Source organism: Glaciimonas soli (assembly GCF_009497155.1).
Classification (GTDB): domain Bacteria; phylum Pseudomonadota; class Gammaproteobacteria; order Burkholderiales; family Burkholderiaceae_D; genus Glaciimonas; species Glaciimonas soli.
In genome coordinates this window covers 467,853-525,523 of sequence record NZ_WINI01000007.1, presented here as the reverse complement: position 1 = coordinate 525,523, position 57,671 = coordinate 467,853, and the positions used below count along the sequence as shown (strand labels likewise).

Genomic DNA, 57,671 nt, shown 5'->3' with positions numbered 1-57,671 from the left:
GGATTGCACCTGCGATGCTCATCGTACTTCAGTACGGCCGCGTCTCTCGGCACAATCGTGGTTCGCTCGCCGCGATTCTAAAAGAGGTCGTATTAATAATGCGAACGAGAGCATCGACAGATGCCAGCACATTACGTTACAGTAGGACATAAAGAGCAGGGTCTGAAGATAAAACAGGGAGCGAAATCATGGCAAACGAAATAGCAGTGTTAGGCGGGGGTTGTTTCTGGTGCCTGGAAGCGGTGTATCAGGAAGTCAAAGGTGTGCAGCAGGTCGAGTCTGGCTATACCGGCGGTCACGTTGTCAGCCCGACTTATGAACAAGTCTGCGACGGTACTACTGGCCACGCTGAAGTGGTAAAAATCACTTTTGATAATACGCAAATCAGTTTCCGTGAGTTGTTGGAGATTTTTTTCACAATTCATGATCCTACTACTCTAAATCGGCAAGGGAACGATAAAGGTACGCAATATCGTTCGGCAATTTATTTTCAATCGCCGGAGCAGCAGAAAACGGCTAAATGTGTGATGGCAGAAATGGCCAATGTGTGGGATGGACTGATAGTCACGGAATTGACTGGAGCCGAAACCTATTATAAAGCGGAGGAATACCATCAAAACTATTTCCGCCAGCATCCGCTGCAAGGCTATTGCGCGTTTGTCGTCGAGCCGAAGGTGACGAAGTTGCGGACCATTTTTATGGACAAGGTACGTGCAGAGGTATAAGTAATCAACAAAATAAACAAGAATGGCGCGTAATCACGCGCCATTCTTTTTATAAACAGAAGCCCGAACTAATCAATGCTGATCATAAATATAACGACGCGACCATGGCAGCGTCGTGGCGCTGTGTCCGGATTTGTGACACACCACTTGGTATAGCGCCATCCAGTCGCGTTCAAAACCATAAGCGCTACCCGCCAGATAGACGCGCCAGATGCGGTAGCGGCGATCATCGGATGCCTGTTTGACTTGCTCTGCATGTGCTTCAAGGTTATCAGCCCAGATTCCGCACGTTTTGGCGTAATGACGGCGCAGATTTTCCACATCGTATACTTCCAGACCGCCTTCTTGCATAGTTTTGAGTACCACGGAAATGTGCGGTAATTCGCCATGTGGGAAAACATACTTTTCGATAAATTCACCACCACCGTAAGGCGATTCGCCATTGTTGATATCTGTGGTGGTGATGCCATGATTCATCGCGATACCATCGTCTGCCAGCAAGTCGCGGATGTGGGAAAAATAGAGCGGGAGATTTTGTATGCCGACATGCTCAAACATGCCTACGCTGGTGATGCGATCAAAGGTTCCTGTGACATCGCGATAATCTTGCAAGCGGATTTCAATCTGATCGGAGAGGCCAGCTTGTGCTACGCGTTCTTTGGCAAGCGCATATTGATTTTCTGAGAGTGTCACACCGACGCATTTCGCACCGAATTTTTGTGCTGCGCGCAATACCAGAGCACCCCAGCCGCAACCGATATCGAGTAAGGTTTGACCGGGTTGCAGATTAATTTTGGTCAAAATGTGATCGATTTTTTTTAATTGCGCGGTATCGAGATCTTCGTCGCCATGTTCAAAATAAGCGCACGAGTAGACCATGTTTTGGTCTAGCCATAATTTGTAAAAATCGTTGGAGACGTCATAGTGATAGCGTATCGCCTCTGCATCTTTTTCTTTGTTATGACGGAAATTGCGCGCAATGCGGCCGAATTTCCCCTCGGGTTTGAGGTAATTGGCGGCTAGCGCATTACCTACGGCGATGATTTCTTTGAGCTTGCCTTCGACTTCTATTTTGCCTTCTACATAGGCTTCGCCGAGGTTGGCTAACGAAGGTGTTAGCAAATAGGTGAGCGCAGAAGCATGTGGTACGCGGATGGTGACTTCAGGTGAGACATTGCTATCTGTGCCATTGGCACTACTAAAGTCATACTGCTGACCATTCCATAACACCAGTCGCAGTGGTAAGGCGGCACGATGGCGAATTTCGTCTACCCAGCTTTGCAGTTTTTTTTCCCAGAACATAGTTTCTCCGCTTAGTTAAACACGTAAAAAAACACGCACTTCGATAAGAAAGATTCCGGTAGTCAGTTCAGCAGAACTGACTACTAGTATTGCCTATGCTTTTATTTTTGGGAGCTATGGTTGCAAACGTTGTCGTTGCCATGCTCCTTCAGCATCAAGACTATACAAGATACGGTCATGCAATCTGGACGGTCGTCCTTGCCAAAATTCTACCGCATCTGGGATAAGTCGGTAGCCGCCCCAGTGACTTGGACGTGGTGGATGTTCACCGTATTGTTGTTCCGCTTGCGCATAATGTTGTTCTAGCAGGGTGCGACTCTCAATCGGCTGGCTTTGATCCGATGCAATCGCACCTATGCGGCTACCTAGTGGACGGCTGGCAAAGTAGGCATCGCTGTCGGCCTTAGATACACGTTCAACCCGACCTTCGATGCGCACCTGACGCTCTAGCTCTACCCAATGAAATAGTAGGGCGGCATAAGGCGTTTGTGCTAAATCGAGCCCTTTGCGGCTGTCATAATTGGTAAACCAAGTCACACCACGCTGATCGAAATGTTTGATCAACACGATGCGTGACGATGGTCGTCCGTTGCTACCGACCGTGGATAGGCTCATGGCGTTGGCTTCGGGAATGTGGGCTTGCATGGCTTGTTGAAACCAGTGACCAAATTGCGTCATTGGGTCGGACGCAGTGTCTGCTTCGGTCAGCTGTAATTGCTTGTAATCTATACGTAAGTCTGCGATGTGGTTGATGTTTTTTTCTTTGCTCATACTGCGATTCCTCGTCGTTGTTGCATTGCTGCGCCCAATTGGGCCATTTGGCTGGCACTGAAAAGTCGTTTGGCCATCGGAGCAATCCAGGTTTCTTCTTTTTCCATATGGTCGCTATATAAACCAGAAAATAAATTGATGTCCTCGTCAGACAAATGATTCGCCTGACCATCGGCAACTGCCGTTAATTGTACTGCCAGCTTTTTCCAAAGCAGATCCATGCTTTGGTGTTCACTGAGAATTTCCGGCCCTAATTTGCGTAATACTTCGGCATCTTCATCCTTGGCGGTGGCAATTAACATCGGAAACAAATCCTGCTCTTCATCTTCGTGATGATGCGGTGCCGATTTTTGGAAATAACGTAGAACGCTGGCTGCAGCATGTCTTGCTTCATCGTCTGCGCCATGCTGTTGTACATGGGCGGGTAATTTTTGCAATGTTGCTAATTGTTTGCGAATGCGATCATGGCAATGCTTGAGGACGGCGATCGGTTGCCCAAAATCTGGTGCTGTATCGAAAAGGGCTGGCTTCATGACGGTGTGGCCTCTTGTAAATTCACATCTGTAATTAAGCATAATAAAACACTAGCAGCTAGCCTGTGTAAAATGCGTCAATCCTGTTGTTTATACTTCTGAGTCATTATGCCTTTACCTTCCTCCACAGTAACTTCTCCTGAAATATCCGCATCCTCTCTTATTGAGGATGAAATCGATTTTGACCGTCGTTTTGGCGGCATTGCACGTTTGTATGGCGCGCCAGCTTTGGCGCGTTTTCGCCAGGCGCATGTGTGTGTGATTGGGGTGGGAGGAGTTGGTTCATGGGCGGTGGAGGCATTGGCACGTAGCGCGATTGGCCATTTGACGCTGATCGATCTGGACAATCTGGCAGAGTCCAACGTCAATCGTCAGATTCATGCGCTGACGGATACGCTGGGCATGGCCAAGGTGACGGCTTTGGCGCAACGTATCCATCAAATCAATCCTTATTGTGACGTGAAAGAAATTGAAGATTTTATAACGCCAGATAATGTCGCCGAGATGCTTAAAGACAAGCAATACGATTACGTCATTGATGCAATCGATAACGTTCGAGCTAAAACGGCGCTTATCGCCTATTGCCGCGCTCATCAAATTCGTTTGATTACCATTGGTAGTGCCGGTGGGCAGATTGATCCGACGCAGATCGCTGTGCGTGATTTAGCCAAAACAGAACAAGAGCCATTGCTGGCAAAGGTACGTAAATTACTGCGTTCAGAGCATAAGTTTCCGCGTGGCGATAAAAGTAAATTTGGAATAGATGCAGTGTTTTCTACCGAGCCATTGCGCATGCCGGTTAGCGCAGAAGTTTGTGCCGTCGAAGGCGCACCAGTTGTCGGTGTGGCGGGTTTGAATTGTGCCGGTTATGGCTCTGCGGTGGTTGTTACTGCTAGTTTTGGCCTGGTCGCATCTGCGTACGTTTTACAACAGTTGGCTGTTGATGCTATGCGTAATTAGTAGAATTTACTTGCTTATTGCCTGTTTTTATTGACAAAAAAACCCTTAATATTTATACTGCACGCATCATATTTTTCGGGGAACCGATTTTGGACAGTTGTTCTAGTATCAGTGGATGGGCGCGCAGCTCGTCACAATTCATCTAAGTCCTGGCAGGTTCTCTCCCGCTACAGCTTACGAATTGTGCGCTGTAGTATCTCGGTGATTCAGATTTTTTATCGCCATCGTAATACCCCCATCCTTCTTATTTTTATCTTAATCTCGATCATTGCGTGAATTTTGCCTTGTCTGGCATGTCTCGTTTGTTCGGGCTGTTATGCTGTTGCGTCATAGTAATGCATTGTGTGGCCATTTAATTTGTGCACCTAATGTGTTGTATGGCGTTATATCAACATGACATTCGTAGTACTTGTGCAAAATTGCTCCGGTGTCGTTATGTCGCCTTGCTGTACCTCTGTACTGTCTGGGATGACATGTCTTTGGAGCGGTTTGCGTAATTACTAATTAAAAGCAAAGGTGTTAAGCATGGCGTGGCAAGATTTTACGTTGCGAGTATTACTCGCTCTCACATTAGGCGGTTTAATTGGCGCTGAGCGCCAGATGCGTCAGCGTATGGCGGGTTTGCGTACCAATGCTTTGGTCGCGATAGGGGCATCGTTGTTTGTGATGCTATCGCAATTTCAAACGGATGATCCTGCCGGCGCGATGCGGATTGCCTCTTACGTGGTTTCGGGTATCGGCTTTTTGGGTGCTGGCGTCATCATGCGTGAAGGTGGAAGTGTGCGCGGCTTGAATACGGCGGCTACTTTATGGTGCTCGGCTGCTGTAGGTGTGTTCTGTGGGTTGGGACATCCGCTTGAGGCGGCAATTGGTGCCGGGGCGATTCTTGGTACTAACGTTTTATTGCGTAGCGTTTCGCATTTTCTTGATAGTCGCGGCCTGCATACAGCGACAGAAGTCGAGCAAGTGTATCGCCTATCCATCATTTGTCGACCGGATGATGAGGTAAGTGTGCGTACCTTGATTCTGAATATGCTCAATAGCATGCCGCATTTAATCGTGCAATCACTGCACAGCGAAGACATGCCATCGGGTAATCAGTTGGAGGTGCGTGCGGATCTGATTATGTCACCGAGCAATCATTCGCAGCTTGAGCAGATTGTCAGTCGTGTCAGTTTGGAGCCGGGAGTTAGTTCTGCGCGCTGGGCAGTGCTCAGCGATATAGAAATATAAAAATTTGGTTAAAAAGTTAGTTAAGTAAGGAGTATCAATATGATCTTGGATAAATGGGAAAAATTCTTCAAAATGCATCTGCCGTTCGTCAATGCAACGAATTCAGCAGCCCCAACACGTTATAAAACAGAGCAGGCAGACGCGCGTCTTCCATACAAGATACTGGTCTTATGTCACACCGATGATGCTGCCCACGTCGAGCAATTGATGACGCAAGAATTACTTCATGCGTATGTGGTGCAGTATCAGCACAGCAAATTGGTCGGAAAAGGTAATCTCACCAATATCGCGGTGGAAATCTTATGCACGATTGCTGAACGCGCGAAGGTTGTGCAATTGGTGACACGTTTAGGTTTGGAAAAAAGTGTGCGCAGCGTGCGCTGGGAAAGTATTCCAGCTAAAGCTGCCGCTTGATGATGGGTTGATTTGGCAGCGAATTAAAGAGAAGAATTCGCTGCAATATAGCCGAGAATAAAACTGCTTCACAAAAGAAAAAGGCTTCCAATCTGGAAGCCTATAATCTAGTTGGTGCCCGGGGCCGGAATCGAACCGGCACGCCTTGCGGCGCGGGATTTTGAGTCCCGTGCGTCTACCAATTCCACCACCCGGGCAACGCAAGGTCGCTATTATGGACCAATTGCTTTTACAGAGCAATAGGTTTTATCACTCAAATCAATTTTTTTAATCAAAATGTGGATCGTTGCTTCTTGCATGGCATTCCGCACTGCGTGTTCTTATCATTGCTGCACTGCTTTTCCTACCGGGAAGTAGCCATTTGCGGTGATCTTGCGTTGCACTCTGTGTAAATAAAATAGCAAACTGATGGCAACCAGCGCAATGCTGGCGCTATTGCCCATCCAAAAGCCCTTGGCGCCATGTAATGCTGCAGGGCTGATGCCAAATGGATCAAGGCCAAGAATATAGCCGAGCACCAAACCGACTCCCCACAGGGATACGGCATAAATAACGGTGGGAATGACCGCAACTTTATACGCGCGTAACACAGCAGCCGTGCTGCATTGTGTCGCGTCGAATATTTGATAGAAACCAATGAACACGAATAGCGGCATGGCGGCGGCAATGATCGCTTCATTGGGAGTGTAAGCACGGATGATCGTTTCACGCGCCAAATAAATGATGACGCCTAGTGCGGCAGATGACAGCGCTGCTAACAAAATTCCTGAATAGCCAACGCGTCGGGCCTGATGCATATCGCGTGCGCCAATTAATTGTGCGACCAAGATGCTGGTTGCTACGCCAATGGATACCGGTAGCATATACAAGACAGCAGCGAAATTGGCGGTGATTTGATGGCCGGAGACGGCAATTTCACCGAGGCGCGCAATAAAAATCGCCATGCAAGTGAACGCAGTGACTTCAATGAAATAACTCATCCCGATGGGGATTCCTAATTTCAATAATGCGCGTTGCGCTTGCCAATGCGGTCTGACAAAACCGCTGTGGAATAAGGCGAACTGCTTGTAAAAACCGTTGTGACGGAGTATTAGGCATGCAGCCAACAGCATTAACCAGGAGATGATGGTGGTGGCGATTGCACAACCCGGACCACCAAAAGCGGGAATGCCTAAAGTCGAACTACCGAAAATGAACAACGCATTGAGGGGAAATTTCAGTAGCACGCCGCTGACTTTGAGTGCCGTCACCATTTTTGGTCGTGAAACGGCCGTATTTAAAGCGACGTAGACATTAAACGCCAGGGTTGCCGGCAATGCGGGGACAAGGATATGCAAATACAGGGTAGCTTTTTCCATCAAGACGGGTGAGGCATGGGCGACCGTCAGGAAAATATGGGGAAACAATAAAGGAATGCAGCCTAGCAGCGACAAACCGAGTGCGAGCCAGGTACCTTGCTTGACTTGATAACCAATTTCCTTCAATTTTTGCCCGCCATAAAGTTGGCCGATCGTGGGCGACAAAGCTTGTGTCACACCACTCAAGCCGACGAACACGCTGATATAAATTGCTCCGCCTAATGCCAGTGCGGCGAGGTCTGTTGCGGAAAATCGCGAGGTCATCGCGGTGTCGATCACGCCGTTGAGTACCAGTGCGATTTGACTAATCAAAATCGGCCAGGCAAGCGCGACGATACGCAGCGTGTAAGAACGTAGGGTATGGGGGTTAGAAGCGTACGAAGATGAGGAGGTAATATTGAGCTCGACTTTGTTGATGAGGTAATGCAAAGAATAGATGCATTATCTCATCACTTCCGGTTTTGCTTCAGAGCGAGTTTTGTCAATTACCCATGCGTTGATACAGGCGGAAGCGTTCATCGCGATCAGAGGGCCGGCGTCCGGTCCATAGCAACTTCCAACGGCCATTGAATTGACGCCAGATATTGTCATCGCTCTTGTTGATGTTGCTATCCTGGTAAAGCAAAAAGTCGCAACGCTCTTGCGTAAATTCGGCGAACGGGACATTGCCAAAATAAGCGAATGAAGCGCGTTGTGCCGGCCCTACATTGGTGCTGACGCATTGTTTGACGTCGGGCAGATTCTGCTCAATTTGGTGTGCTACGCCGGCGTAGCTTTTGCCATAATTAATCCATGGCAGCCATAACGTCATTAATAACAACCAACATAACACGACGCCACCTGACGACAGCACGACCGCCCGCCACAATACAGCAGGGCGGCGGGATAAGCGCCAATGAACTAAAACGATCCAGCAAATTGTCCCAAGGATAGCAACGATCAAAGCAGTCGTACTAAAGCCGGGTTTAAAGCCCGGCGCGAGCTTGTAAGCATTCTTTGCAATTTGTGCTGGCCAACCAGTTTCTTTGGCGATCCAGCCGACCCAGATGAAAGCGGCGCAAGTGGTCAATGTCATCACGGAGAACCAGTCAACCGCATTGATTGCACCGCGCTTCATGGTTGGCAACCCAAATGCTGCCAGAATGATTAAAGGCGGTAATAACGGCAGCAAAATTCCTTCGTCAGGGTGTGGCGATAATAAGATCAGGATGCTGAGACTAATGAAAAAGGCCAGTGGTAATGCAATATGCAAAGCCTTGCGCTGTTGGCGCCAGGCATAGACTGCCCAACCTGCAAATGGCCATGCCGGCCATGCAAACCAGATACCGTATTTGAAATAGTAGGCCAGGGTTGTCCAGGACGGCCAGCTGAATTGGTGCAAGTTCTGATTTTGCCAATTGGTGAAATTATTATTCGTTGGCAGATATAAGTAGCTCGCGATAAACCATAGGCTACTAACCAGGACGGCAAGCGGCAAACTAACGCCTAACAAACGTATTGCAATGGCTTTTTCACGCAGCAAGGCTAAGGTGAATAAACCAACGAAGATTGTCAACGGAACGGGCCAGCCTCGCGTCAATATCAACAAACCTAAAGCAACGCCCAGTAATGCGCTGCTGCGAAGTCGGCGGCTCTGCGGTGTGGATGTTGCGTCAGGTGTCGCGGTGACGTCGAATAGTCGTACTGCCAGATAAATTGCATAGGCGACCAGCGACATTTGTAAACTCTTCGCCGTCGTCTCGTGACTGTGCAAAAGTAAGCCCAGGCAGCCCAGATAGATCAGAAATGCGCCGTCAGCCAATGTCCGGCCAAAATCTTTGGATTCTGGTTGCCCGCCAAATGCTAAACGTAATGGTTGTGCTTCGTTGCGACGGCCCAACAAATAAGTGGCATACCAAACCGACAGCGAACCGATTAAAAAGAAAATGATGATGGAAAGTCGTGCGGCCAGCGGATCGCCCAATAACCAGCCGAATAGTTTAATGCAGATCGCACCTATCCAATACGTCAATGGACTTTCTTCTGGCATGGGCATGCCGACAATGTGCGGCGCCAACCAAGCGCTGATATTGCCGTGCGCCATGGTCCACATGATGCCGAAACTAGAGGCATCATCATTTTTCCAGGGATCGCGCCCAAACAGTCCGGGCAGAATGTAGAGCAAACCAAGCGCCCATAAACCCCAGCGTGGCAGTGCGCTAGTGGCGGAAGCGGGGAGACGGACAGGCTTCATCAAGATGTGATTTTATTTTTAGTGTTGAATTGCAGTATTGTGCCGCAAAAAATGGTGCACATCGTGAAATTGCAGGTGAAATTAGTTGGCACGCATAGAGTAATGAATGTGTGCGCAAAACGCTGTATCTTTTTGTAATAGATTGTGTTTGTAAAGATTGAGCAGAGTGGGCGCAATATCTTGCGTCAGGTATTTTCTGCATTCAAATCGGCGCGTTATCCCGAAAAGCAAAAAAGGCAGCCGAGGCCGCCTTTTGATCGTCAAATAGGTATTTGCGATTAGGTGTTAGCGATAGCTGTTTTCGAGCCAACTGCACCAAATTTCTTACGGAATTTATCAACACGACCAGCTGTATCAACGATTTTATGGTTGCCAGTGTAGAACGGGTGTGATTCCGACGAAACCTCAATCTTTACGAGTGGGTATTCTTTACCTTCGAATGTTCCTGTATCGCGTGTTTGGATAGTCGAACGTGTAACGAATTCGAATTCGCAAGTCATGTCTTTGAACAAAACTTCACGATAATTTGGGTGAATGCCGTCTTTCATTATTGCCTCTAAGTTTAGGTAGCCAATCTGCACTTCGTCGGTCGTCTTGCTTCTTGACCCGATTGCATATCACTTGCCAAGGTGGAAAACGCAAAATTATACAGCAAAATGTGTAGAAAATCCCCAGACGTCAGTGACTTGTCGGTTGATAGGTCGCGGTGTCTTGCGGCATTGCACTTTTTCGATAGAGGATTAGTGTTGCAATTAAGCCACAAATCGCTGCCGCAGTCATCCATATCCCTGGCGCAGCCTTATCTCCTGTGTATTGAATCAGGCCAGTAGCAATGGCTGGTGTAAATCCGCCAAAGATGGCTGTTGCCAGACTGTAAGCTAAAGAAAAGCCAACAGTACGCACATGCACCGGCATAACTTCGGTCAATGCAACCACCATCGCACCGTTATAACTGGCATATAAAAACGACAACCATAACTCAACCATCAACATACGATCAAAGCTTGGTGCTGCAACTAGCCAGGATAGTGCCGGATAGGCAGTCAAAATGGTCAATACGGTAAACACGATCAACAATGGCCGGCGTCCGATGCGATCGGATAAGGCTCCCATTATTGGCAACCAGATGAAATTTGAGATGCCGACGCAGAAGGTGACAACTAAAGCGTCAACGGTGCTAAGTTTGAGCACCGATTTGCCGAAAGTAGGCGTGTAGACGGTAATCAGATAGAACGAAACAGTCGTCATGGCGACCAGCATCATCCCAGCAACAACAATGCCCCAATTAGTTGCCACTGAGTGCAAGATTTCTTGTAAATCAGGCTTGTGTTTGCGCGCTAAAAATTCATCCGTTTCTTGCAGTGAGCGGCGAATCACAAACAGCACAGGAACGATCATGCAGCCGATAAAGAAAGGAACGCGCCATCCCCAATCAGCAATTTGCGCTGGTTCCAGATTGACTTGTAAAGCGTAGCCTAATGCTGCTGCGACGATAATTGCTACCTGTTGACTGGCAGATTGCCAGCTCACATAAAAACCTTTGTGACCTGGTGTCGCCATTTCGGACAAATAAACCGATACACCGCCCAGCTCGACACCAGCTGAGAAGCCTTGCAACAGCCGTCCCGTCAACACTAAAATTGGTGCCAGATAGCCAATGGTTGCATACCCCGGAACGAAGGCGATTAGCATGGTCCCTAAAGCCATTAGCGCCAGCGTGACGATCAAGCCTTTGCGGCGGCCAATGCGGTCGACATAAGTACCGAGAATAATGGCACCCAATGGTCGCATCAAAAAGCCTGCACCAAACGTCATGAAAGTCATCATCAGCGACGCAAATTCATCGGTCGCCGGAAAGAAAGTTTTTGCAATGTGGGTTGCGTAGAACCCGAACAGGAAGAAATCGAACATCTCCATGAAATTGCCGCTGGTAACTCGCAGCACAGTGCCGATTTTTGATTGTTTAGTATTAGTGTTTGCCATGATGTCTCTGATTTTTTAATGGTCAAAGGAGGGCGGATAAAGATGATATTTAGCCATTTTTTATGGTCAGTGCCAGCTTCGATTGAGCTTTACGCAAAATACCATACCTGCCTTACTTCTGTTTGTTTGCGCCAGACTTTTTGCTGAGCTAGTCAGCTCTGAAAAAAATCTGTGATTGATCTTCGTAACAAAAAACGGGAACAAGCCACAAGTGCTTACTCCCGCTGATCACCAATGTGCCTGGTGCTTAACCACCGCGACGCATCATGTCGAAAAATTCCAGATTGGTCTTTGTCGCTTTGATTTTGTCGAGGATGAATTCCATCGCTTCGATTTCATCCATGCTATATAGTAATTTGCGCAGTACCCAGATTTTTTGCAACTGATCAGGCTTGATCAACAATTCTTCGCGGCGTGTACCGGATTTGTTGAGGTTGATCGCTGGATAAACGCGCTTCTCAGCGAGGCGGCGCTCCAGATGGACCTCCATGTTGCCGGTACCTTTGAATTCTTCGTAAATCACATCATCCATACGGCTGCCAGTTTCGATCAGCGCCGTGGCAATGATCGTCAACGATCCACCTTCTTCGACATTACGTGCTGCTCCGAAGAAGCGCTTTGGACGTTGCAGCGCGTTGGCGTCAACACCACCTGTCAATACTTTGCCGGATGCCGGGATGACGGTGTTGTAAGCGCGTGCGAGACGGGTGATCGAATCGAGCAGAATCACCACATCTTTTTTCATTTCAACCAGGCGCTTGGCTTTTTCAAGCACCATTTCGGCGACTTGAACGTGACGTGTGGCCGGTTCATCAAAAGTCGATGCCACCACTTCGCCGCGGACGGAGCGCTGCATTTCAGTCACTTCTTCCGGACGTTCGTCGATCAACAGTACGATCATGACAACGTCAGGGTGATTGGTTGTAATTGCATGCGCAATGTGTTGCAACATGACCGATTTACCGGATTTCGGTGACGCTACCAACAGGCCGCGCTGACCTTTACCGATAGGCGCAATCATGTCGATGATACGACCGGTGGTATTTTCTTCACCACGCATATCGCGCTCTAATTGCAGCGGCTTGTTCGGATGCAGCGGGGTTAAGTTCTCAAACAGAATTCTGTGTTTTGAAGCTTCTGGTGATTCGCCGTTGACCTTGTCAACTTTCACCAGGGCGAAATAACGTTCGCCATCTTTCGGGGTGCGAACTTCACCTTCAATTGAATCGCCGGTGTGTAAATTGAAGCGGCGAATTTGTGATGGTGAAATGTAAATGTCGTCAGTGGACGCCATGTAGCTGGCGTCGGGCGAGCGCAGAAAGCCAAAGCCATCGGGCAAAACTTCCAGGGCGCCATCGCCAAAAATTTGTTCTCCTGATTTCGCTCGTTTTTTCAAAATCGCGAACATCAGTTCTTGTTTGCGCAAGCGCGCAGCGTTGTCAATGTCGAGGCCAATTGCCATTTCTAGCAGGGCAGAGACGTGTAACGCCTTTAATTCAGATAAATGCATAGTGTATTGGTGTCCCGGGATGGGAAAGTTTGGTGGGGGAGGAACTACGTGGTGTCGTCTGTATGTACTTATTTTTATTGCTTAATTTTATAACTAAAACCACAGGTGGTGATGCGAGCGCACTTGCCACCTATGGATTAGCGGAATTAGCTTTAATTTTAGATGTTGCTATCAATGAATGCTGTTAGTTGGCTTTTTGACAGGGCACCAACTTTTTGTGCCGCAGCAACGCCATTTTTAAACAAAATCAAGGTTGGAATGCCACGAATACCGTGTTTTCCAGGAACTGTCTGGTTTGCATCGACATCAATTTTAGCGATTTGAATTTTGTCGCCGTAATCTGTAGCAACTTCTTCCAGAATAGGCGCAATCATCTTACATGGACCACACCATTCGGCCCAAAAATCAACCAGAACCGGTTTGTCTGATTTAAGTACATCTGCGTCAAAAGATGCGTCGGTAACGTGTTTAATATTGTGGTGGCTCATAGTTTCCTCAAAGTGAGGGGAAAAAGAATGATTGAGTGCCGAGACGTTTTATCCATCGTATTTACTACTTTACGGACATCTGCGGCGGTTGTTCCCCTATTCTAGTGAATAAATGGGGACGTCGTAGTTTTCTTCAAGTATTTTGTGGATGGTATAAGAGGTATTGCGGCGGGAAATTCATTGAATCATAACCGATTTTAATAAAAAGTGGTGATCATGGTTTTATTTTTGTATTTATTTTTCTTGCATACTTCCGCATATTCCACAGCCGCTCACCGATTGCTCGCATAAAATGTGGCGTATCCGCCGCAAAATGCCCATCCTCCGTTGAGAGTTCCATGCCAAGTAATGTAATCCACATTAACCCGTCGACTACCTTCTGGCGAGACGTCGCACGCGCACTATTGGCTGCATGCCACGATGAACCTGTCGGTGCCAGTAATAGTCGAGATTGTTCCAATTGGCGTGTAATAGTACCTACCTTCGCCCATGCTCAACAGTTAAAAGCAGCATTAGCGGCAGAGCTGGGAGGGGTTTTTATTCCGCCCCGTATTTCAACTTTATCGACATGGTTAGAAATATTACCGCCTTTATCACGGACTGCCGCCGTCAGTTCCAGTAGCGAACGCTTGATGCGTCTGTACGCGGAGCTACGACAACACGCCTGGTTGAAAAAACTATTCTCTGCACGACGCAATACGGATCTGCTGCCATTGGCACAAACTTTGTTGGCGTTGTCCGACGAGTTGACGCAAGCCTTGTTGCCATCATTACGGGGCGCTAACGGTTTAGACAACACGGAAGAGCTTGAACAGCGTTGGCAACATGCGTTGGAACAATTATCTCCGGGTGCCAGAGAATTGCTTTCGGATGAAGCGCAGTTAGTCTGGTCGGTGTGGAAAAGCCAGTTAGATAGTGATGACGCCATTGCCGTACGTTTTGAAAAATTGCTGCAGTTAGCGCAGTACGCTGATGCCCCGTTGGCATGGATCAGTTCAGTGGCTCCTGAGCCGATGGAGCAAGCATTTTTGGATGCTTACGCTCAACATCAAACTGTGCGACAGATTACGTTGGATTGGCACTCTGACGCGTTTGCACCAGCGTATCTATCTTATGTAAAAGCGTGGCCAGAGATGATCGCTAAAGAAGATGATTATCCAATTGTGGCTGACGATTTATTTTCGATCGCGCCATCAAACTCACTCGATGCGCCTACTGGAATTGCTTTGTGTTCTGCGCAAAGCATCGAAGACGAAGCGCTGCAGGGTGCGCAAACTATACTCAACTGGCTTCAACAAGGTAAAACTCAGCTTGCCATTGTGGCGCAAGATCGTGTTGTTGCGCGCCGCATGCGCGCATTGCTGGAACGCGCACAAGTACATGTAGCCGATGAAACCGGTTGGAAATTATCGACAACGCGCGCTGCGTCAGCATTGGCAAGCTGGTTTGATGTGATCACACAACGCGGCGACACCAGCAGTTTGTTAGATTTGTTGAAGTCACCTTTTGTGCTGGCCGAATTGCCACACAAGGCAACACATGTAATGACGATAGAAACCACTTTGCGCCGCGCCAATGTGAGTAGTGGGTGGAGCGCCATCAGCGATGCATTAGCAGCACGACCAGCAGAACAAAAAATCGTCGCGATGCTGGCACAGCAGGCCGCTTTATTCAGCGGTCGCAAAACCTTGCGCGCCTGGATAACTGCAACCAAGAGTTTGGATGCATTAGGTTTGCCAGTTGCTTTACTAGCTGACTCCGCAGGCCAGCAGATTATGCAGATGCTGGAAAACATTACTCCGCATGTTGACAATACGGATGAGGATGCCACGGAATTTTCATTCGCCGAATGGCGTGCATTAGTCAATTTGCAATTGGATGACACCAGCTTCATCACTACCAACAACGATAAACGGGTAGTGATGCTGCCGCTCAATGGTGCGCGCATGCGTAACTTTGATGCCGTGTTATTGGTCGGTGCAGATGCAGATCATTTGCCGTCGCAACCGAAAGAAACGCTGTTCTTTGCCAACACCGTGCGCCGTGAACTAGGCTTGATCACGAGAGAAATCCGTCAGCGTCAACAAATGCGCGATCTGATGGAGTTGCTGGCGATGAATAAAGAGGTCGTATTGTCATGGCAGGCACATAAAGATGGTGAACCGAATCCTGTCAGCCCATGGTTAGAGCGATTGGAATTGACGCTCGCACAAAATGGATGGCCAGAATTGCCGAAACACGTGGCCGCCATTGCAGAGCGCAGTTTGCCAGCGCACATGATGCAAATGCCAACGCCCGTTGCCAGTATCTTGCAACCGGAGCGATTGTCATCCAGTGGTTACAGCAGTTTTATTGCCTGCCCTTATCAATTTTTTGCCACGCGTATGTTGGGTCTGGCATCGCTGGATGAGTTATCCGATTTGCCTGAAAAACGTGATTACGGCGGATGGTTGCATCAGATATTGCAGACCTATCACGAGCACCTGCGTGACCATCCTGTTCCGAATCTACAAGAGCCACGAGAAGCGTTGTTGCGTGATATATCAACACAGCATTTCGATAAAGTCATCGCCAAAAATCCTGCAGCACTTGGTTATTTCGTGCGCTGGCAAAAAGTAATTGCTGCTTATGTGACCTGGGCTAACGAGCGCGAAGCACAGGGATGGAAATTTATTCTGGGTGAAGCATCTTATGAAAAGCCACTCGCTTTAGAGCACGGTGAACTCATGTTGCATGGTCGCATTGATCGCATCGATGAAAATGCGGAGGGCGAACGTTCAGTGTTGGATTACAAAACCAACAGTGTGGTGGTTTTGAATAAAAAACGCAGTGATGATGAAGATCATCAATTGGCGTTTTATGGATTGTTATCGGATGTTCCGGTAGTGAGTGCACATTACGTCGCATTGGAAACAACCAAAGACAAATGCGCCGATGTCGAAGCACCCGACTATGCGCATGCCCAACTAGCCCTGGCGCAAAAAATTAAACAAAATATGCAAGACATCGCCAATGGCGCACCATTGCCGGCGAACGGCGCGACGTCAGTATGTCAATACTGCGATGTACGTGGTTTATGCCGTAAAGGAGCATGGTAATGCATGGCGAACTTAATGACGGTAATGAAAGTAACGTAGCAATGGCAGAGAACACGATCGCTTATCCGTACCAGATGAACGGTGCGCCAGTCGAAGCGCAAGATTTCACAAACGCCGCTTGCGATCCGCATCACTCAGTGGTGGTGGAGGCATGTGCAGGTAGTGGAAAAACCTGGCTATTGGTGGCACGTATGCTGCGCTTGTTATTGGCGGGAGCAGCGCCATCCGAATTGCTGGCGATTACTTTTACCCGTAAAGCCGCGCAAGAAATGCGCGAAAGATTATTGGAATTACTGCACGATTTGGCTTTGCAGCCAGAACAAAATGCGCGTCAATTATTGCTTGAACGCGGTATCGGGTCGCGCGATATTGCCGCAACCATGCCAGCTGCACGGTGTTTATATGAGCGTGTACTCGCCAGTCCACACAGTTTGTCGATAGATACATTTCATAGCTGGTTTGCGCGCTTGTTGCAGATTGCGCCACTGTCTTCCGGTGTGCCACATGGATATTCTTTGACTGAGAAAACGGGGGAGTTACTGGCTGATGCCTATCGTCGCTTTATGCAGCAGTTGCATCAAAAAGATAACGCTGAAATCAAACAGGCGATGGTGAGTTTGTATGAGCAAGTGGGCGATTTCAGTGCACGGAAATTATTGGATGCATTTATCAGCAAACGTGCCGAATGGTGGGCAGCCACGCAAAGTGATGCTGATCAGCCGCTGCAATGGTTGATCGAGTTGTGCGGTGATGACGTCACGGTTGATGCAAGACTGTCTGTGTGGGCGAATGATGGGTTAGCAGCACGCATAAAAAATATCGCCTGGTTGTTAGGTAAAGGCTCTGCGAGTAATCAGGAAAGTGGAACGTCAATTGAAAAAGCCTACTCTGATGGCGCTGCTATTGAGAATTTTGACGCCCTGTGGAACGCATTTTTTACTGGAGCAGGAGAGCCTAGAAAAATCCGTAAGACCAAGGATTTATTAAAAGCGTTAGAAACGAATATTGGTGCGGATGGTGAGCGCGTCTTTGACGAAGAATTTAAGGAAATTTGTGAAGCATTCAGCAGATTGCGTCGGCGTAGTTTTGAGCGCAATGTTTTAGCGTTGAATCAACATCTCTTCATCGCCGGTAATGCGTATCTGGAAACTTACCAAACCATCAAAGCTGAGCAACGCGTATTAGATTTCGCCGATCTGGAATGGCAAGCCTATCGCTTGCTGACTAATCCAGAAAGTGCTGCCTATGTGCAAAGCCGCTTGGATACACGTTACAAGCATATTCTTCTGGACGAATTCCAAGATACCAATCCGCTGCAATGGAGCATCGTTCGGGCCTGGTTAAATGCCTACGGCGAAGATGCTGATCAGCCTAGCGTGTTCGTCGTGGGTGATCCCAAGCAATCGATTTATCGCTTTCGTCGTGCTGAACCACGGGTGTTTATGGCGGCGCGAGATATATTGCAACAACAGGGCGCGACGGTTTTGCGAGCGAACCAGACCAGACGCAATGCGAGGGGGATTATTGACGTTTTGAATGCCAGTTTTACCGTCAACCCGTTATTCTCGGCACAAACTACCCTAGGAGAGGATGGCGGTGCAGTATGGCGTTTGCCCTTGATTACGCAATCTGAACCGGCGCCGAGTGCAGAACAAAGCGCAGAGCAAACCGGGCGCAATCCTCTGACCACAGCACGTGATGAGGAGGAGGACGCGCGACGTTTGGATGAAGGTCATGCCATCGCACGGGCTTTGATGGAAGTGCGGCGAACTTTGCGCGTCAAAGACGGGGGAGGCACGCGTGCGGCAGATTGGTCAGACATCATGTTGTTGGTCAAAAAACGTACCCATCTGAATGCATACGAAGCGGCCTTGCGTGATGCGCAGATTCCGTTTATGTCAGATAGACGTGGCGGCTTATTGGAGTCTCTGGAGATTTCTGATCTGATCGCTTTGCTGACTTTTTTGATCATGCCAGACGATGCCCGAGCGTTGGCGCATATTTTGAAATCGCCGATTTTTTCTGCCGGCGACGATGATTTGATACTGCTTGCGCAGCGCGATGAACACGGCTGGTGGCCGCGTTTGCAAGCGCTCGCACAAGAGGACTGTGCATCGGAGGCATTGCAGCGTGCTGTGATATTGTTGAGACAATGGTTGAAGTTGGCACCACGGATAGCGGTGCATGATTTGCTGGATGTGATGCTGCATCAGGGACAGTTGCTGGAGCGCTACGCGCAAGTGGCTACTGAATTAACACGTGATCAGGCGACGGGAAATATTCAAGCATTTGTCGAACTCGCTTTAAACATGGATGCCGGGCGTTATCCGAGTCTGCCAAAATTCATCGATGCGCTACGTACTTTGCAAAATAACGCAGAAAATGATGCCCCGGATGAGGCCAGTATTACGGCGGCAACTGATGCCGTGCGGATTCTGACTGTCCATAGTGCCAAAGGATTGGAAGCGCCAATCGTGGTATTGGTAGACGCCAATCATAGTGATCCGGCGCGAGATGACATCGGTATTCTGTGCGATTGGCCACAAGATGCTGAAGCGCCAGTACATTTTTCTGCCTTCGGCCGCAGCGCAGAACGCGGCGCGGCGCGGGATGCCATGTTCGCTGCGGAAGAGGGCTATAAAACCCAGGAAGACTGGAATTTATTGTACGTGGCAATGACCCGCGCCAAGCAGCTATTGATAATCAGCGGTGTTGCGGACAGACGAGGTGATGCCAGTGCTGGCATGAAAGAGGGGAGTTGGTATTCACGCCTATTGGCGGTCCCGGAATTAGTATTGAATGAAAATGCGGACAATGCGTCGCTGATGCCATCAAGTTCTGATGAACACTTCAATATTGCGGTTTTCGATCCACCGCAATTGCCGTTAGCGCCGTTGAGCGCAGTCGATGGTATGGCAGAAGCACCGCGTTCTTTCAGCAATGCCGCGATAGATGAGGGCATTGCTTTGCATGCGTTGTTGGAGCGACTCACTCAACAGAGCCGGCAGCAAAATCAGTGGCCTATCAAGGTGCCGGATGCCACAACCATTGCGCGTTGGTTGCCTTGTTCGCTGGAATTGGCAACGATAGTGCAGCAGCAAGCTACGGCGGTGCTGACTCAGCCGTCACTGGCGCATTTTTTCGATCCTTCTCTACATGTCGCTGCGCGAAATGAAATGGAGGTCATCGCGGATGCCACTTTATTACGGTTTGATCGCGTGGTGATTTTTGAAGAGGAAGTGTGGATATTGGATTACAAGCGCCAATTATTGGATGGCGAGCGGGCGGCATATCAAGCCCAATTAGCGGGTTATCGTAAGGCAGCGGAAAATGTTTTCATTGGCAAAGTATTAAAAACAGCGGTGATAACCGCTGATGGTGCTTTGCATGAACTAGGTTAGCTTGAGCATCGTAAATGTTGTTGATGTGGTATTTTTCATGTTGAAAATCAGGTTGGGTTGCTTATTCTCATAAAAATGCCTGAGCAAGAAATTGTTCAAACATATGGAATTTTTCCTGCACCGATCACGCGCTATACGACTGCCAGTTTGATCAAAGACTTTAGTAAAACTATCAAATGCAACTAAGTTGCACTATAATCTTGCTTCTGCAACTGGGTTGCAATCTGATTTCAAGACAATAAATAAAATGCCAACAACTTCCTCCTCTGAGAAAAAAAATCGCCCCAGCATATTGGCGCGTTCCGCATGGTTTAGGCTGATGCTGGTGTTGCCAGTGTGCGTGCTGTTTTGGCTGGGAGTATGGTGGGCGCTGGCAGGAACTACCGGGCCTATGCAATGAAGTCGGCGGTCACACTTCACAATGTAACGGTCGCGTATCGTCAACATCCGGCGTTGCATCACATTAGCGGCTGCTTTGAGCAGGGATCGTTGACGGCCATCATCGGCCCTAACGGCGCAGGAAAAAGTACGCTGCTAAAAAGTCTGTTGGGTTTGGTGCGAATTGACAGCGGCCATGTTGATATCAGCGTAACGCGGAAGCGCATTGCCTATTTACCGCAGCAGGCTGAGATTGACCGCGGCTTTCCGATTTCGGTGATGGACTGTGTGTTGCTCGGTTATTGGCAAAGCGCCGGTTTATTTGGCGGTATCAGCAAAGCCATGGCGGAAAAAGCCGAAGCCGCATTACACGCAGTTGGTCTGGATGGCTTTGCGGAACGTTCAATCGGGACGTTATCGGCAGGGCAATTTCAACGGGTTTTATTTGCCCGTATTTTATTGCAAGATGCGCAGCTGATTTTGCTAGATGAACCGTTTAATGCGGTCGATGCTAAAACCACTGACGATCTGCTCGCCGTAGTGCAATCGTGGCACGTGCAAAAGCGCACGGTGATTGCAGTCTTGCATGACAACGAACAAGTGCAACGCTATTTTCCGCAAGCCGTGTTGTTGGCACGTTCTTTGGTGGCGTGGAGTGATACTGCAACAGTACTGACCGCAGAAAACTTACGTTTGGCTAAAAACATGCCAGAGGCGCAGGACCCTAACGCGCCATTTTGTCATACCGATCATGTCGACACTGATCACACGCATTCAGAAGTGAAGGGTTGAGCATGAGTTTTTTCCACGGTTTGAATTTATATGATGTGGCTTTCGCGCCATTTCAGGAATTTGCTTTTATGCGTCGTGCCTTGATCGGCATTTTAGCTTTGGCACTCTCTAGCGCGCCGTTGGGTGTGTTGCTCACTTTGCGTCGTATGAGTTTATTCGGCGATGCGCTTAGTCATGCGGTGTTGCCAGGGGTGGCGGTCGGTTTTATGCTATTTGGTTTATCGTTGCCAGCACTCTCCATCGGCGGTTTTTTAGCCGGTGTGATTGTCGTAGCGATTGCGGCGTTAATTAGCCGCCATACCGATTTGAAAGAAGACGCCAGCCTGGCATCGGTCTATTTGGTGGCATTGGCTCTGGGTGTGATGCTGATATCTGTTAACGGTTCCAAACTGGATTTGCTGCATATCTTATTTGGCAATGTGCTGGGTGTGGACAGAGATGGATTAGTTCTGGTCGCTGGCGTCACCACAGTGAGTTTATTAGTTGGAGCATTACTGTATCGCGGTCTGGTGCTGGAAAGTTTTGACGCCTCATTTTTAGCCGCGTGCGGCTCCAAGGGCGGGCAGGGCGGTCGTGGGGCGATGTATCAACAGCTATTTTTAATGCTGGTGGTACTTAATCTTGTGGCGTCATTTCAGACACTTGGCACTTTGATGGCGGTAGGTTTGATGATGTTGCCAGCAGTGTCTGCACGACTTTGGCATGACACGTTACCGGCGCAATTATTAAATAGTGCGGCGCAGGCAGCTGCGGCCGGTTATATCGGTTTGCTGGTGTCGTATTACACTTCGACGCCTTCCGGTCCGACCATCATCGTTTGCGCAGGGGCGTTATATTTACTTTCTCTGTTAATTGCGCCGCGTGGCTGGTTACCGCAGTTATTACGTCGGCCGCATCGTTTGGGTTGAGTTTTATTCTAGGGGGAACCCAAAACAGCACGGGGTATTGCATTTTTCTCACGGTCTTATGACGCAGGTATCTGTGGCAGGAAAGGTTGGGGTGAGCATCTCATACACTAATTTCTTTCTTTTTTAGCCCCACCTTTTCTGAGAAAAAATGCAATACCCTGCGCTGTTTTGCGAAAGTCCACCATCTAAAGGTTTTTATGTCGATTTTTAAAAAGCTGTTACTGGCCCTTTTGTTGCTCATCAGTAGTGCAACAATGGCAGCAACAAAAATCCCCGTAGTCACCAGTTTCTCCATACTAGGCGATATCGTCAGCAATATCGGCGGCGACCGTGTTGAAGTCACAACGTTGGTTGGCCCCGATGAAGATGCGCACGTTTACGCAGCGACACCGAAAGATGTCAGAACGCTGACACAGGCCAAGCTGATGGTGGTGAATGGTTTAGGGTTTGAAGGCTGGATGCAACGTTTAACTGATGCTGCAAATTACAAAGGTATGTTGATCGTTGCCAGCAATGGTGTGCCGGCACGCAAGCGTGCTCTGGATGCAAATCATGAACATGAGCACGAGGGCGAGGCTGCATCCGATCTGGACCCACATGCCTGGCAAGATCCGACCAATGTGATGATTTACACGCGTAATATCGTTGCAGCGTTAAGTAAAATTGATCCTGCGGGCGCAGCGGTCTATCAAAAAAATGGTGACGCGTATTTGTGCGCACTGACAGAACTCGATACATGGGCAAAAGCGCAATTTTCCCAGATTCCTGAAGCACGCCGTAGTGTGATTACATCACACGATGCTTTTGAGTATTTTGGCTCCCACTTCAAAATTCGATTCTTAGCGGCGCAAGGTGTTTCCACGGACAGTGAACCTAGTGCCAGAGATGTCGCCATGCTGATACGTCAAATGCGTCAGCAAAAAATCAAAGCCTTGTTTTTCGAAAATATGAGCAATCCAAAGTTGCTGCAGCAAATTGCTAACGAAACGGGTGTCACACCGGGCGGTAAGCTATATGCCGATGCACTGTCTAAGGCGGATGGGAGCGAGCCAACCTATTTGCGTATGATGCGATTTAATGTTGAACAGATTTTGGCTGGATTGAAGAAAAACCAATAGTTCACCACCGCAATGCGAACATAGATTAATACTGCTGTTTAGTTCTTACCAAAGATCATCATGAAACCTAATCTACTTATTCTTAGCTACCAACTTGATCAGCATTTGGCGCAGATTGCCACCGATTTTCATGTGTTTTATGCGCCGACAGCAGAGCAACGCGCTCAAACAATCGCTGCAAATGGCGACAAGATTCAAGTGGTACTGACCATCGGCAGCGTTGGTCTCACTGCAGCCGAAATGGCACTGATGCCCAACTTAACCCTGATCTCTGCTTTGGGTGCCGGTTACGAAAATATTGATATCGCCGCTGCACGTGCGCGTGGCATTGTGGTGTCAAATGGTGCTGGCACTAACGATGCCTGTGTTGCCGACCATGCGATGGGATTGTTGCTGGCGGCAGTGCGTGGAATACCGCAATTGGGTGTCGCGGTGCATCAAGGTATCTGGCGTACGGCATTGCCGCTGCCGCCCAGCGTTTCTAACAAGCGGCTGGGCATAGTCGGATTAGGCACTATCGGTAGGCAAATCGCCAAGCGCGCGGCGGGTTTTGATTTAGAGATCGCTTATCACAGTCGTTCTGTGCGTGAAGACGTTAGTTTTGAATATTTCGACTCGTTGCTGAAGCTAGCGCAATGGGCAGATTTTTTGGTGGTGGCGACGCCGGGTGGTGCAGGCACCAAACATTTGATTAATCGAGAAATACTCGATGCTTTGGGACCGAATGGTGTGTTGGTTAATATTGCGCGCGGTAGCGTAGTCGATACTGAACAGTTGGCGCAGGCTTTACGTCAACACCGGATTGCAGCAGCGGGATTGGATGTGTATGAAAGTGAGCCAAAACCGCCCGAACAATTGCTGCATCTTCCGAATGCTGTTTTGACGCCGCACGTTGCCGGATGGTCGCCGGAATCGGTTGATGAAACCGTGCGCTTATTTTTGGACAACGCACAACGTCATTTTGCCGGGCAGCCAGTATTGACACCTCTGTAGGCTAATGACAGCCCCTGCCATGACTACCTAAATTGGCAGGGACATCGTCTTCCATTGCCGCCAAACCTTGCAAGATGCCGCAATCTTTTGCAGCTTGAACACTATGGCATTGCGTGCGCAGTTGTTTCAACTGCAACTGCAGCGCTTTCAACTCCGCAATTCGACCTGCTACGTGGCCAATATGGCGATCCAGAAGGGAATTGATTTGTTCGCAATTTTCCCCCGGAAGATCGCGAAATTGCAACAAACTACGAATTTCATCCAGCGTCATGTCCAGCGAACGGCAATGCCGAATGAATTGCAAGCGTTCCACATGCGTGTCGCCATACAGCCGGTAATTACTCGGTGAACGCGCGGCAGCAGGCAATAAACCTTCGTGCTCGTAATAACGAATGGTTTCAATAGGGCAGCCCACTTGCTCCGATAACTCACCGATTTTCATTGTGGTCGTCATGTTTGCTCCAACTATGTTGCTTCAACATGGTGATTTTACCTATTTTTGCTTGACTCTGTAGTAGCTTCAGGGTTTTTAATAGTGGCTATCATCACAATGCATGCAAGGAACATCTCATGAGCAGTTGTCAACATGACCATCAGCATAACCATAAACATGATCACGATCACGATCACGATCACGATCACGATCATGCGCATAGCCATGAACATGCAGCGTCTGCCGTTGCGGTAGTTGCACCTCCGGCAGTGCTCGCGAACGGCAGCGCCGAAGCAGTTTTCCTGATCCAGAAAATGGATTGTCCGACTGAAGAAAAATTGATACGCGATCGCTTTAAAAACATGGCGGGAATAGACGCTATGCAATTCAATTTGATTCAGCGTGAATTAACGGTACAACATCGCCTGCCGTCAGTGGACAGCATTATCAGCACTTTAAAAGCGTTGGATCTTGATCCCGCATTGAAGTCAGATACCTTGACCGGCAAGCTGACATCGGATGACGAGCACGCAAATTTCGCCATTCCGCGCCGTAAATGGTTGTTGATGGCTGTCTCCGGCATTGCCGCAATAAGCGCAGAAATAGTGGCGTGGACCAGCGGTAATGAAACCTCGATCTTTGTGATTATCCTGGCGCTGCTGGCGATTTTTACCGGTGGTCTGGATACTCTCAAAAAGGGCTGGATTGCCTTGCGTAATTTTTCGCTCAATATGAATTTTTTGATGTCGCTGGCCGTAATCGGCGCGGCGATTATCGGTCAATGGCCGGAAGCTGCAGTGGTGATTTTCCTGTTTGCGTTGGCTGAGATGATAGAAGCCTTATCGCTAGACCGTGCGCGCAATGCAATCAAAGGATTAATGGCAATGGCCCCGGATATGGCGACGGTGCAAGCTGAGGACGGTAGCTGGCAAGCAATCGCCACACCACAAGTAGCCATGGGAGCATTGGTGCGCGTCAAGCCGGGCGAACGGGTACCGCTGGATGGCATTGTGATGGCAGGGCAGACTACGATTAATCAGGCCCCGATTACGGGCGAAAGCATGCCTGTTATTAAGCAAGCGGGAGATCATGTGTTTGCCGGAACGATTAACGAACGTGGCGCATTTGATTATCAAGTCACCGCACTGCAAGCCAATTCAACCTTATCGCGCATTATCAAAAGCGTACAGCAAGCGCAAGGCCAACGCGCGCCGACACAACGTTTTGTCGATCAGTTTGCACGCTATTACATTCCAGTGGTGGTGGCATTAGCAATTTTGGTGGCGGTGCTGCCACCATTGTTGATGGGAGTCGCATTTTATCCATGGCTCTACAAAGCGTTGGTTCTGCTGGTGATCGCCTGTCCCTGCGCGTTGGTGATATCAACACCCGTGACGGTAGTCAGCGGCTTGGCGGCTGGCGCACAACACGGCATCTTGATTAAAGGCGGCGTATATCTGGAGATGGGGCGCAAGCTAAAAGCATTGGCATTGGATAAAACCGGCACGTTAACTCTGGGTAAACCTGTGGTGACCGATACGGAATTGGTTACGTCACAAAATACGGCAGATCTCAGTTTGTTGAAACGTCAGGCGGCAAGCCTTGCCAACCGTTCTGATCATCCGGTTTCTGCTGCAGTTGCTGCCGATTGGAAAGCACAAAAAGCACACGATGCTTTATTCGACGTGAGTGATTTTGAAGCACTGATGGGTCGTGGTGTAAAAGGGGAAATCGACGGCCAGGTTTTTTACCTGGGCAATCACCGCATGGTGCACGAAATGGGTATTTGCGGTGACGAATTGGAAGCCCAATTGGATGCGTTGGAAAGTCAGGGGAAAACTACGGTCGTGCTGTGTTCTACGACACAACCTTTATTAGTTTTGGCCGTTGCCGATACCGTACGCGACACTAGCGTGGAAGCGATTGCCCAACTGCGGGCACTGAATATTGAAGCAGTCATGCTGACTGGGGACAATCCGCATACAGCGCAAGCCATCGCTAGCAAAGTCGGAATTACTGATGCGCGTGGGAACTTGCTACCGGAAGATAAATTGCAAGCGATCAGCGAGATGCATGCGCAGTATGGAAATGCGGGCAATGTCGGCATGGTCGGTGACGGCATTAATGACGCACCAGCTTTAGCGAAAGCCAATATCGGTTTCGCAATGGGTGCAGCCGGAACTGATACGGCGTTGGAAACCGCAGATGTCGCCTTAATGGACGATGATTTGCGTAAAATTCCAGACTTTATCCGCCTTAGCAAAAAGACCCATAGTGTGCTGATGCAAAACATTACTTTGGCACTGGGAATCAAAGCGATATTTTTAGTGCTGGCATTGACTGGTGAGGCAACTTTATGGATGGCTGTGTTTGCCGATATGGGTGCAAGTTTGCTAGTGGTGTTTAATGGTTTACGTTTGTTGAGAGCGTTGAAATGATGGCTGTAAATATACGAGAAATGCTGGCAATAGATGCAGTTGAAGTTTCTGCTCTTTTGCCAGATTTGGGATACGCCGCCAATCCAGGCCAGATTGCCCAACGCTTTAGCCAATTAATGACGCGCCCGGACAACGTCTGCTTTGTTGCGTTGTACGAAGACAAAATTGTCGGTTGGTTACATGCGCATGGCGTGCGGCTTCTGGAAAGCGACGGTTATGTGGATATTGGCGGCTTGGTGGTTGCCGCGCAATATCAGCGTAACGGGTGTGGCCGTCGACTGATACGCGCAGCCGAACAGTGGGCAGGTAATCATGGTTATTCCCGTGTTCGTTTGCGTTCAGGTGTGCATAGAGAAGATGCGCATGTGTTTTATGAAGCATTGGGCTACAAGAAATCAAAAGCCAGTTATGCGTTCGAAACGCATGTAGAAACGCAGTGTTGAACTAAGCACCCAACACGTTAATTCTTATATCAGCCAAGCTGACCACCTGACCGGCGCGAATTTTGCAGGTTTTGCGCAGTTCAACTTTGCCATCTACTTTTACGACGCCATCAGCAACGATGGCTTTACCAGCGCCACCACTATCGCAGACACCGGTTAATTTGAGAAGCTGGTTGAGTTCGACGTATTCGCCGTCAATAATAAATTCAAGTCGTTGCATTAAAAATCCTGTTGGTTCAGTCGGGAATAAATTTGGGAAACAATCAGCGCTGTAGGCTGTAAACTTCAGGTCGCGGGCGTCGCTGCTACCGCGATGGTCTTAAGTTGCAATTCTGCTTTATCGAGCCAGATATCGAGGTTATCCAGTAAGTCTTTTTGACTAAACGAGCAGCTCTCTTCCGTGAACAAACTACCTGCTTCCAGCCGGCCGAGAATATCTTCTGCAACCTCTGCATAACGCGGCGGTAGCGTTGTCAATTGCACCAGATGACTACGCCAGAGTTGGCAAATACCGGCAATAGCTATCTGGCCATGCCGTAATGAGGAGAGAGCGCTTCGTAATTCTTGCAGTGACTGTGTGGCTTGCATAGTAGTGAAATAAAGAGAGTTATTGCGCCATTCCAGCCAGCACGAATATGCCAACGATGGACAGGTAAGCAACGAACCAGACCGCCGAACGGAAACTAGGTTTGTCTGTTAAATAAAATGCGGTATAAGCCAGACGTGCCGCGATGAACACTAAAGCCAATATATTCAAGGGTGTTTGCGCCGCGTGAACCTGCTGAGCAATGATCACTGCTGCAGCAAAAAACGGAAATGCTTCGAAGTGATTACGATGCGCATAATCGGCGCGGCGTCTAAATCCAGATTGTTTTTCCAGCCATGCGCGCGGGTCATGATTGTCATCGCCACGCCCGCCCACTTTTGCGAAGCTCACAGTAAGAATGGGCATTAAGCCGGCCAATAGTACGCACCAATAAGCAATCGTCATAATTTCTTTTTTCTTTATTTGTTGATGTTACATGGTTTGCCATTCTCTCTCACTTGTGAGAGAGGTTAGGGAGGGGAGATATTACTGTTATAAAGTTTGTGGACTAAACGTATCACAGGAAGAAACCTGCCCCGTCGACAGACCTTGTTTGAGCCAACGCGCGCGCTGCGCAGAGGTGCCGTGGGTGAATGAATCCGGCACTACCCGACCTTGCGCTTTCTGTTGGAGTGCATCGTCACCAATGGCATTGGCAGCATTAAGCGCAGAATCGACGTCGCCAGGCTCTAACCACTTGTGCGCCTGATTGGCATGGTACGCCCAGACACCTGCCAGACAGTCGGCTTGTAATTCGACGCGCACCGAGAGCGCATTTGCTTGTGCTTCTGTAGCACGTCGTTTGAGGTTATCAACCTGCGCCATGACTCCCATCAAATTTTGTACGTGATGACCGACTTCATGTGCAATGACGTAGGCTTGCGCGAAATCTCCAGCGACATTAAAACGTTGCTTCATCATTTGGAAGAAACTCAGGTCCAGATAAACTTTTTTATCGCCGGGGCAATAGAATGGCCCCGAAGCAGTTTGCCCGGTGCCGCAAGCCGTGGGAGTAGCGCCAGTGAATAAAACTAATTTTGGCGCAACGTATTGTTTGCCGCTTGCCTGGAAAATCTGCGTCCAGACATCTTCGGTGCTACCCAAAATAACTGAAGAAAACTTGGCAGTTTGATCATTGGCAGGAGGGGCGTGGGCGGGTGCTTGCTGACTTTGTTGCGGCATGCCGCCGCCACTGAGGAAGTTGATGATCGTGACAGGACTAATGCCAAAAAAATAAGATCCAACCAATGCAATGACAATCGTACCAATACCGATAGAGCGGCCGCCAAAACCACCGCCACCACCCGAGCCGCGTCGATCTTCGACGTTATTGCTTTCCCGATTGCCTTCCCATTTCATGATGCGCTCCCTGCGTTATGTAATCGTTGTGTCATGAATGATCGAAGTGATCAAATTGTAATGGCGTTGATTTTAACGGAATATGATACTTGTAAGGAAGGTCGCATGCAGATAAAGGCAGTACACTGGATTTGAAACTTTTTATGCAGTGCTCTTGCCCAAGGAATGCCCTACGAAATAATTAATTAACAAAGAGTGCCTATGACTACCCTGAAAATATCCGGCGTTAAACTGCGCCCGCTAGAACGCGAAGATTTGCGTTTCGTCCATCAGCTCGATAACAATAGCAACATCATGCGCTATTGGTTTGAAGAGCCGTATGAAGCCTATGTTGAATTGGTCCAGTTATATGATAATCACGTTCATGATCAGACTGAACGTCGGTTTATTCTGCAAAGCGATGATGGTGAGATGGTGGGGCTGGTTGAGTTGGTTGAAATCGATCACATACATCGACGGGCAGAATTTCAAATCATTGTGGCACCGGCTGCGCAAGGTAAAGGATATGCGGAGCGAGCTACCAGGCTAGCAATTGAATATGCTTTTTGCGTACTCAATTTGCATAAGTTGTACCTATATGTGGATAAAGAAAATAACAAAGCAATTCATGTCTACAAAAAATGTGGGTTTGCGTTGGAATGCGAATTGAAAAGCGAATTTTTCGTCAACGGGGAATTTCGTAATGCTATTCGGATGTACATGTTTCAGCCGGAATATTTGGCAACAAGACAAAAGACAATGCATTCATAACGGTAGTGCAATTAGAGAAAATTTAAGAAAGATGCATGTATGGCCTCAGTAGACGACATAGTAAAGAAGCAAAAACCGGGTGCGGCATTCGTTATTTCTGCACCTATGTTGGGTTTGGAAATAGAGGAGTTTGATACGCTCGCAAACATCTGGATCAAAGATGGCGGTTCAGGTTTTAAGATGATTGGTGTGCCACATCGAAAAGTGATAGATGGCGAATTTTTAATAGATAGAATCACAGTCGTTAAAGAAGAATAGCGAGTAAATTTTGTCTATTGAAGAAAATGTAATCAAGGACGAGGTACTGTCACGATCGCAGTTGGAAAAACTGATCAAGTCGCGCGTTGAGCAGAATGCTGAGCCTTTTATTTTTGAAGAGTGCGATTTTGCAGAAGGCGATTTCTCGCGTCTGGATTTGAGCGATAGCAGCTTCAAACGTTGTACTTTTATGGATGCGTCTTTCTACGCAGCCGTGCTAGAGCGCACTTCGTGGCAACGTTGCAGAGCAGGATCTGCCAATTTTGAAAATGCACGTTTGAGCGAAGCAAAGTTTACCGCCTGCGATTTGAATAATACTAAGTGGCGCTCAGCACGCTTGGCTGAAACGGCTTTTGATGGTTGCAAGCTTACCGGCGCAAATTTTGAAGCTTGTACCGGGATTGCTCTGACGTTTAAAGATAGTCTGCTGATCAGCGCGTTTTTACGCAATCTCTCCTTTCGTAAAACCACGATACAGCGTGTTGATTTCGCCGAAGCGGATTTGGCACATTGTGATTTTCGTGATGTAATTTTTGAAGAGTGCAGTTTACGCGACGCACATATGAAGTTTGCTCGTTTTGATGGAGCAGATTTGCGGCAGGTAGATCTTGGTGGTTTAAAGCTGAACGACGCCGCGATGTTCCGTGGTGCCGTGATCTCTGCTTCGCAAGCGACGCAGTTATTGGCGGAGTTGGGAATTCATGTGATGTAAATAAACTCCCTTCTCACCGAGGTAAGAAGGGGGAAAATTAGTGATTAGTCCCGTACCGGCGCAATCATTTCCACATATTCATATAACGCCCCCAGAATTTCTTCGCCGCGCTCATCGGCGTTTTCTGATAGCGCATCAATCGCAGCAAAAAAATCATCAATATTGCGCGCACCACCTTCACCATCGTATAAGCGTGCTGCCCGGTGTGCTTCCCAGCGTTCTGCTTCTTCGTCGGAGAGCGTTTGCGGGAAGTTGCGGGCACGGTAGCGGAACAAAATTTCTTCCAGGCGTGGATCGTCGAAATTCGGTTGTGCGGTGGCAAGTTTTTGCGGCGTCATGGCACGCAAATCGGCCAGTTTGCGCTTATCGCCATTACCAATAAAACCACCGTATAAATCTTCATCTACATCTGGCGTTGCTTCTGTCGGGCGCTGAAATACCTGGCGCCATAACGCACTTAAATCGGGTGATTGTGCAGCGATGTCTGCATGTTTTAAGGCTAATGCGCGGTCAATCCCCCAGCGTTCAGCCATTTCAGGTGACAAGGTTTTCAGATTGCTGATTACCATCGGGGATTTATTCAGATGCACCGATTTCAGCGGCAAACGTGTCATGCCTTCTGGCAGATCCGCGGTTTTGCTAAACAAACGGGTACGCACAACTTCAGGATCCAGGTCGAATAATTCGCTAGGATCATAAGCAAGATTCCATGCCAATATTTCATTCTTATTGGTAGGATGTACGCCGAGCGGCCACATGATGGCGATGCAACCTTGCTCGGCAGGGAACATGCCTGAAATATGCAAAAACGGTTTTGGAGCAGTTAAACCTTGTAATCCAATTTCGCTCGCAGCCCGGTCTTTTTTATGCAGAGCCAGGCAGAAATCAAATAATTTCGGTTGTTGTTGGCGGATTAATCGCGCCAGGGCGATGGTTGCCCGTACGTCGGATAATGCATCATGCGCAGCTTCGTGGATCAGGCCGTTGGCGGCGCTGAGCAGTTCTAATCGAAAACTAGGCTTATCCCCTTTATCTTTGTCGAGCGGCCACTGTATCCCCTCAGGGCGTAACGCATAGGCGGTACGCACTACATCGAGCAAATCCCAGCGCCCACAATGATTTTGCCATTCACGGCCATACGGATCGATCAGATTGCGCCAAAACATGAAGCGTGTGATTTCATCGTCAAAGCGGATAGTGTTGTAACCGACACCTATGGTTCCAGGTTCTGAAAACGCACGTTCAATCTCGGCAGCAAATTGCCATTCGGGAATGCCGCGTTCCAAGCATTGCTGTGGTGTGATGCCAGTGATCAGACAAGATTGTGGATCAGGTAAAAAGTCCGTCGCCGGCTGGCAGTACAACATGATGGGATCGCCGATTTGATTTAGCTCTGCATCAGTACGTATCGCCGCAAATTGTGCAGGACGGTCGCGCCGTGTCTGAATGCCAAAAGTTTCGTAGTCGTGCCAAAGAAAAGTGTGATTAGTCATTAAAAATGCGCATTAAAAATAAGCTTGGGAAACAGTGTGAAAAGTGAATGATTTATTAAATATGCTGCGCTGCTAAATTGTCATTATTCATTATTTTTGTGTATTTACAACGGCAGTGTAAATCAGTTTTCTTGTCAAAATTTGCATATTTAGCCCTTTAAATTCACAAACCGTATAACTGCTATGGTGAATCGAAAGTGGCACATTTTGGTGCAAAGAGTATTCTGATGATGCGGTGCACCAATCAAGTGCTCGCAATTTTAACCCCATGCACCACAGTGGTACTCATTTTGGTATTTCATGCGCGGTAAAACAGACAAGGACACTTATCATGACTACATTAACTGCAAATTCTTCACATCAACAAATCAGCGTCGTTGCTGCTATCTCGACATTCATCAAGCGTTTGGGCCACTCATTTGAGCAATCAAACACTGCGCACAACGAAGCGTTTTTGGCTGAAGCTCGCGATTTATCAGATTTAGAGCACCGCATTCGTCACATTGATCGTAGCAATATCCAGAATGAAGCGTGGTTGCGCGGTTTCTAATGACTGTTCTTAAATAGTAATCAGCAGCACAAGTAGTAAAAATATTGCCGATATGACGGCCGGCTACATTGGTAGCCAGCCGAGGTTGCAACATGTTATTGATGCTGTTCTTTACGCATCATTCTGATTCGGCCAGCAGCGAAAAATGTTCGACTGTTGGCGGCACAGCAAAAAATGGCCCGATGATCGCACGCCATTCAGCAAATGCTGGCGACTCGCGAAAATCCATCGTGTGATTTTCCAACGTTTTCCATAAAATCGTCAGCACATAGCGCTCTGGCGATTCAATTCCCTTGTGTACTTTAAATCCAGAAAAGCCTTTGGCTTTGCTGATAACGTCTGCGACGCCGCGTTGAATGGCTGCGTCAAATTCGGCTTGTTTACCGGGTTGAATGCGAATATCGGCGAGTTCTAGAATCATGATTTTCTCAATCTGAATAGGGTGAATTCCCGTTGTGCAATGTATGCAGCGTTATCACCAACGTTTAGCAATGATAATGATGGGTCGCTGCTGCATGCGTAATGCAGCAGCGACCCATCGTACTATTCTGCCCGGTGATTAGCGTGCACCCATGAAATCAAGCTTCCCGATTTCTACGCCGTTGTGACGCAAAATGTTATAAGCGGTGGTCACATGGAAGAAAAATTGTGGCAAGCCGTAATGCAGCAGAAATGCCTGGCCATTTAATTTTCTTTCTTTCGGCGTACCCGGACGCAGAACCACTTCCAATCCTTCTTTGCCGTCTATTTGCGCTGCCGAAAAGCCGTCGAGCAATGCTATTGTTTTCTTGATGCGCGCTTGCAATTCCGCAAAATTTTGTTCGCTATCTTCGTATGCCGGCACTTCAATTTCGGCCAGACGGGAGGGTACGCTCTTCGCAAAATCGGCAGCTATTTGCACTTGACGTGTTAATGGGAACATATCTGGGAATAAGCGTGATTGTAAGAAAACGCTAGGATCGATTTTCTTTTCAGTGGCGTGTGCTTCAGCTTTTGCCAGCACGTCACTTAATGCACTGAGCATTTGTTTGAAAACAGGGACGGAGGCGCTGTACATTGAAATGGTCATGATGATTCCTTTAACAGGGTGGGTAAGATGGCTAAGGTGATGCTGCTTTGGTAGTTTTCAAGCATTATGCCTGTCTCCGCAAGCGGATATATTCAAATGCATTGTTCACGATGAAAATTTAATATTTATCTTGTCTAAGTCATTAATTTTTGTCAGAAATACACATTTGCTATGACTTCTCTGTAAATGCTATCGGGGCGATGTATGAACTCTCATACATCGCCCCGATTTTTGTTTGCAGTACTAATTTTTACGCAAATGTCAGATAGTTATTTTGCCCAGCCATCTTTCAAGGTCACAGTCCGATTAAATACCGGCTTACCTTCCACGCTATCGACACGGTCAGCGACAAAATAGCCATGACGTTCAAATTGAAATTTATCATCTGGCTTGGCGGTTGACAAGCCGGGTTCCAGATACGCAGTGATGCATTCTTTCGCATTTGGATTCAACGCCAGTTTGAAATCTTTGCCGCCAGCATCGGGATGTGGGTCGCTGAACAAGCGGTCATACAAACGTACTTCCGCTTCTAACGCATGTGCTGCGCTGACCCAGTGTATGTTTCCTTTAACTTTATAGTTGGCACTGCCTGGCGTACCGCTTTTGCTATCGTCAAAATAAGAGCAATGGACAGCGGTGATATTGCCGTCAGCATCTTTGTCAAAGCCAGTGCATTCAACTACGTAACCATGACGCAGACGTACACGGCTGCCGGGCTTGTCATCGATAGGCGGGAACAAGCGGAAATAGCCTTTGACGGGTGTTTCCATGAAATCTTCTTGTTCTATCCACAGTGTTTTGCTGATAGGGAAATGGCGTAATGCAGTCTCATGTTCCGGATGTGCCGGCGGGTAAATCGGCGCATGGCAAGCAACCGTTTCACCTTCTGGGAAATTGTCGATCACCAGCTTCAACGGGCGCAGCACAGCAGTGGCGCGTGGTGCTTTTGGATCGAGATCTTCGCGCAATGCACCTTCAAGCGAGCTCATATCTATCCAGCCGTCGGATTTTGTGACGCCGCTGCGTTCGCAGAATAATTGTAGCGATTCGGGTGTATAGCCGCGACGACGGATACCGACTAAGGTTGGCATGCGTGGATCATCCCAGCCGTCGACAATTTTCTCGTCGACCAGTTGGCGTAATTTACGCTTGCTAGTGACCACGTATGTGACGTTGAGGCGAGCGAATTCGTATTGATGCGGTACCGGTTTTTGGAAGAAACCGCCGCCACTGAGTTTGTCCAGTATCCAGTCATAAAATGGACGGTGATCCTGGAATTCCAAAGTGCAAATCGAATGCGAAATATTTTCCAGCGCATCTGAAATCGGATGGGTGAAATCGTACATAGGATAGATGCACCATTGATCGCCGGTGCGATGATGATGTGCATGACGGATGCGATAAATCGCGGGGTCACGCATGGTCATATTGGGCGATGCCATGTCGATTTTGGCACGCACCACATGTTCGCCATCTTTGAATTCACCTGCTTTCATGCGACGGAACAGATCCAACGATTCTGCCGGTGAGCGAGTACGAAACGGCGAGTCTTTGCCGACCTCACCAAAATTCCCGCGGTTTGCCGCCATGTCTGCGGCGCTTTGGCTGTCGACATAGGCTAAACCGGCTGTAATCAAATATTCTGCCATTTCATATAACTTGTCGAAATAATTACTGGCGAAATACAGATGTTCGCCAGTACTGTCGTTCCAGTCGAAGCCTAACCATTTGACGCTGTCGATGATGGTGTCGACATATTCTTGTTCTTCTTTTTCTGGGTTGGTATCGTCAAAACGCAAATTGCAGCGGCCAGCGTAATCGCGCGCCAGACCAAAATTGACGCAGATCGCTTTGGCGTGACCGATGTGCAAGTAGCCGTTTGGTTCCGGTGGGAAGCGCGTCACCATAGGAGGGAGCGGTTGACCTTGGCTGTCTTGACGATTGGCATACACACCTGCGGTCAGGTCGGCTTCTATGATGGTGCGTAGAAAGTTGGATGGGGCGGGGATGTTGTGGCCGTTAGTGGGGGCGTTTTTGTGGTCTGTGCTCATGGATGGCTTTTTCGTCAAGCTTTGTTGAATTTTAGATGTTTACATTTTACCGTAGAGGGAGGGGTTGTCGGTGATCATGTTGCTAATTGATGTCAGAGGGAGTTTGTTGAGTAGTCATTCGGTGGCGCCATGCGAGCGGTTGACTGGCGGTTAGTCATTTCAGGGCTGGATGTTGCATTTTTTGCTCACGATCTCGTGGCGTCGGTATCAATGACTGGATCAGGCGCGCCACTATCTCTGAACTTAACGCCTTTCTTTTTGTGCTCCGTCTTTTCTGAGCAAAAAATGCAACACCCAGCCCTGTTTTGCGTAAACTCAAATTAGCATGAAAAAACCACCGCAAGCGGTGGTTTTTATTGGTCGCGATGGTGACGCTAAACTATCACCACATAATGACGCGCTCTTCTGGAGCGCGGTACATTTTGTCGCCAGGTTTGACGCCGAATGCTTCGTAGAAGCCTGGTTGGTTTTCCACTGTACCGTTACCGCGGAATTGCGCTGGTGAGTGCGGGTCGGTTTTGACGTAGACGATAGCTTGAGCATCGCGGATTTTGCTGCGCCATACTTGACCAAAGCCCAGGTAGAAGCGTTGATTGCCGCTCAGTCCATCAATCACTGGTGCAGGTTTGCCGCCTAAGGATAATTGGTAGGCTTTATACGCAATCGCCAAACCAGAGTTGTCGGCGATGTTTTCACCTAATGTCAGTTCGCCGTTAACGTTGTAGCCAGGGACAGGGCTATATGCGCTGTACTGTGCAACCAAGGCTTTGGTTTTGACTTCGAAATTTTTGTGATCTTCTTTCGTCCACCAATCGCGCAAGTTGCCTACTTCGTCATATTGACTACCTTGATCGTCAAAACCGTGGCTGATTTCATGGCCAATTACTGCGCCGATCGCGCCGTAATTGACTGCGTCATCTGCCTGAGCATTAAAGAATGGCGGTTGCAAGATCGCAGCAGGGAAAACTACTTCGTTCAATTCAGGGTTGTAATACGCATTTACCGTTTGTGGTGTCATGCCCCATTCAGCGCGATCAACTGGCTTACCGAGTTTGTTGATGTTACGTTGGAATTCGAAGTCGTTAGCACGCATAACGTTGCCGACTAAATCATCGCGCTTGATAGTCAAGCTTGAATAGTCACGCCATTTATCTGGATAACCAATTTTCGTCATCAACGTAGACAATTTCTTCTGCGCTTGTTTTTTAGTTTCCGGACCCATCCAGTCTAGCGTATCGACACTCTTTTGATACGCAGCGATCAGGTTGGCAACCAGTTTTTCCATGCGCGCTTTATTCTCAGGCGGGAAATACTCTGCAACATAAAGTTTGCCCAAGCCTTCGCCAACTGCACCTTCCACAGTCAGTACACCGCGTTTCCAGCGTGGTTCATTTTGAGGAATGCCACGTAATGTGGTGCCATAAAATGCAAAGTGCTCATCGACATATTCTTTCGATAATTTCGATGCAAAGTCACTCAGCACGTGCCATTTGAAGTATAGCTTCCATGTTGACAATGGTGTTTTTTGCAAAACCTGGTCGTATCCTTTGATGTAGCTAGGCTGACTAACAACCACGTAGTCCACTTTGTCTTTCAGACCCGCACCCGTTAAATAGCCATCCCAGTTATAACCAGGCGCCAGCTTGTTTAAATCCGCCAGTTCCACTTTGTTATAGGTTTTGACCGGATCGCGATTTTCGACTTTAGTCCATTGAACTTTAGCTAGCTCGGTTTCTAATCCGAGAATACTTGCGGCATTGGCCTTGGCGTTTTTATCGCCACTCATTGCCAGCATTTTTTCTATATGTGCCAGATATTTGGCGCGTGTTTCTTTGAGCTTGACGTCATCGTTTTTCAAGTAGTAGTCACGATCCGGCATGCCAAGACCACTTTGACCCAGGTCGGCAATTTGTTTGGTCGAATCTTTTGCATCTTGATGGATGTTGAGATCATAGGGAACTGTCACGCCGATTCTGGACAAATGCGCGATTAATGCGGGAATTTGTTTTTTGTCTTTGAGCGCATTGATTTCAGCAAATTCATTTGTTAGCGGTTTGGTACCCAGCTTTTCAAGGGCGGGCTCATCCATATAACTGGCATACAGATCGGCGATTTGCTGTTCATTGCTGCCGGCTTTAGTATCTTTTTCCTGGCTGACACGGTTCACAATGTTGTGCAAATCATCGAGTGATTTTTCGCGCAATTCATAAAACGCGCCCCATGACGATTTGTCGGCAGGGATTTCTGTTTTTTCCAACCACTTGCCATTTACATAATTATAGAAATTATCTTGTGGCCGCACCGAGCTATCGATGTTTTGCATATCAATACCTGAAATCAGGCTGGTGGCTGCTGCCTTGGTGACAGCGGCAGTTTGTACGCCATTGGTGGCTGGTGAGGTCTCAGCGTTGGTAACGCCGCTCATCATTATTAGTACTGCGGTAGCAATACATGTTTTAGTTATTAAGCGTTTCACGAGTAAGTCTTCCTTAACAAAGGGGTACCAAGTTAATCAAAAATACAGCTCATCACTGTATCAGTTTCTTTTGCAATATACAGCCATAAAATCCAAAAAAAAATGCCCCAAAAGAGGGCGAGCAGCAGCGGAAATATTTATTTTGCGGCGCAGCAAAAGATGCAAATGATTATGCGAAAAATGATTTACCCAATCTTAAATCTAAGATTGGACGCTTTAGAGATAGAATCGCTGCTTAAAATTATGTGAGGATGTGTTGTGATGGGTTCTATTCGTCGTAATCTATTTCATGTCATATTGTTTGTAGTTGCACTGTACTTTTCCTTTGCCGGCGCATCAGCGGCGGTGCCAAATGACACTGCACCTTTAGGCAAATTGCCAACCTGGGTGCAACCTCTGTATTACCATCTCGATTTCAGGATTGATCCAAAGGTTGATAACTATTCGGGTAGCAGCACGATAGATGTCCAGCTTAAGCAACCGGCAGATCATGTCTGGTTGCATGCGCAAGAATTAACCGTAAGCCAGGTGACGGTTACCAATCAAGCGCAACAATCGATAGCTGCAAAATTTCGTATAGCCGATAAAAATGTTGGCGTTGCGGTGATTAATTTTGGCAGCACTTTACCTGCCGGAAAATACCGAATTGCATTGACCTTTACTGCGCCGTTCAACGAGCAATTGCAAGGCTTGTACAAAGTCACGCATCAAAGTTTGCCATATGCGATGACGCAAATGGAAGCGGTTAGCGCGCGTTATGCCTTCCCTGGTTTTGACGAGCCAGCCTTTAAAACGCCGTTTGAACTGAGTCTGACTATTCCGGCCGATCAGGTGGGTGTTGCCAATACTTCCGTCATCTCCGATGAAAAGCTCGCTGACGGCTGGCGTAAATTGCGCTTTGCCGTGACCAAACCATTGCCAACCTATTTAGTCGCCTGGGCGGTGGGGCCGTGGGATGTTGTCGCTGGGCCGGATATCCCGACAACCCAATGGCGCAATCAGATCACGCCGTTACGCGGCATCGCCACCAAGGGCGAAGGCCGGCGCATGCAGCATGCATTGGCACAAACACCGTTGATTGTCACGTCATTAGAAGATTATTTTGGATTTGGCTATCCCTTTGACAAGATTGATTTGTTAGCCGCGCCTGATTTTGAAGCTGGCGCAATGGAAAATCCGGGATTGGTCACTTTCCGCGATTATCTGATGCTGATTGATGCGCAGTCACCTGCATCGAATGTACGCAATTCTTTTAATGTGGAAGCACATGAGCTAGCGCATCAATGGTTTGGCGATACCGTGACCATGTCGTGGTGGGATGACCTTTGGCTGAATGAAGCTTTTGCAACTTGGATGCAAAGCAAAATTACGCAGAAACTGCATCCCGAATATCGTGCCGACCTTGAACTGATTCAAGGTGCACATAACGCTATGCAAAGTGACAGCTTGATCAGCGTGCGTAAAATTCGTCAGCCGATTCTCAGCAATGGCGATATTGAAACCGCGTTCGATAGCATCACTTATGAAAAGGGTGCTGCGGTATTGAATATGTTTGAACGCTATCTTGGTGAGGAGACTTTCCGAGCCGGTGTCCGCAATTACATTCAAGAGCATCAATTTTCCAATGCGACTACCAATGATCTTATTGGTGCTTTGGCCAAGGCATCTGGTAAAGGCGATCACTTCACCAAAGCCATGCTGAGTTTTCTGGATCAGCCAGGTGTGCCTTGGCTAGAAACGGCGTTGCTGCACGAGGATAACGGAACGTTTTTGCAGGTGAAGCAGCAGCGTTATTTGCCGATAGGTTCTACAGGCAATGCTGACAAGCGCTGGGGCATTCCGGTATGCGTACGTTATGGCGAACCCGGTGCAGAAAGCAGCAAAGTACAGTGTGAATTACTCGAACAAAAAGAAGGAAAAATTGCCCTGCCGGGTGCTTCTGACCATGCCTGGTATATCCCCAATGCCAATGCATCTGGCTATTACCGCTTTGGGATGGCGGCGTCGGATTTGGTGCGTTTGAATGCGCAAGTTGCGACACTATCTGACACCGAGCAATTAGCCTACGCTGATGCGATTAATGCGGGTTTCCAGCATGGCACTTTGGATGCTCCAGCCGTATTGGCAGCGGCGTCACTGCTGGCGCAATCTTCGACGTCTGAAGTGATTACTGCATTGATTACAACGTTGCAATGGATGAATAAATATCAAGCCAAAACACCAGAGCAGAAGCAGCGTTTGATTGAAGTGGCGCGTCAACTGTACTTGCCGCGTTTGGAGGCATTAGGTTACGAGCGTCGTGCCAATGAACCGCAAAGCGATGCGCTATTGCGTACAAATCTCGCAGAATTTCTGGCGATAGACATGCAATTACCTGAAGTCAGAAAAGTTCTGTTAGCACAAGGCGATAAAGTATTAACGCCCATGGCTAATGGCCGATTAAACATGAGCGCCGCCAATCCCGATTTATTGCGCACCATATTGGCAGTCACCGCACAAGAACGTGGCACCAAAGCTGTTGATGCGTTGATCAATGAAATCGGTAGCAATAACGAGCCATCACAACGGTTTGGTCTATTGACTGGCATTGCTTCAGTAAAAGACGCAACTAATTCCGAACGGGCGCGCAATTTGTCGCTTGATACGCGTGTCAAGGTTGGTGAAATTTCTACTTTATTCAATGTCTCACGTGAAGATGGTGCCGGCGAAAACGCGTTGTGGAATTGGTTCATTCATCACGATCAGGCCATTATCAAACGTACAGGAAGTTTTACTGGTGGAGGCTTGCCGGGCTTGATGGGCGGCGGCGCTTGTTCTCAGGAGGGCGCCAAGCGCTTGAGTGCATACTTCAAGCCACGTTTGAGAGAGCTCACGGGAGCAGATCGTGGGTTAGCGCAAACCAGCGAGAAAACCTTGTTATGCGCGGCATTGCGAGATAAACAGAATGCTGAGGCGATTTTGCATTGAATGTTATTTACTGATGTCATGCACACGCCACCGTCATTTCCGCGAACGCGGGAATGACGGTGTTTTGATTACAAATGCGGTTAACCTCAATTAATAAAGTTGGCAGAAATTACGTCAACGCCGTCCAAACATCATCTGCTCCGCCAATACTTTCTTAGCCGAAGGCACCGTATCTATCAAGCCCAATGATAGGCCCAGCAACGTTTGCGTTGCATGTGAAAAAATATTTTGCGGATTGCTGGTAAAAACGCGTGCCATTACGTCAGTAAGTGTGATGGTCATGCTGCGATCAGTCTTGCGGGCGATGACGCATTTTTCTAGCGCTGCCGGCGACAGGTCTTGCGCCAATAAACGTGCTAAAACGGCGGCATCACGCAGTCCTAAATTGAGGCCTTGCCCGGCGACGGGATGCAATGTTTGCGCGGCATTGCCGATGGCGATGGTGCGTGCTGACGTGGCGGCGCGGGCGTTGAGACCAAGTGGGAAGCTGTTGCGTGCTGAAATGCGGGTGAAGCGCCCAAGACGATTGCCAAATGCGTTGCTTAATGCCTGGAGGAACGCTGTGTCGTCTAATGCCAGCAAGTTTTTTGCGGTGTCTGGTTGCACGCACCATACCAAGGCGTAACCGTCATCTTGTGGCAGCAAGGCCAGCGGGCCATGATCAGTGAAACGTTCAAAGGCACGATGCGCGATTGGCGCGCTGCTGTGGACGTGAGCGACGATCGCCGTTTGGTCGTAATCGCGCTGCAGTTCCTTCTCTGTCTGCTCACCAAAAATACCGCCTTCCGCCTGTACCATGATCTGGGCCCGCAGAGTTTTCTGGTTGGACAGTTGAATCTCTACGACATCGGCTTGTTCGCTGCTGGCAATGACTTGCAGCGGGCGAAACAGACGTACTTCAGCAAGGGCAGGCAAAGCTGTCAATGCGGTGATCAGATTGCCATAACGGCTGACGTAGCCTAGTGCCGGTAGTTGATATGCGTCGCGCTCTATCAGCGTGCGTCCAAAATGACCGCGACGCGACACATGAATCTGATGAATCGCGGTGGCGGCTAATGGCCATGCACCTATATCCTGCAAAATCTGGCGGCTACCATATGACAGGGCGATGGAGCGCGGATCCAGGCGCGCTTGTTCTATTGTCTTGCCGTCAATCAGAGCGACGCGTGATGCTTGAACGCCCTGTTTAATCAGCAGTGCGGCCATGCATAGACCCACTGGCCCGGCACCACAGATGGCGATGTCAACATCAACCGTATCTGGTGCATTGCCGGCGTGGGCAGTGGGCGTCATTTCTTTACTCATTTTCTCATTAAGGCTTCGATGTCAACAACGCTACTTGGCACGTCGCTAGTGAAAATTTCAAAGCCTTTTTCAGTGACTAATACATCATCTTCAATACGTATGCCAATGTTCCAATATTGTTCCGGTATATCTTCTGCCGGACGCACATAGATGCCGGGCTCAATGGTGACGACCATGCCTGGTTGCAGGACGCGATAGGGTTTTTCCGTGCCTTCCGCGTGAGGTGCGGTCAGGTCACGATATTGACCGACATCGTGTACATCCATGCCTAGCCAGTGACCAGTGCCATGCATGAAAAACTGCTTGTATGCACCGCTGCTGATGACGTCTTCCAGACTACCGACTTTATCTCTGCTGAGTAATCCGGTATCTAGCATGCCTTGTGCCAATACCTTGACGGCGGCTTCGTGACCGGCTTTGTAATGCTGACCGGTGCGTGTCAATTCCAGTGCGGCACTTTGGGATGCCAGGACGATCTCGTAGAGTGTTTTTTGCGGTGCTGTGAACTTGCCATTCGCAGGGAAGGTACGCGTGATGTCGGCGGCATAGCTGTCGAACTCACAGCCGGCGTCGATCAGAACTAAATCACCGTCTTTTATTTCGGCATTGTTGGCGCTGTAATGGAGCACGCAAGCATTCGCGCCAGCAGCGACGATCGAGCCGTAGGCGGGCGCTTGCGATCCCTGACGGCGGAATTCATGCAGAATCTCCGCTTCCAAGGCATATTCATGCAAACCTGGGCGGGATATGCGCATTGCACGTTTATGCGCTTCGGCAGAGATGGCGCCAGCACGGCGCATCAATGCAATTTCATCGGCGTCTTTAAACAAACGCATTTCGTCTAGCAGTCTGTGCAGATCGATGATCGTGGCCGGCGTGGTGACGCCGGAACGATTCATGGCACGGACACTGCGCAGCCAGTCTTGCAATTGTTGATCGTAATGGGTGAGGTGATCGTGGCTGTAAAAAATGGCTGGCGCATCAGCTAATAATTTAGGCATTTCAGTAGAGAGCGCAGCGACCGGAAACGCCGCATCAAAACCAAAGGTACTTGCCGCGGCTTCAGGGCCGTAGCGATAACCATCCCAGATTTCGCGTTCCAGATTTTTTTCGCGACAGAACAGGATGGATTGCGAAGCACCGTCCTTGCCAATCACCAGTACGACCACAGCTTCAGGTTCCGTGAAACCAGATAAGTAATAAAAATAACTGTCGTGACGGAAGGGATATTCGGCATCGCTGTTGCGCCGTACTTCCGGTGCGGTTGGAATGATCGCCACGCCACCACCTTGAGCTTGTATTTGACTGATTAGTTTGGTGCGGCGTGCGATGTAGGGATGCATAGAGAAAATCCTTGGTGATGGGTGATAAGTAATAGGTGATGATGAATTAATTCGTTTTATGATTACAACGGCGCATTCAATTGGTTCAGCCGCTCGACCGTACCAACGTCAGTCCAATCGCCGCGATACAGCTCACCGCCGATCTGATTTCGATTGGCATAATCGCGCAATAAGGTGACCAGCTTGGCTGAAGTACCAGGGATAATGCTGTCGAACATTTCAGGACGATAGACGCCGATGCCGGAATAGGTGAAGCGCGGCTCGTCCTTTTCGCCATCATTGGTGATGGAAAAATTACGCAAAGCAAAATCACCTTGCGGATGATGCGTTGGATTTTTGACCAGATATAACCACGCTACGTCACGCACATCTAATGGCAGAGGATTGCCCCAGACGTCGTTATCGTCCAGAGCGGTTTTGACCTGGGAAAAATCAAAATGCGGGCAGTACACATCGCCCGCAATGGCCACAAAGGGTGCTTCGCCAAGTAAGTGCCGGGCTTGGGCGATACCACCCGCGGTTTCCAGCGCCGTGCCTTCGGCGGAGTAACTGATCTTGGCGCCGAACTGGCTGCCATCACCCAAGGTCGATTCGATTAACTCACCGAGATGCGCATGGTTGATGATGATATCGGTGATGCCAGCGCGTACCAGATTGAGGATGTGCCAAACGATCAGCGGGCGGCCGCGCACTTTTAATAATGGTTTAGGCGTCGTGTCGGTTAGTGGCCGCATGCGCTCACCGCGGCCGGCAGCAAAAATCATTGCCTTCAAAAAATCACCTCTATAAACCTACTGCACAACTCAATCTCGAATTTGCGATGCTGGCCGTACTTTCGTACGACCCCGCTCCTCAATGCGACATTGAGTTGTTCGCTACGGTTTTTAGAGGCGCTTAGACAGTAGGTATTCAAAATGTATACCCCACTTGCTGTGGTTTCGCTTCTAAAGTATCCAGCAAGCGTACCAATGGAATCAGTTCGCGATAACGTAAAGATGTTTTGCGTACGTATTCCAATACTTGCGGGATATCATTGAGATAGGCAGCTTTGCCATCGCGATGATGCAGGCGCGCAAACAGACCAAGTATTTTCAGATGGCGTTGCAGACCCATATATTCAAAGTCACGATAGAAGGTGTCGATATCGGGGGCAACAGGTAAGCCGGCACGTTTGGCGCGTTCCCAATAGCGAATCACCCAATCGAGTACTTGTTCTTCTTCCCAGCGGATATACACATCGCGCAACAACGATGCCAGATCGTAGGTAATCGGCCCGTACAAGGCACCTTGGAAATCCAATACGCCCGGACTACCGTCGGGCAGCACCATCAGGTTGCGCGAATGGTAATCGCGGTGCACATAGACTTGCGGTTGCGCCATATTGTTGGCCAGCAGTGCATCGAATACCTGCTGCAGGCTGGTCGATTGTGCTGGTGTCAAAACCGCATTCAGATGTTTGCCGAGATACCACTCAGGGAAGATGTGCAGTTCGCGCAATAAAAATGCACGGTCATATTCCGGTAGTACGTCTGGTTTGCTATGCGTTTGCATCTTGACCAGAGTATCGATCGCTTGCAGGTACATGTGATCCGCAGTATCGTTGCGGAGTTTTTCCAGGTAAGTGGTCGGGCCGAGGTCGGTCAACAATAAAAATCCCCGCTCGACATCCTGCGCCAGAATTTGTGGCACTGACATGCCCGCTTTACCAAACAAATCGGCAACAAAGATAAATGGACGCACATCTTCCTGCGGTTGCGGGGCGTCCATGATGATCAAAGTGCCGCCGCTAGCCACATCTATCCTGAAATAACGACGAAAACTAGCGTCGGCAGAGGCTGGACGTATCGTTGGTAGCAGGGTCGGAATAGTATCTAGCGAGAGCAGCCATTGTTGTATTTCTTGCAATCTCAGATCTGCTATGCTGGTGCTGGAAATATTGTTTGAAGAGGGCGACGATGAAGGCTGAAGTACAGACATGAAAGTTCCAGTGGTACGGTAAGTATGTAAAAAAATGTTTATACCTTGTTATCCAAATAGTACTACTTGCGTCGGGATGGCTGGTTTAAACAGATTTTGAGCATACTTAATTAAGTGTAAATAGGTAACAGGGTGCGTGAATCCATTAATCCCTGCTGTAATCCCATATAATAAGGGATTAATTTCAAAAAATCGCCTGATCTCATTTCTAAATCAAATGGTCGCTTGGTATTTACACATCGTGAATGTGCCTTTGATTTAAAAATGAGATGAAGGTAATAGCATAATTCATACATGACCCGGTCCCCTATAGCGCTATCGTCACCATTGCCATTATCGCCATCTTCGCAGCGATCACCGTCGTCAATACCGTCTATACAATTGCCGCGCATACGTCGTTTGGCCTGGTTGATATCAGTCATTGTGTCAACCGCCATTCCTTTTGGTATGCCATCGGTGGCTCTGGCGCAGTTAGCGCAGGATCCATCTTTACCTGTCTTGCCTGTCGCTCCATCGGGAACCCCGGCCATCAAGTCGCCCCGTGTGGACGAGAGCACTTTGCCTACCACGGTACAGGCGGAGCAAATGACTGGCCGCCCGGATCGCATCCTCCATCTGGATAACGATGTGGATATAACCCGCGGCCAGACTAATGTGACATCAAATACCGCTACCTATCAGATCATTGATAACGAAGTCGAAGCGCATGGTTGCGTCAAGATGAATCGCTACGGTGATGTGTACACCGGTGATGACCTCAAATTAAACATGGATACCAATAAGGGGTTCCTGAACAATGCGACGTATAAGCTGGCCGTTGGTGATGGCCACGGCGATGCCGAGCGAGTCGATTTTGAAGATAGCGATCAAGCCAAAGTCATTGTCGGGACCTACACTACTTGCCCCGGCACTAAACCGGATTGGTATCTTAAAGCGAAGACTTTTGATATAGATACAGGTTTGAATGAAGGCGTTGCCAACAGCGGTATCGTCTATTTTAAAGGCGTACCTATTTTAGGCGCGCCCGTCATGTCTTTCCCGCTTTCGGGCGAACGTGAGTCTGGCGTGTTGCCGCCAACTTATGGCTCTACTAATAAGGGCGGACTTGAAATTGCGATTCCTTATTACTTCAATATCGCACCCAATCGCGATTTGACCATTACCCCTAATCTGATTACACAACGTGGTTTGCAATTAAGTGCAGAAGCACGTTATATGGGAACCGATTACAGCGGTCTGACACGTATCGAATTTTTGCCGGATGACCGATTGGCAGCGCAAGAAGCTGCGGATCTTAAAGCACTGAATCCTGCTATCCCGGATAACCAATTACCCAAGTCCGATCGTTACTCTTTCCAATCGGTACAGGCGATGAAATTGGGCTCAGGCTTTGGTTTGGCCTGGAATGTTAATTACGCATCTGACATTAGTTATCCTGATGATTTTTCGCGTTCCATTACACAAAGTTCGCAGCGCTTATTGAATCGTGAGTTAGACCTGACTTATGGTGGCACTTATGGCAGCGTCACCGCGCTGGCATCGCGCTATCAGGTTTTGCAGGATTATGACGCAGGTCAGGCATTGATCTCCCGTCCTTATGACAGGTTGCCGCAAATTACTTATAACAAAGGCTGGCAAGATGTCGACGGTTTTGATTTCAACCTGAACGGGCAATACACTAAGTTTAGAAATAGTGAGTACGACGGCAAAGCGGCAACATTGACGAATCCGGGAGGTGGCGAGCGGGTATATATCAATCCGCAAGTGTCGTACCCGATTATTGCTCCGGATTATTTCTTGACACCCAAGCTGCAAGTGGATGCCACGAGTTATAACCTCACTAATTTTGTGCCGATCACACAACCGGTGACAGGGGTAACGGCTATTCCAGGCACAGCGCAGAGTTTTAGTCGTGTACTGCCAACTTTTTCGTTGGATGGCGGCTTGATTTTTGAGCGTGACGCAACTTTATTTGGTAACGCTGTCACACAAACACTGGAGCCGCGCATGTTTTATGTGCGCACTCCGTATCATGATCAAAGCAATTACCCGGTATTTGATAGCGGGCTGGCAGATTTTAATTTCGCGCAGATATTTACTGAAAATAGTTTTTCCGGTCACGACCGCATCAGCGACGCCAATCAGTTAACTAGTGCCATTACTTCTCGTTTTATTCAAGCGAATGGGATTGAGCGTTTACGTTTAGCGATCGGGCAACGGTTTTACTTCTCGCAACCTTTGGTGTCATTAAATCCACCGACTACTACCCCTGATACTGCCACTACTCCTATTAGCCGTTCCGATTTATTATTGGCGGCCGGTGGGCAAATCACGCCGACGCTGGGGCTGGATAGCAATATTCAGTATAGCCAGAGTGATAATCAGGTACAGCGTGCCAATTACAGCATGCGCTGGCAGCCAGCACCTAAAGAGGTGATTAATCTGGCTTATCGTCTGGATCGCACCGCTAATGCTTTGGCGCTTAACAATAATGAAATACTGAAGCAAGTCGATTTATCGGCACAATGGCCGATTTACAAGCGCTGGTATGGCGTCGGACGGATTAACTATGACTTGATAAACAGGCAAATTGCTGAAGGCTTGATTGGGCTAGAATACAAAGCCGATTGCTGGGTGTTCCGTATAGTGGCACAGCGGATCCCGACCTCCACTTTGCAAGCAACTTCAGCAATCTTTTTCCAGCTTGAGTTGAATGGTCTGTCAAAATTAGGGCCAAATCCGATGCAAGCCCTGCGCAGCAGTATTCCAGGTTATCAAAACGTGAATAGCCCGGATACGATGTTTAATAACGGTAATAACTAAGCAGAATCACAATATTAAATTGTTTTTAAAATGAATTTTTTCTCACTTTGTCCACTATGCGTAAATTAACTATGCCAAGCAATAAGCCTTACCAGCCTCGCAAGCCTCAATTCGCTTCTGCCGCGATTGCCATCGCTATGTTATGTAGTGTCACAGCTAATAGTTGGGCGCAATCATCAGCGAACACCGCTGGGAACAGTCAGAGCGCGAAACCAGCAACTCCTGTGGCGCCAGCAGCCCCGGCAGCATTGACTACTACGCCAGCGGTAGCACCATCCACTACGCTCAAATCTGCAAATATACAAACTGTTGATGCCATCGCAGCGGTGGTCAATAGTGATGTCATTACGCGTCAAGAATTGGCTGCGCGTACACGTGACATCGTACAACGCATGAAAACTCAGGGTATAGAAGTGCCGCCAGAGGCGGAATTGCGCAAGCAAATGCTAGAGCGTTTAATTCTGGAAAAAGCGCAAATTCAATCCGCGAAAGATCAAGGTATCTCGGTGGATGATCGCATGCTGGATACGGCGATTGCCCGGATTGCCGAAAACAATAAATTGAGTATGGATGCCTTCCGTGCGCAACTGGCGCATGACAATATCAATTACCCGGATTTCCGAGAGGAGATTCGTCGTGAAATTTTATTACAGCGCTTACGCGAGCGTGAAGTAGACAACAAGATACAAATCAGCGAATCTGAAGTCGATAATTACATGCAGGCTGAGGCCAAAAATAAGCAGGATCAAGGTCCAACACAAGAGCTCAATTTGGCACAAATTTTGATACGCGTACCGGAAAACCCATCACCAGTACAAATTGCGGTTAGCCAAAAACGTGCTGAAGAAGTGCTGCAAAAATTGAAGGCGGGCGAAAGTTTTGATAAAGTCGCAGCGGCTTATTCTGACGCTCCAGATGCATTGTCAGGCGGTGAACTCGGTTGGCGTCCAGCCAGTGCCATCCCACAATTATTTGGCGATGCATTAGCCAAATTGTCGCCGGGTGAAGTAACGCCGATCTTGAAAAGCCCTAATGGTTTTCATATCGTCAAATTAAACTCAAAACGCGTGGCCCCTGCCGCAAAAGACGATACTGCTGCACCGACTGAACAAACCCATGCAGAGCATATCTTGATCAAAGTGACGCCAACGGTAACGGCAGAGCAAGCCAAAAATACGTTGCTGAAATTAAAAGAGCGTATCGATCATGGCGAGAATTTTGAAGTATTGGCCAAGCAATACTCGAACGATTTGTCTGCTGCCAAAGGTGGGGATCTGGGCTGGTTGTTCCCAGGCGACACGGTGCCTGAATTCCAGCGCGCAATGGATGCCTTGAAACCAGGTGAAGTCAGCGAACCTATTGAATCACCGTTCGGCTTTCACTTGATTAAAGTATTAGAACGTAAATCCGATACTGCATCAGTAGATCGCAAACGTTTAGCCGCGCGTCAGGCTATTCGTGAGCGTAAAACTGAAGAAGCAACCAATGAATGGTTGCGCAAACTTCGTGATGAAGCCTATGTTGAATATCGTGAAGATAATTGATTGAGGTTTTTAATAACATCACTACGAACCGTCATTCCCGCGCAAGCGGGAATCCATGTTTGTGGATAATTAACCAAACTTGGATCCTTCGCTTTCACGAGGATGACGGTTTTTTTTAGAGATCGTCTAGCCTAAATGTCCTCACTTCCTGCAACACATCGTCCCATCCTCGCCATCACCTGCGGTGAACCAGCTGGCATAGGTCCAGAAATTTCCATCAAAGCAGCCTGGCAATTACGTGCAGAAATAAACAGCGTATTGATAGGTGATGCCGCTTTCCTGGCGATGTTGGCTGCTGAAATTGATCCAGCGATTAAGCTGGTGGCATTATCGGAACAAGCTTTTAATAACAACGGTTTACCGAATTTCGGTGCTGATAAAATTGCCGTCATTGATAGTCCATTGAGCGCTCATGTACGGCCCGGCATTCTCGATCCACGTAATGGTCGTGCGGTGTTACATACATTGGATATTGCTATTTCCGGCGCGCTTCGGAAAGTCTTTGATGGTATTGTCACTGCGCCGTTACAAAAAAGTACTATCAACGATGCCGGCGTACCATTTACTGGCCATACCGAATATCTCGCTGAAAAAACTAACACCGCGCAAGTGGTAATGATGCTGGCAACCGATCGTACTACGCCGCCATTGCGCGTTGCATTGGCGACTACACATTTAGCATTGAAAGATGTTGCCGCCGCGATCGGCAGCGATAGTCTGATGCGGACGCTGGATATCTTGCAGCAAGATTTACAACAAAAATTTGGCATCGCGCAGCCACGTATTCTGGTCACTGGCTTGAATCCGCATGCAGGTGAGGGCGGTTATCTCGGACGAGAAGAAATCGAGATCATCACGCCGGTATTGCAAGCGGCACAAGCTAAAGGCATGGCTGTCAGTGGTCCTTATCCCGCGGATACTTTGTTTCAGCAAAAATATTTGAACGATGCCGATTGCGTGTTGGCGATGTATCACGACCAGGGTCTGCCGGTCTTGAAATACGCCAGCTTTGGCCATGGCATCAATATCACACTCGGCTTGCCGATTATTCGCACTTCAGTTGACCACGGTACTGCACTTGACCTCGCCGCCGCAGGCTTGGGACGTGCTGATCATGGCAGCATGATGGCTGCCCTCAATACTGCAGCACAAATGGTACGCGCTACCGCTGCGCTTAAAACCTAAAAATGAAACATATTCCTCGTAAACGCTTCGGCCAAAATTTCCTTACCGACAATAACGTCCTATCCGAGATTATCAGCGCGATAGATCCGCAGCCGGATGACAACATGGTCGAAATCGGCCCCGGTTTAGCAGCAATGACGCGCTTGTTGCTTGATGAGTTAAAACAATTGCACGTGGTTGAATTGGATAGGGATCTGGTCGCCCGTCTGCAAAAGACATTTGATCCGTCACGTCTGCATATTCATTCTGCCGATGCGCTGAAATTTGATTTTGGCAGTATTCCACTGATCGGTTCTGGCAAGCTACGTGTGGTGGGTAATCTGCCTTACAACATTTCCAGCCCATTGTTATTTCATTTAGCCGAGATTGCGCCGTTGGTGCAAGATCAGCATTTCATGCTGCAAAAAGAAGTCGTAGAACGCATGGTCGCCGCACCGGGCAGCAAAGCTTTTGGTCGCTTGTCCGTCATGCTGCAATGGCGTTACAACATGCAGTTGATGTTCATCGTTCCGCCAACCGCATTTGATCCACCGCCACGAGTCGAATCGGCGATCGTACGGATGATTCCGATTGCGCAGCCACTGGCATGTGATCAGAAAAAATTAGAAGACGTCGTGTTGAAAGCATTTACCCAGCGTCGCAAAGTGATTCGTAATTGCCTGTCTGGAATGTTCACGGAAAACGAACTGATCGATGCCGGTGTTGATCCACAGGCACGACCAGAAACAGTGTCGATGGAATTATTTGTGGAATTAGCGAATCGTTTGAAATGATATTGGTGTAATAAAACGGCTCCCGTATATGGGGAGCCGAGTCATTTTTTGCGCGGACTTCTTCTTACTCTTGCACAGGAATGCCATCACCGGCAGACCATATACGATATTTCAGTTCAAACCCCTGTGGAATATAGACCACGATAGGCAGTTTGCTGTTGTAGCGCAGCATATATCCTTCGCCATTAACTGGAACGAAGGTATTTTTTTTCGGTTTTCCGCCACAGGCCATCATTGTCGATGCCGGACCAGTAACGCTTTTCAGCACATGGTAGTTATAGCCCCAGCCATCCAGCGTTTGCTCAGTCATTGCACCAGAAAAAAACTGACGATTGCAGTCGGTTTCCATCGTTTTTCCTACCAATAATTCGACTTTGAATTTGGATTCATCCTCTTTCGGATCAACAAAAATCGCCATTCTTTTTTGACCGGATTCAGCCTTGGGGTAAGGAGCGACTTGCTCTAATGATTTGGTGCTGTCATTGCTTGTAGCATTGTTGGGATTATTAGATGCAGGTGTCGCGCTACACGCCGATATGACGCCTGAGAGTGTGAGAGCGAGGATGATGGAAAAGTGTTTTTTCATGATGAGATTTCCGCAAAGTTAATCATAAAATCTGGCTGTATAGGCAGCGTTACATCAGTAGCCAGCACTAATCAATCAATGTTGAAACTGCGCAGATAGGCTGGTAAAACAATTAATAGACTGGTGCCGCTATTGCATCTTTTTATGTCATTACCAGACGCCGGTATTGCTCATCGTAGACCAAGGCTCCGCAGGTGCCAGCGGCTCTCCAGCTTGCAATAGTTCGATAGAGATATTGTCCGGTGATCGGACAAAGGCCATGTAACCATCGCGTGGCGGGCGGTTGATGGTGACACCATGCTCTTGCAAGCGTTGGCAAACCGCATAGATATCGTCAACCTCATAGGCCACGTGACCGAAATTACGTCCGCCGGTATAGGACTCAGCGTCCCAATTGTAGGTCAGCTCCAGTTGTGCTTCTTGATCTCCCGGTGCCGCCAGGTAGATCAGAGTGAAACGACCTTGCGGATATTCGTTCTGTTTTACCACTTCCAATCCCAACGCATCGCGGTAAAAGCGTAGGGAAGCATCGAGATCGGCGACGCGGACCATGGTGTGTAAATATTTCATTGTGAATTCCTTAAACAGTTCTAAATTATTGCGTAACGGCTACCTGTTTCAGATGGTAACTGGACGATAGAGTTTAACAGCCTCGGGCAAGCAACCATAGTGATATGCCAGGTTGATCAGGGTGTATCTGATGCAGTATCAAATGCGAATAGTAAAACAAGTCGTCAAAGTTAGTGTGATAGTTGACGTTATTGCGCATCCAAAATTACCCCGATTCCCACCTCGTTATGTCACACTATGAAGACACGAAAACAACCGGATTTTGCTATGGATTTAGTATTGAGAGTAGGGCTGATGGGTTACGGATTCGCAGGTGCTACGTTTCACGCTCCGGTGATTGAAAATTGCGGCCATGCGACCGTTGCCGCTATTGCCACGACACAAACCGAACGGGCGCAAGCCGACTACCCTCATGCGAAGGTTGTTGCCGATTTCGATGCTCTCCTTGCGTTGAAAGACATAGATTGCATTGTTATTGCGACGCCGAACGACACGCATTTCGACCTCGCATACCGGGCGCTGACGGCTGGAAAGAATGTTGTTGTCGATAAGCCAGTAACGCTTTCCGCCAGCGATGCAAAAACGCTGGCAGATATTGCGATAAAACATGGCTTGCTGTTTGCGCCTTTTCATAATCGACGTTGGGACGGGGATTTCATGACCCTGCGCGCTTTAATGGACAGTGGGCAGCTCGGACGCGTGACGCACTATGAATCGCATTTTGATCGTTTTCGACCGAAAGTGCCGCAGCGCTGGCGCGAAGAAGCGGCACGTGGCGGTGGCCTGCTGTTTGATATCGGGCCGCATTTGATTGATCAGGCGCTCGCACTGTTTGGTGTGCCACTGACAGTATCAGCGACACTCAAGCAACATCGCGATCAGGCGCAAGCACCTGATTATGTTCACCTGCAGCTCGGTTATGACGATAAAGAAGTGATCCTCCATGCGAGTGCACTTGCCGCCTTGGCCGCGCCGCGATTTGCCGTCCATGGTACGCGCGGCAGCTATGTCAAAACCGGTTTGGATGCGCAGGAAGATCAGTTGAAAGCCGGTTTGCGCCCAGGTAATGATGGCTTCGGTAAAAATCCACCCGGATTGTTGAGTTTGATGGATGGCGATCACGATGTGAATATGGAATGCGCGACGCGCGATGGCGCATATGCGGATTATTATCGCTTGCTTGCGATGTCTATTCTCGACGGCCAACCGTTTCCTGTCACGGCACAGGATGCGGTTGATGTGATGACGATTATTGATCTTGCAATTCAAAGCGATGCGGAGGGACGACGGATACCGTTCACGCGGCTTTCGTAACCGCTGGGTTTGAATATATTGCTTGATGTGACTGGAGGCGCAATTTATTGCGCCTCCAGTCATATGCGTGCGATGTTTTTTACAAACTATTTTAGCGTTTGCGGGCGAGGGTCAGTCCATCACCTATAGGTAACAGCGACAGGTCGATGCGTTCATCGTGATGCAGCTTACTATTCAATTTTTGCAAGGCGACTGTATCGGCGCTTGTATCGCGAGTCGCCACCAAGCCATCCCATAAAGTATTGTCGATAGCAATCAGTCCGCCGGTACGCAGTAATTGCAGGCAACGCTCGTAATAGTCGTCGTAGCCGGTCTTGTCGGCATCGATGAACGCGAAGTCGTATTGGCCAGCCTCACCTGCGGCCAGACGGACATCGAGTGTTTCTAGTGCGGGCCGTATTTGTAGATCAATTTTATGTTTGACCTGTGCTTGCTGCCAAAATGGGAGTCCAATCTGGGTATATTCGTCGCTGATGTCGCAGGCTAACAACTTGCCATCATCGGGTAGCGCAAGTGCAACTGTTAGCGCGCTATAGCCGGTAAACACGCCGATTTCAATGGTGCGTCGCGCAGCCATGAGCTTGATCAGCAGTGTCATGAATTGCCCTTGCTCGGGCGAAATCTGCATGCCTGCACGCGGATGATTACGGGTGATATCGCGCAATGCAGTTTGTGCCGGATGTTCACGGATCGAATGATCTAATAGGTATTGGTAGAGTGTGTCGTCGAGATTGATTGTGCGGTTAGACATCTTGTTATTCTCCTGATTAATAATAAGTCGGGCGATGCGCATTATTGCCGTACGCCCTGGCTTGGTTAAACACCAGCACTACTGTATTTTCGGCATGACAATCAAGCCTCTTCGAAGCTTAATCTTCCAGATTCTCATGATGCGCAATCGCGCCACGCTTCCAGTACGCAGCTGCACGAATTGCGTGACGGGCAACGCCTTTTTCTTCCACCAGAACGCGACGCAGCGTCGCAACAGTGTTCGCTTCGCCCGCGCACCATGTATAACCATCGCCAGTTGGCAGAGTCAGTGCCCGGACTGCTGCTATCCACTGTTCCGCGTCATTGACCCAGTGTATATCGAGTGATGCTGCACTGTGTAGGGTGCGGCGGTCACTGACATCCGGCACCATTAGCACCACGATGGCGTGTGCGCTGGCAGGGAGCTCTTCTAATCGTCGCACGATCGCGGGCAGTGCGGTCTCGTCGCCAGTGAGCAAATGCCAATCATAATCCAATGGAATCACGAACGAGCCGCGTGGCCCAGCGATGGTTGCGCGTTGTCCTACGGTCGCTTGGGCAGCCCAGCTGGCAGCAGGACCATTGTTGTCATGGATGGCGAATTCCAGTGTGAGTTCGCCGGTAGCAGCGTCGTAGCTTCGCGGCGTATAGTCGCGCCGCACCATGGCATCGGTGTCCGGATTCAGGATGAGCTTGATGTGATCGTCGAATGACGCGCTGATGAAATCATTCAACGCTGCCCCAGAGAAAGTTACACTGCGGAAATGTGGGCTGACGGATGCGACTCGCACTACCTGCAAGTCGCGGAATTTTAGTTCATGGCGCACGCGTTGTACGCGTCCGACGGTACGGTCTATAATCATGAGTCTACTCTTTAAATTGATTGATAATGTCTCCTATAATGCGCAAATCAAATGACAAAGTCAACCATTCTGAAAAAAAATCGGAAGATGGGGTGTTGGATTTAATTCACACCATCATGCATCAATACCGTTCGCAGCAGTTTCAGGTGTTGCGCGATGGCGCCCACGACATTACACAGATGGAATATAAAGTCCTGAGCTATTTCGGTCATCATCCCGGGGCGACGCAAAGTGACTTGTCGCGTCATTCGGGGCGCGACAAGGCGCAATTGGCACGATTGATCAAGGGTTTGCGTGACCGCGGACTGCTCACCGGCGAGGCTGATGAAACTGATCGACGTAATACCAGATTGTCACTTTCAGAGACCGGCTTGTTGACACAGCGCACGTTGCAGCAGCAAGCCAAGCGGCTCAACGCAAAAGCGGTGCAAGACATGAAGGCTGATGAGCAGCGCGAACTGATGACACTTTTGCAGCGTTTGAAAAGTAATCTCGACGCCTGAGCGATAAGGGGCAGCGTTCAAGGCTAAAAAATAAGGAGTCCGTCATCCTCGCGAAGGCTGGGATCCAAGTTACGATTTCAACATGGATTCCCGCGTTCGCGCGAATGACGATTAAAAGATAGGTGCAGTGAATTTGCCAAAAGAATATTATTAAAAAATCGGCAAAATTTCTTGCGCGCTATTGCGTAAGGTTTTTCTTGCTGTTTCAAACTCAGGAAAAATAGATTGCACCGTCGCCCAGAAGCGCGGACTGTGATTCATTTCACGCAGATGTGAAAGTTCGTGGGCGATCACATAGTCAATCAATGGCAAAGAGAAATGCATCAGCCGCCAATTCAATCGTATCCTGCCG

General features: G+C 48.6%; 53 protein-coding genes and 1 tRNA gene (1 of these 54 only partly in view). 24 read left to right on the top strand and 30 right to left on the bottom strand.

Annotated features, from left to right (window positions below):
* Positions 1-188: 188 nt before the first annotated feature.
* Complete coding sequence (msrA, locus tag GEV47_RS14575; RefSeq protein WP_153235470.1) at positions 189-725, top strand: peptide-methionine (S)-S-oxide reductase MsrA; 537 nt, start codon at positions 189-191, stop codon at positions 723-725.
* Positions 726-797: 72 nt separating this feature from the next.
* On the opposite strand, the gene GEV47_RS14570 is transcribed toward msrA, so the two are convergent.
* The 3 genes from GEV47_RS14570 to GEV47_RS14560 all read right to left on the bottom strand — a co-directional run bounded on the left by GEV47_RS14570 (position 798) and on the right by GEV47_RS14560 (position 3,331).
* Positions 798-2,027, bottom strand: coding sequence for an SAM-dependent methyltransferase (locus GEV47_RS14570; RefSeq protein ID WP_153235469.1), 1,230 nt, complete (start codon positions 2,025-2,027; stop codon positions 798-800).
* Positions 2,028-2,141: 114 nt separating this feature from the next.
* The gene (gene pdxH, locus GEV47_RS14565; protein WP_153235468.1) at positions 2,142-2,798 is read right to left on the bottom strand and encodes a pyridoxamine 5'-phosphate oxidase; all 657 of its coding nucleotides are present in this window, start codon (positions 2,796-2,798) and stop codon (positions 2,142-2,144) included.
* Positions 2,795-3,331: a hemerythrin domain-containing protein gene (locus GEV47_RS14560; RefSeq protein ID WP_153235467.1), complete on the bottom strand. Its 537-nt coding sequence runs from the start codon at positions 3,329-3,331 to the stop codon at positions 2,795-2,797. The genes pdxH and GEV47_RS14560 overlap by 4 nt, the downstream gene beginning before the upstream one ends.
* Before the next feature lie 108 nt (positions 3,332-3,439).
* Here GEV47_RS14560 and tcdA point away from each other — a divergent pair, with 108 nt between their 5' ends.
* From tcdA to GEV47_RS14545, 3 genes are all read left to right on the top strand, one after another.
* Positions 3,440-4,291, top strand: coding sequence for a tRNA cyclic N6-threonylcarbamoyladenosine(37) synthase TcdA (gene tcdA / locus GEV47_RS14555; RefSeq protein WP_153235466.1), 852 nt, complete (start codon positions 3,440-3,442; stop codon positions 4,289-4,291).
* 525 nt (positions 4,292-4,816) lie between these two features.
* Complete coding sequence (locus GEV47_RS14550; protein WP_153235465.1) at positions 4,817-5,524, top strand: MgtC/SapB family protein; 708 nt, start codon at positions 4,817-4,819, stop codon at positions 5,522-5,524.
* Between the two features lie 39 nt (positions 5,525-5,563).
* Entirely contained in the window at positions 5,564-5,938 is a 375-nt protein-coding gene (locus GEV47_RS14545) for a hypothetical protein (protein ID WP_153235464.1), read from the top strand.
* 112 nt (positions 5,939-6,050) lie between these two features.
* Here GEV47_RS14545 and GEV47_RS14540 read toward each other — a convergent pair.
* The 7 genes from GEV47_RS14540 to trxA all read right to left on the bottom strand — a co-directional run bounded on the left by GEV47_RS14540 (position 6,051) and on the right by trxA (position 13,510).
* A tRNA-Leu gene (locus GEV47_RS14540) sits at positions 6,051-6,135 on the bottom strand.
* A gap of 126 nt (positions 6,136-6,261) precedes the next feature.
* A complete protein-coding gene (locus tag GEV47_RS14535) occupies positions 6,262-7,692 on the bottom strand; it encodes an MATE family efflux transporter (protein ID WP_407646261.1) in 1,431 nt (476 codons plus the stop codon).
* 85 nt (positions 7,693-7,777) lie between these two features.
* Positions 7,778-9,529 (bottom strand): ArnT family glycosyltransferase, encoded by a 1,752-nt coding sequence (locus GEV47_RS14530; protein ID WP_153235463.1) that lies wholly within the window; start codon positions 9,527-9,529, stop codon positions 7,778-7,780.
* 278 nt (positions 9,530-9,807) lie between these two features.
* Entirely contained in the window at positions 9,808-10,077 is a 270-nt protein-coding gene (locus GEV47_RS14525; RefSeq protein ID WP_153235462.1) for a type B 50S ribosomal protein L31, read from the bottom strand.
* Positions 10,078-10,207: 130 nt separating this feature from the next.
* Entirely contained in the window at positions 10,208-11,512 is a 1,305-nt protein-coding gene (gene tcuC, locus GEV47_RS14520; protein WP_153235461.1) for an MFS transporter, read from the bottom strand.
* A 247-nt stretch (positions 11,513-11,759) separates the two neighbouring features.
* Positions 11,760-13,022 carry a transcription termination factor Rho gene (gene rho, locus GEV47_RS14515; protein WP_153235460.1) on the bottom strand — a complete coding sequence of 421 codons (1,263 nt, stop codon included), beginning with the start codon at positions 13,020-13,022 and terminating at the stop codon, positions 11,760-11,762.
* 158 nt (positions 13,023-13,180) lie between these two features.
* A complete protein-coding gene (gene trxA / locus GEV47_RS14510; RefSeq protein ID WP_153235459.1) occupies positions 13,181-13,510 on the bottom strand; it encodes a thioredoxin TrxA in 330 nt (109 codons plus the stop codon).
* A 338-nt stretch (positions 13,511-13,848) separates the two neighbouring features.
* Here trxA and GEV47_RS14505 point away from each other — a divergent pair, with 338 nt between their 5' ends.
* The 7 genes from GEV47_RS14505 (at position 13,849) to GEV47_RS14480 (ending at position 24,198) form a co-directional block, all read left to right on the top strand.
* Positions 13,849-16,608, top strand: coding sequence for a PD-(D/E)XK nuclease family protein (locus GEV47_RS14505; RefSeq protein ID WP_153235458.1), 2,760 nt, complete (start codon positions 13,849-13,851; stop codon positions 16,606-16,608).
* A gap of 41 nt (positions 16,609-16,649) precedes the next feature.
* Positions 16,650-20,009: a UvrD-helicase domain-containing protein gene (locus GEV47_RS14500; protein WP_153235672.1), complete on the top strand. Its 3,360-nt coding sequence runs from the start codon at positions 16,650-16,652 to the stop codon at positions 20,007-20,009.
* Positions 20,010-20,256: 247 nt separating this feature from the next.
* Positions 20,257-20,409, top strand: coding sequence for a hypothetical protein (locus GEV47_RS19400; RefSeq protein ID WP_194270670.1), 153 nt, complete (start codon positions 20,257-20,259; stop codon positions 20,407-20,409).
* Positions 20,406-21,179 carry a metal ABC transporter ATP-binding protein gene (locus GEV47_RS14495; protein ID WP_153235457.1) on the top strand — a complete coding sequence of 258 codons (774 nt, stop codon included), beginning with the start codon at positions 20,406-20,408 and terminating at the stop codon, positions 21,177-21,179. The genes GEV47_RS19400 and GEV47_RS14495 overlap by 4 nt, the downstream gene beginning before the upstream one ends.
* Positions 21,180-21,181: 2 nt before the next feature.
* Entirely contained in the window at positions 21,182-22,087 is a 906-nt protein-coding gene (locus GEV47_RS14490) for a metal ABC transporter permease (protein WP_153235456.1), read from the top strand.
* 254 nt (positions 22,088-22,341) lie between these two features.
* Positions 22,342-23,205 carry a metal ABC transporter substrate-binding protein gene (locus tag GEV47_RS14485; protein WP_407646250.1) on the top strand — a complete coding sequence of 288 codons (864 nt, stop codon included), beginning with the start codon at positions 22,342-22,344 and terminating at the stop codon, positions 23,203-23,205.
* Between the two features lie 60 nt (positions 23,206-23,265).
* Positions 23,266-24,198, top strand: a complete 933-nt coding sequence (locus GEV47_RS14480; RefSeq protein ID WP_153235454.1) for a 2-hydroxyacid dehydrogenase — start codon at positions 23,266-23,268, stop codon at positions 24,196-24,198.
* A 1-nt stretch (position 24,199) separates the two neighbouring features.
* On the opposite strand, the gene cadR is transcribed toward GEV47_RS14480, so the two are convergent.
* Entirely contained in the window at positions 24,200-24,652 is a 453-nt protein-coding gene (gene cadR / locus GEV47_RS14475; RefSeq protein ID WP_322741652.1) for a Cd(II)/Pb(II)-responsive transcriptional regulator, read from the bottom strand.
* A 116-nt stretch (positions 24,653-24,768) separates the two neighbouring features.
* Here cadR and GEV47_RS14470 point away from each other — a divergent pair, with 116 nt between their 5' ends.
* Together GEV47_RS14470 and GEV47_RS14465 are read left to right on the top strand one after the other, a co-directional pair.
* Positions 24,769-27,069, top strand: coding sequence for a heavy metal translocating P-type ATPase (locus GEV47_RS14470; RefSeq protein ID WP_153235453.1), 2,301 nt, complete (start codon positions 24,769-24,771; stop codon positions 27,067-27,069).
* A complete protein-coding gene (locus GEV47_RS14465; protein ID WP_153235452.1) occupies positions 27,066-27,512 on the top strand; it encodes a GNAT family N-acetyltransferase in 447 nt (148 codons plus the stop codon). The genes GEV47_RS14470 and GEV47_RS14465 overlap by 4 nt, the downstream gene beginning before the upstream one ends.
* Position 27,513: 1 nt before the next feature.
* On the opposite strand, the gene GEV47_RS14460 is transcribed toward GEV47_RS14465, so the two are convergent.
* The 4 genes from GEV47_RS14460 to ypfJ all read right to left on the bottom strand — a co-directional run bounded on the left by GEV47_RS14460 (position 27,514) and on the right by ypfJ (position 29,457).
* Positions 27,514-27,732: an RNA-binding S4 domain-containing protein gene (locus GEV47_RS14460; RefSeq protein WP_153235451.1), complete on the bottom strand. Its 219-nt coding sequence runs from the start codon at positions 27,730-27,732 to the stop codon at positions 27,514-27,516.
* A 65-nt stretch (positions 27,733-27,797) separates the two neighbouring features.
* Entirely contained in the window at positions 27,798-28,100 is a 303-nt protein-coding gene (locus GEV47_RS14455; RefSeq protein WP_153235450.1) for a hypothetical protein, read from the bottom strand.
* A 19-nt stretch (positions 28,101-28,119) separates the two neighbouring features.
* A complete protein-coding gene (locus tag GEV47_RS14450) occupies positions 28,120-28,503 on the bottom strand; it encodes an MAPEG family protein (RefSeq protein WP_153235449.1) in 384 nt (127 codons plus the stop codon).
* Positions 28,504-28,590: 87 nt separating this feature from the next.
* Positions 28,591-29,457, bottom strand: a complete 867-nt coding sequence (gene ypfJ, locus GEV47_RS14445) for a KPN_02809 family neutral zinc metallopeptidase (protein WP_153235448.1) — start codon at positions 29,455-29,457, stop codon at positions 28,591-28,593.
* Positions 29,458-29,658: 201 nt separating this feature from the next.
* Between ypfJ and speG the strand changes: the two genes are divergently transcribed.
* From speG to GEV47_RS14430, 3 genes are read left to right on the top strand one after another with little or no spacing between them, the layout of a single operon-like run.
* Complete coding sequence (gene speG / locus GEV47_RS14440) at positions 29,659-30,207, top strand: spermidine N1-acetyltransferase (RefSeq protein WP_153235447.1); 549 nt, start codon at positions 29,659-29,661, stop codon at positions 30,205-30,207.
* 39 nt (positions 30,208-30,246) lie between these two features.
* Positions 30,247-30,465, top strand: coding sequence for a hypothetical protein (locus GEV47_RS14435; RefSeq protein WP_153235446.1), 219 nt, complete (start codon positions 30,247-30,249; stop codon positions 30,463-30,465).
* 10 nt (positions 30,466-30,475) lie between these two features.
* Positions 30,476-31,177 (top strand): pentapeptide repeat-containing protein, encoded by a 702-nt coding sequence (locus GEV47_RS14430; protein WP_153235445.1) that lies wholly within the window; start codon positions 30,476-30,478, stop codon positions 31,175-31,177.
* Positions 31,178-31,221: 44 nt separating this feature from the next.
* Here the strand turns inward: GEV47_RS14430 and sbcB are convergent, their stop codons facing one another.
* Complete coding sequence (gene sbcB / locus GEV47_RS14425; protein WP_153235444.1) at positions 31,222-32,670, bottom strand: exodeoxyribonuclease I; 1,449 nt, start codon at positions 32,668-32,670, stop codon at positions 31,222-31,224.
* A 331-nt stretch (positions 32,671-33,001) separates the two neighbouring features.
* Here sbcB and GEV47_RS14420 point away from each other — a divergent pair, with 331 nt between their 5' ends.
* Positions 33,002-33,220: a DUF3563 family protein gene (locus GEV47_RS14420; RefSeq protein WP_194270669.1), complete on the top strand. Its 219-nt coding sequence runs from the start codon at positions 33,002-33,004 to the stop codon at positions 33,218-33,220.
* Positions 33,221-33,338: 118 nt separating this feature from the next.
* On the opposite strand, the gene GEV47_RS14415 is transcribed toward GEV47_RS14420, so the two are convergent.
* The 4 genes from GEV47_RS14415 to GEV47_RS14400 form a co-directional block, all read right to left on the bottom strand.
* Entirely contained in the window at positions 33,339-33,641 is a 303-nt protein-coding gene (locus GEV47_RS14415; protein WP_153235442.1) for an antibiotic biosynthesis monooxygenase family protein, read from the bottom strand.
* Between the two features lie 138 nt (positions 33,642-33,779).
* Entirely contained in the window at positions 33,780-34,289 is a 510-nt protein-coding gene (locus tag GEV47_RS14410) for a DUF1993 domain-containing protein (protein WP_153235441.1), read from the bottom strand.
* A 269-nt stretch (positions 34,290-34,558) separates the two neighbouring features.
* On the bottom strand, positions 34,559-36,340 hold the full coding sequence (locus GEV47_RS14405; RefSeq protein WP_153235440.1) for a glutamine--tRNA ligase/YqeY domain fusion protein: 1,782 nt from the start codon (positions 36,338-36,340) through the stop codon (positions 34,559-34,561).
* Between the two features lie 382 nt (positions 36,341-36,722).
* Complete coding sequence (locus GEV47_RS14400) at positions 36,723-38,768, bottom strand: M13 family metallopeptidase (protein ID WP_153235670.1); 2,046 nt, start codon at positions 38,766-38,768, stop codon at positions 36,723-36,725.
* A gap of 309 nt (positions 38,769-39,077) precedes the next feature.
* Between GEV47_RS14400 and GEV47_RS14395 the strand changes: the two genes are divergently transcribed.
* A complete protein-coding gene (locus tag GEV47_RS14395) occupies positions 39,078-41,783 on the top strand; it encodes a M1 family metallopeptidase (RefSeq protein WP_153235439.1) in 2,706 nt (901 codons plus the stop codon).
* 114 nt (positions 41,784-41,897) lie between these two features.
* Here GEV47_RS14395 and GEV47_RS14390 read toward each other — a convergent pair whose 3' ends face one another.
* From GEV47_RS14390 to GEV47_RS19590, 5 genes are all read right to left on the bottom strand, one after another.
* The gene (locus tag GEV47_RS14390) at positions 41,898-43,076 is read right to left on the bottom strand and encodes an FAD-dependent monooxygenase (protein WP_153235438.1); all 1,179 of its coding nucleotides are present in this window, start codon (positions 43,074-43,076) and stop codon (positions 41,898-41,900) included.
* Between the two features lie 8 nt (positions 43,077-43,084).
* Positions 43,085-44,431 carry a Xaa-Pro aminopeptidase gene (pepP, locus tag GEV47_RS14385; protein ID WP_153235437.1) on the bottom strand — a complete coding sequence of 449 codons (1,347 nt, stop codon included), beginning with the start codon at positions 44,429-44,431 and terminating at the stop codon, positions 43,085-43,087.
* 62 nt (positions 44,432-44,493) lie between these two features.
* Positions 44,494-45,204, bottom strand: a complete 711-nt coding sequence (gene murU, locus GEV47_RS14380; RefSeq protein ID WP_153235436.1) for an N-acetylmuramate alpha-1-phosphate uridylyltransferase MurU — start codon at positions 45,202-45,204, stop codon at positions 44,494-44,496.
* A 136-nt stretch (positions 45,205-45,340) separates the two neighbouring features.
* Positions 45,341-46,408 carry an aminoglycoside phosphotransferase family protein gene (locus GEV47_RS14375; RefSeq protein WP_153235435.1) on the bottom strand — a complete coding sequence of 356 codons (1,068 nt, stop codon included), beginning with the start codon at positions 46,406-46,408 and terminating at the stop codon, positions 45,341-45,343.
* A 110-nt stretch (positions 46,409-46,518) separates the two neighbouring features.
* Positions 46,519-46,830, bottom strand: a complete 312-nt coding sequence (locus tag GEV47_RS19590) for a hypothetical protein (protein WP_228124710.1) — start codon at positions 46,828-46,830, stop codon at positions 46,519-46,521.
* 1 nt (position 46,831) lies between these two features.
* Here GEV47_RS19590 and GEV47_RS14370 point away from each other — a divergent pair, with 1 nt between their 5' ends.
* From GEV47_RS14370 to rsmA, 4 genes are all read left to right on the top strand, one after another.
* A complete protein-coding gene (locus tag GEV47_RS14370; RefSeq protein WP_322741651.1) occupies positions 46,832-49,231 on the top strand; it encodes an LPS-assembly protein LptD in 2,400 nt (799 codons plus the stop codon).
* A 71-nt stretch (positions 49,232-49,302) separates the two neighbouring features.
* On the top strand, positions 49,303-50,775 hold the full coding sequence (locus tag GEV47_RS14365) for a peptidylprolyl isomerase (RefSeq protein ID WP_153235433.1): 1,473 nt from the start codon (positions 49,303-49,305) through the stop codon (positions 50,773-50,775).
* 135 nt (positions 50,776-50,910) lie between these two features.
* Complete coding sequence (pdxA, locus tag GEV47_RS14360) at positions 50,911-51,960, top strand: 4-hydroxythreonine-4-phosphate dehydrogenase PdxA (protein WP_153235432.1); 1,050 nt, start codon at positions 50,911-50,913, stop codon at positions 51,958-51,960.
* A 2-nt stretch (positions 51,961-51,962) separates the two neighbouring features.
* Positions 51,963-52,733, top strand: a complete 771-nt coding sequence (gene rsmA, locus GEV47_RS14355; RefSeq protein WP_153235431.1) for a 16S rRNA (adenine(1518)-N(6)/adenine(1519)-N(6))-dimethyltransferase RsmA — start codon at positions 51,963-51,965, stop codon at positions 52,731-52,733.
* 64 nt (positions 52,734-52,797) lie between these two features.
* Here rsmA and eco read toward each other — a convergent pair whose 3' ends face one another.
* Together eco and GEV47_RS14345 are read right to left on the bottom strand one after the other, a co-directional pair.
* Entirely contained in the window at positions 52,798-53,319 is a 522-nt protein-coding gene (eco, locus tag GEV47_RS14350; RefSeq protein WP_153235430.1) for a serine protease inhibitor ecotin, read from the bottom strand.
* A gap of 150 nt (positions 53,320-53,469) precedes the next feature.
* On the bottom strand, positions 53,470-53,889 hold the full coding sequence (locus GEV47_RS14345) for a VOC family protein (RefSeq protein WP_153235429.1): 420 nt from the start codon (positions 53,887-53,889) through the stop codon (positions 53,470-53,472).
* A gap of 267 nt (positions 53,890-54,156) precedes the next feature.
* On the opposite strand from GEV47_RS14345, the gene GEV47_RS14340 reads away from it, so the two are divergent.
* Complete coding sequence (locus tag GEV47_RS14340; protein WP_153235428.1) at positions 54,157-55,203, top strand: oxidoreductase; 1,047 nt, start codon at positions 54,157-54,159, stop codon at positions 55,201-55,203.
* A 91-nt stretch (positions 55,204-55,294) separates the two neighbouring features.
* Here GEV47_RS14340 and GEV47_RS14335 read toward each other — a convergent pair whose 3' ends face one another.
* Positions 55,295-55,954 (bottom strand): class I SAM-dependent methyltransferase, encoded by a 660-nt coding sequence (locus GEV47_RS14335; protein ID WP_153235427.1) that lies wholly within the window; start codon positions 55,952-55,954, stop codon positions 55,295-55,297.
* Positions 55,955-56,072: 118 nt separating this feature from the next.
* Positions 56,073-56,816: a siderophore-interacting protein gene (locus GEV47_RS14330; RefSeq protein WP_153235426.1), complete on the bottom strand. Its 744-nt coding sequence runs from the start codon at positions 56,814-56,816 to the stop codon at positions 56,073-56,075.
* Between the two features lie 38 nt (positions 56,817-56,854).
* Here GEV47_RS14330 and GEV47_RS14325 point away from each other — a divergent pair, with 38 nt between their 5' ends.
* Positions 56,855-57,319, top strand: a complete 465-nt coding sequence (locus GEV47_RS14325; RefSeq protein WP_153235425.1) for a MarR family winged helix-turn-helix transcriptional regulator — start codon at positions 56,855-56,857, stop codon at positions 57,317-57,319.
* 150 nt (positions 57,320-57,469) lie between these two features.
* Here the strand turns inward: GEV47_RS14325 and GEV47_RS14320 are convergent, their stop codons facing one another.
* A protein-coding gene (locus GEV47_RS14320; protein ID WP_407646248.1) for a M48 family metallopeptidase crosses the window boundary here: on the bottom strand, positions 57,470-57,671 show its 3' portion. The gene runs 680 nt beyond the window's last position; 202 of the gene's 882 nt are visible here — the last part of the coding sequence; the start codon falls outside the window, past its right edge; the stop codon is at positions 57,470-57,472.

Coding starts and splice junctions, on each gene's coding strand:
- GEV47_RS14395 (WP_153235439.1), top strand. CDS start 39,078: ATGGGTTCTATTCGTCGTAATCTATTTCATGTCATATTGTTTGTAGTT.
- GEV47_RS14490 (WP_153235456.1), top strand. CDS start 21,182: ATGAGTTTTTTCCACGGTTTGAATTTATATGATGTGGCTTTCGCGCCA.
- tcdA (WP_153235466.1), top strand. CDS start 3,440: ATGCCTTTACCTTCCTCCACAGTAACTTCTCCTGAAATATCCGCATCC.
- GEV47_RS14525 (WP_153235462.1), bottom strand. CDS start 10,077: ATGAAAGACGGCATTCACCCAAATTATCGTGAAGTTTTGTTCAAAGAC.
- msrA (WP_153235470.1), top strand. CDS start 189: ATGGCAAACGAAATAGCAGTGTTAGGCGGGGGTTGTTTCTGGTGCCTG.
- sbcB (WP_153235444.1), bottom strand. CDS start 32,670: ATGACTAATCACACTTTTCTTTGGCACGACTACGAAACTTTTGGCATT.
- rho (WP_153235460.1), bottom strand. CDS start 13,022: ATGCATTTATCTGAATTAAAGGCGTTACACGTCTCTGCCCTGCTAGAA.
- GEV47_RS14345 (WP_153235429.1), bottom strand. CDS start 53,889: ATGAAATATTTACACACCATGGTCCGCGTCGCCGATCTCGATGCTTCC.
- eco (WP_153235430.1), bottom strand. CDS start 53,319: ATGAAAAAACACTTTTCCATCATCCTCGCTCTCACACTCTCAGGCGTC.
- GEV47_RS14495 (WP_153235457.1), top strand. CDS start 20,406: ATGAAGTCGGCGGTCACACTTCACAATGTAACGGTCGCGTATCGTCAA.
- GEV47_RS14335 (WP_153235427.1), bottom strand. CDS start 55,954: ATGTCTAACCGCACAATCAATCTCGACGACACACTCTACCAATACCTA.
- cadR (WP_322741652.1), bottom strand. CDS start 24,652: ATGACGACCACAATGAAAATCGGTGAGTTATCGGAGCAAGTGGGCTGC.
- GEV47_RS14450 (WP_153235449.1), bottom strand. CDS start 28,503: ATGACGATTGCTTATTGGTGCGTACTATTGGCCGGCTTAATGCCCATT.
- GEV47_RS14415 (WP_153235442.1), bottom strand. CDS start 33,641: ATGATTCTAGAACTCGCCGATATTCGCATTCAACCCGGTAAACAAGCC.
- GEV47_RS14330 (WP_153235426.1), bottom strand. CDS start 56,816: ATGATTATAGACCGTACCGTCGGACGCGTACAACGCGTGCGCCATGAA.
- GEV47_RS14340 (WP_153235428.1), top strand. CDS start 54,157: ATGGATTTAGTATTGAGAGTAGGGCTGATGGGTTACGGATTCGCAGGT.
- GEV47_RS14550 (WP_153235465.1), top strand. CDS start 4,817: ATGGCGTGGCAAGATTTTACGTTGCGAGTATTACTCGCTCTCACATTA.
- GEV47_RS14365 (WP_153235433.1), top strand. CDS start 49,303: ATGCCAAGCAATAAGCCTTACCAGCCTCGCAAGCCTCAATTCGCTTCT.
- trxA (WP_153235459.1), bottom strand. CDS start 13,510: ATGAGCCACCACAATATTAAACACGTTACCGACGCATCTTTTGACGCA.
- tcuC (WP_153235461.1), bottom strand. CDS start 11,512: ATGGCAAACACTAATACTAAACAATCAAAAATCGGCACTGTGCTGCGA.
- GEV47_RS14390 (WP_153235438.1), bottom strand. CDS start 43,076: ATGACGCCCACTGCCCACGCCGGCAATGCACCAGATACGGTTGATGTT.
- GEV47_RS14560 (WP_153235467.1), bottom strand. CDS start 3,331: ATGAAGCCAGCCCTTTTCGATACAGCACCAGATTTTGGGCAACCGATC.
- pdxH (WP_153235468.1), bottom strand. CDS start 2,798: ATGAGCAAAGAAAAAAACATCAACCACATCGCAGACTTACGTATAGAT.
- GEV47_RS14420 (WP_194270669.1), top strand. CDS start 33,002: ATGACTACATTAACTGCAAATTCTTCACATCAACAAATCAGCGTCGTT.
- GEV47_RS14505 (WP_153235458.1), top strand. CDS start 13,849: ATGCCAAGTAATGTAATCCACATTAACCCGTCGACTACCTTCTGGCGA.
- GEV47_RS14400 (WP_153235670.1), bottom strand. CDS start 38,768: ATGATGAGCGGCGTTACCAACGCTGAGACCTCACCAGCCACCAATGGC.
- pdxA (WP_153235432.1), top strand. CDS start 50,911: ATGTCCTCACTTCCTGCAACACATCGTCCCATCCTCGCCATCACCTGC.
- GEV47_RS14530 (WP_153235463.1), bottom strand. CDS start 9,529: ATGAAGCCTGTCCGTCTCCCCGCTTCCGCCACTAGCGCACTGCCACGC.
- GEV47_RS14570 (WP_153235469.1), bottom strand. CDS start 2,027: ATGTTCTGGGAAAAAAAACTGCAAAGCTGGGTAGACGAAATTCGCCAT.
- pepP (WP_153235437.1), bottom strand. CDS start 44,431: ATGCATCCCTACATCGCACGCCGCACCAAACTAATCAGTCAAATACAA.
- GEV47_RS14375 (WP_153235435.1), bottom strand. CDS start 46,408: ATGTCTGTACTTCAGCCTTCATCGTCGCCCTCTTCAAACAATATTTCC.
- ypfJ (WP_153235448.1), bottom strand. CDS start 29,457: ATGAAATGGGAAGGCAATCGGGAAAGCAATAACGTCGAAGATCGACGC.
- GEV47_RS14325 (WP_153235425.1), top strand. CDS start 56,855: ATGCGCAAATCAAATGACAAAGTCAACCATTCTGAAAAAAAATCGGAA.
- GEV47_RS14480 (WP_153235454.1), top strand. CDS start 23,266: ATGAAACCTAATCTACTTATTCTTAGCTACCAACTTGATCAGCATTTG.
- GEV47_RS14435 (WP_153235446.1), top strand. CDS start 30,247: ATGGCCTCAGTAGACGACATAGTAAAGAAGCAAAAACCGGGTGCGGCA.
- GEV47_RS19590 (WP_228124710.1), bottom strand. CDS start 46,830: ATGACTGATATCAACCAGGCCAAACGACGTATGCGCGGCAATTGTATA.
- GEV47_RS14465 (WP_153235452.1), top strand. CDS start 27,066: ATGATGGCTGTAAATATACGAGAAATGCTGGCAATAGATGCAGTTGAA.
- GEV47_RS14460 (WP_153235451.1), bottom strand. CDS start 27,732: ATGCAACGACTTGAATTTATTATTGACGGCGAATACGTCGAACTCAAC.
- GEV47_RS14485 (WP_407646250.1), top strand. CDS start 22,342: ATGGCAGCAACAAAAATCCCCGTAGTCACCAGTTTCTCCATACTAGGC.
- GEV47_RS14545 (WP_153235464.1), top strand. CDS start 5,564: ATGATCTTGGATAAATGGGAAAAATTCTTCAAAATGCATCTGCCGTTC.
- GEV47_RS14455 (WP_153235450.1), bottom strand. CDS start 28,100: ATGCAAGCCACACAGTCACTGCAAGAATTACGAAGCGCTCTCTCCTCA.
- speG (WP_153235447.1), top strand. CDS start 29,659: ATGACTACCCTGAAAATATCCGGCGTTAAACTGCGCCCGCTAGAACGC.
- GEV47_RS14470 (WP_153235453.1), top strand. CDS start 24,769: ATGAGCAGTTGTCAACATGACCATCAGCATAACCATAAACATGATCAC.
- GEV47_RS14405 (WP_153235440.1), bottom strand. CDS start 36,340: ATGAGCACAGACCACAAAAACGCCCCCACTAACGGCCACAACATCCCC.
- GEV47_RS19400 (WP_194270670.1), top strand. CDS start 20,257: ATGCCAACAACTTCCTCCTCTGAGAAAAAAAATCGCCCCAGCATATTG.
- GEV47_RS14500 (WP_153235672.1), top strand. CDS start 16,650: ATGGCAGAGAACACGATCGCTTATCCGTACCAGATGAACGGTGCGCCA.
- GEV47_RS14410 (WP_153235441.1), bottom strand. CDS start 34,289: ATGACCATTTCAATGTACAGCGCCTCCGTCCCTGTTTTCAAACAAATG.
- rsmA (WP_153235431.1), top strand. CDS start 51,963: ATGAAACATATTCCTCGTAAACGCTTCGGCCAAAATTTCCTTACCGAC.